At 59.0% G+C, this 57,671-nt stretch carries 49 protein-coding genes and 2 pseudogenes (2 of these 51 only partly in view); 29 read left to right on the top strand and 22 right to left on the bottom strand.

Annotated features, from left to right (window positions below; translation table 11 throughout):
* On the bottom strand, window positions 1–617 hold the 5' portion of the coding sequence (locus ACTG19_RS18225; RefSeq protein ID WP_236294521.1) for an ABC transporter six-transmembrane domain-containing protein. It extends 307 nt beyond the left edge of the window; 617 of the gene's 924 nt are visible here — the first part of the coding sequence; its start codon is at window positions 615–617; its stop codon lies off the left edge, out of view.
* A gap of 107 nt (window positions 618–724) precedes the next feature.
* On the opposite strand from ACTG19_RS18225, the gene ACTG19_RS18230 reads away from it, so the two are divergent.
* From ACTG19_RS18230 to ACTG19_RS18240, 3 genes are all read left to right on the top strand, one after another.
* The gene (locus tag ACTG19_RS18230; RefSeq protein ID WP_109867214.1) at window positions 725–1,318 is read left to right on the top strand and encodes a TetR/AcrR family transcriptional regulator; all 594 of its coding nucleotides are present in this window, start codon (window positions 725–727) and stop codon (window positions 1,316–1,318) included.
* Window positions 1,319–1,424: 106 nt separating this feature from the next.
* On the top strand, window positions 1,425–2,651 hold the full coding sequence (locus ACTG19_RS18235) for a winged helix-turn-helix domain-containing protein (protein ID WP_439989383.1): 1,227 nt from the start codon (window positions 1,425–1,427) through the stop codon (window positions 2,649–2,651).
* A gap of 91 nt (window positions 2,652–2,742) precedes the next feature.
* A complete protein-coding gene (locus ACTG19_RS18240) occupies window positions 2,743–3,492 on the top strand; it encodes a substrate-binding periplasmic protein (RefSeq protein ID WP_439989610.1) in 750 nt (249 codons plus the stop codon).
* An 88-nt stretch (window positions 3,493–3,580) separates the two neighbouring features.
* Here the strand turns inward: ACTG19_RS18240 and ACTG19_RS18245 are convergent, their stop codons facing one another.
* The 10 genes and pseudogenes from ACTG19_RS18245 to mscM all read right to left on the bottom strand — a co-directional run bounded on the left by ACTG19_RS18245 (window position 3,581) and on the right by mscM (window position 15,997).
* On the bottom strand, window positions 3,581–4,705 hold the full coding sequence (locus ACTG19_RS18245; protein WP_439989384.1) for a M20 family metallopeptidase: 1,125 nt from the start codon (window positions 4,703–4,705) through the stop codon (window positions 3,581–3,583).
* A 25-nt stretch (window positions 4,706–4,730) separates the two neighbouring features.
* Window positions 4,731–5,198, bottom strand: coding sequence for a YjiG family protein (locus ACTG19_RS18250; protein ID WP_058059223.1), 468 nt, complete (start codon window positions 5,196–5,198; stop codon window positions 4,731–4,733).
* Window positions 5,195–5,923: a nucleoside recognition domain-containing protein gene (locus tag ACTG19_RS18255; protein WP_005335061.1), complete on the bottom strand. Its 729-nt coding sequence runs from the start codon at window positions 5,921–5,923 to the stop codon at window positions 5,195–5,197. The genes ACTG19_RS18250 and ACTG19_RS18255 overlap by 4 nt, the downstream gene beginning before the upstream one ends.
* Window positions 5,924–6,174: 251 nt before the next feature.
* A complete protein-coding gene (gene frdD, locus ACTG19_RS18260) occupies window positions 6,175–6,531 on the bottom strand; it encodes a fumarate reductase subunit FrdD (protein ID WP_005335059.1) in 357 nt (118 codons plus the stop codon).
* A gap of 10 nt (window positions 6,532–6,541) precedes the next feature.
* Window positions 6,542–6,940, bottom strand: a complete 399-nt coding sequence (locus ACTG19_RS18265; protein WP_005335058.1) for a hypothetical protein — start codon at window positions 6,938–6,940, stop codon at window positions 6,542–6,544.
* Window positions 6,941–6,956: 16 nt separating this feature from the next.
* On the bottom strand, window positions 6,957–7,691 hold the full coding sequence (locus tag ACTG19_RS18270) for a succinate dehydrogenase/fumarate reductase iron-sulfur subunit (protein ID WP_005335057.1): 735 nt from the start codon (window positions 7,689–7,691) through the stop codon (window positions 6,957–6,959).
* Entirely contained in the window at window positions 7,684–9,468 is a 1,785-nt protein-coding gene (gene frdA, locus ACTG19_RS18275; RefSeq protein WP_005335056.1) for a fumarate reductase (quinol) flavoprotein subunit, read from the bottom strand. Before frdA ends, ACTG19_RS18270 begins: the two co-directional genes overlap by 8 nt.
* Before the next feature lie 509 nt (window positions 9,469–9,977).
* Window positions 9,978–11,855, bottom strand: coding sequence for a methyl-accepting chemotaxis protein (locus ACTG19_RS18280; protein ID WP_199416147.1), 1,878 nt, complete (start codon window positions 11,853–11,855; stop codon window positions 9,978–9,980).
* Between the two features lie 153 nt (window positions 11,856–12,008).
* Window positions 12,009–12,692, bottom strand: coding sequence for a glycerophosphodiester phosphodiesterase (locus tag ACTG19_RS18285; RefSeq protein ID WP_113739702.1), 684 nt, complete (start codon window positions 12,690–12,692; stop codon window positions 12,009–12,011).
* A 24-nt stretch (window positions 12,693–12,716) separates the two neighbouring features.
* Window positions 12,717–15,997, bottom strand: a pseudogene (mscM, locus tag ACTG19_RS18290) (miniconductance mechanosensitive channel MscM).
* Between the two features lie 155 nt (window positions 15,998–16,152).
* Between mscM and ACTG19_RS18295 the strand changes: the two are divergent.
* Window positions 16,153–17,490 (top strand): MATE family efflux transporter, encoded by a 1,338-nt coding sequence (locus ACTG19_RS18295; RefSeq protein WP_106842912.1) that lies wholly within the window; start codon window positions 16,153–16,155, stop codon window positions 17,488–17,490.
* A gap of 88 nt (window positions 17,491–17,578) precedes the next feature.
* Here the strand turns inward: ACTG19_RS18295 and ACTG19_RS18300 are convergent, their stop codons facing one another.
* Window positions 17,579–18,400 (bottom strand): peptidoglycan DD-metalloendopeptidase family protein, encoded by an 822-nt coding sequence (locus ACTG19_RS18300; RefSeq protein WP_201989895.1) that lies wholly within the window; start codon window positions 18,398–18,400, stop codon window positions 17,579–17,581.
* Between the two features lie 302 nt (window positions 18,401–18,702).
* Between ACTG19_RS18300 and ACTG19_RS18305 the strand changes: the two genes are divergently transcribed.
* Entirely contained in the window at window positions 18,703–19,482 is a 780-nt protein-coding gene (locus ACTG19_RS18305; RefSeq protein WP_005335041.1) for a BPSS1780 family membrane protein, read from the top strand.
* A 66-nt stretch (window positions 19,483–19,548) separates the two neighbouring features.
* On the opposite strand, the gene ACTG19_RS18310 is transcribed toward ACTG19_RS18305, so the two are convergent.
* Window positions 19,549–20,448 (bottom strand): LysR family transcriptional regulator, encoded by a 900-nt coding sequence (locus ACTG19_RS18310; protein ID WP_439989385.1) that lies wholly within the window; start codon window positions 20,446–20,448, stop codon window positions 19,549–19,551.
* A 126-nt stretch (window positions 20,449–20,574) separates the two neighbouring features.
* Here ACTG19_RS18310 and ACTG19_RS18315 point away from each other — a divergent pair, with 126 nt between their 5' ends.
* The 4 genes from ACTG19_RS18315 (at window position 20,575) to oxyR (ending at window position 25,020) form a co-directional block, all read left to right on the top strand.
* Window positions 20,575–21,435 (top strand): Vmh family MBL fold metallo-hydrolase, encoded by an 861-nt coding sequence (locus tag ACTG19_RS18315; protein ID WP_184233386.1) that lies wholly within the window; start codon window positions 20,575–20,577, stop codon window positions 21,433–21,435.
* 75 nt (window positions 21,436–21,510) lie between these two features.
* On the top strand, window positions 21,511–22,164 hold the full coding sequence (locus tag ACTG19_RS18320) for a DsbA family protein (protein WP_439989386.1): 654 nt from the start codon (window positions 21,511–21,513) through the stop codon (window positions 22,162–22,164).
* A 159-nt stretch (window positions 22,165–22,323) separates the two neighbouring features.
* Window positions 22,324–23,964: a methyl-accepting chemotaxis protein gene (locus tag ACTG19_RS18325; RefSeq protein WP_439989387.1), complete on the top strand. Its 1,641-nt coding sequence runs from the start codon at window positions 22,324–22,326 to the stop codon at window positions 23,962–23,964.
* 156 nt (window positions 23,965–24,120) lie between these two features.
* Complete coding sequence (gene oxyR, locus ACTG19_RS18330) at window positions 24,121–25,020, top strand: DNA-binding transcriptional regulator OxyR (protein ID WP_058055639.1); 900 nt, start codon at window positions 24,121–24,123, stop codon at window positions 25,018–25,020.
* A gap of 49 nt (window positions 25,021–25,069) precedes the next feature.
* On the opposite strand, the gene ACTG19_RS18335 is transcribed toward oxyR, so the two are convergent.
* Entirely contained in the window at window positions 25,070–27,541 is a 2,472-nt protein-coding gene (locus ACTG19_RS18335) for a penicillin-binding protein 1A (RefSeq protein WP_113739705.1), read from the bottom strand.
* A 278-nt stretch (window positions 27,542–27,819) separates the two neighbouring features.
* Window positions 27,820–29,024, bottom strand: a protein-coding gene (locus ACTG19_RS18340) for an IS3 family transposase (protein ID WP_100654772.1) whose coding sequence is annotated in 2 segments (ribosomal slippage) — window positions 27,820–28,706 and window positions 28,706–29,024 — 1,206 coding nt in all. Because the reading frame shifts where the segments join, the coding sequence is not laid out codon by codon here.
* A 155-nt stretch (window positions 29,025–29,179) separates the two neighbouring features.
* On the opposite strand from ACTG19_RS18340, the gene tapM reads away from it, so the two are divergent.
* The 19 genes and pseudogenes from tapM to ACTG19_RS18435 all read left to right on the top strand — a co-directional run bounded on the left by tapM (window position 29,180) and on the right by ACTG19_RS18435 (window position 47,425).
* Window positions 29,180–30,241: a PilM family type IVa pilus assembly protein TapM gene (gene tapM, locus ACTG19_RS18345; RefSeq protein WP_040066887.1), complete on the top strand. Its 1,062-nt coding sequence runs from the start codon at window positions 29,180–29,182 to the stop codon at window positions 30,239–30,241.
* Complete coding sequence (gene tapN, locus ACTG19_RS18350) at window positions 30,229–30,807, top strand: PilN family type IV pilus biogenesis protein TapN (RefSeq protein WP_005353997.1); 579 nt, start codon at window positions 30,229–30,231, stop codon at window positions 30,805–30,807. Before tapM ends, tapN begins: the two co-directional genes overlap by 13 nt.
* Window positions 30,804–31,403, top strand: a complete 600-nt coding sequence (gene tapO, locus ACTG19_RS18355) for a PilO family type IV pilus biogenesis protein TapO (protein WP_113739707.1) — start codon at window positions 30,804–30,806, stop codon at window positions 31,401–31,403. Before tapN ends, tapO begins: the two co-directional genes overlap by 4 nt.
* Entirely contained in the window at window positions 31,400–31,933 is a 534-nt protein-coding gene (locus ACTG19_RS18360; RefSeq protein ID WP_005353995.1) for a pilus assembly protein PilP, read from the top strand. The genes tapO and ACTG19_RS18360 overlap by 4 nt, the downstream gene beginning before the upstream one ends.
* A 16-nt stretch (window positions 31,934–31,949) precedes the next feature.
* Entirely contained in the window at window positions 31,950–34,175 is a 2,226-nt protein-coding gene (pilQ, locus tag ACTG19_RS18365; protein WP_439989389.1) for a type IV pilus secretin PilQ, read from the top strand.
* Window positions 34,176–34,366: 191 nt separating this feature from the next.
* The gene (aroK, locus tag ACTG19_RS18370; RefSeq protein WP_005335014.1) at window positions 34,367–34,885 is read left to right on the top strand and encodes a shikimate kinase AroK; all 519 of its coding nucleotides are present in this window, start codon (window positions 34,367–34,369) and stop codon (window positions 34,883–34,885) included.
* 14 nt (window positions 34,886–34,899) lie between these two features.
* Window positions 34,900–35,982, top strand: a complete 1,083-nt coding sequence (aroB, locus tag ACTG19_RS18375) for a 3-dehydroquinate synthase (RefSeq protein ID WP_113739709.1) — start codon at window positions 34,900–34,902, stop codon at window positions 35,980–35,982.
* Window positions 35,972–37,552, top strand: coding sequence for an SPOR domain-containing protein (locus tag ACTG19_RS18380; RefSeq protein WP_113739710.1), 1,581 nt, complete (start codon window positions 35,972–35,974; stop codon window positions 37,550–37,552). The genes aroB and ACTG19_RS18380 overlap by 11 nt, the downstream gene beginning before the upstream one ends.
* A 70-nt stretch (window positions 37,553–37,622) precedes the next feature.
* Entirely contained in the window at window positions 37,623–38,495 is an 873-nt protein-coding gene (locus ACTG19_RS18385) for a Dam family site-specific DNA-(adenine-N6)-methyltransferase (protein WP_005335008.1), read from the top strand.
* A 176-nt stretch (window positions 38,496–38,671) separates the two neighbouring features.
* Complete coding sequence (gene rpe, locus ACTG19_RS18390; protein WP_005335006.1) at window positions 38,672–39,346, top strand: ribulose-phosphate 3-epimerase; 675 nt, start codon at window positions 38,672–38,674, stop codon at window positions 39,344–39,346.
* A pseudogene (locus ACTG19_RS18395) lies at window positions 39,333–40,000 on the top strand (phosphoglycolate phosphatase). Before rpe ends, ACTG19_RS18395 begins: the two are co-directional and overlap by 14 nt.
* Window positions 40,001–40,042: 42 nt before the next feature.
* Window positions 40,043–41,047, top strand: coding sequence for a tryptophan--tRNA ligase (gene trpS / locus ACTG19_RS18400; protein ID WP_005362251.1), 1,005 nt, complete (start codon window positions 40,043–40,045; stop codon window positions 41,045–41,047).
* A 118-nt stretch (window positions 41,048–41,165) separates the two neighbouring features.
* A complete protein-coding gene (locus tag ACTG19_RS18405) occupies window positions 41,166–41,381 on the top strand; it encodes a hypothetical protein (RefSeq protein ID WP_005334997.1) in 216 nt (71 codons plus the stop codon).
* Between the two features lie 21 nt (window positions 41,382–41,402).
* Window positions 41,403–41,984, top strand: coding sequence for an aminodeoxychorismate synthase component II (locus tag ACTG19_RS18410; RefSeq protein WP_113739713.1), 582 nt, complete (start codon window positions 41,403–41,405; stop codon window positions 41,982–41,984).
* Between the two features lie 276 nt (window positions 41,985–42,260).
* Window positions 42,261–43,478, top strand: a complete 1,218-nt coding sequence (locus tag ACTG19_RS18415; protein WP_439989390.1) for an aspartate aminotransferase family protein — start codon at window positions 42,261–42,263, stop codon at window positions 43,476–43,478.
* 76 nt (window positions 43,479–43,554) lie between these two features.
* On the top strand, window positions 43,555–44,574 hold the full coding sequence (astA, locus tag ACTG19_RS18420) for an arginine N-succinyltransferase (RefSeq protein WP_005334994.1): 1,020 nt from the start codon (window positions 43,555–43,557) through the stop codon (window positions 44,572–44,574).
* A 72-nt stretch (window positions 44,575–44,646) separates the two neighbouring features.
* Window positions 44,647–46,116 carry a succinylglutamate-semialdehyde dehydrogenase gene (gene astD / locus ACTG19_RS18425; protein WP_439989391.1) on the top strand — a complete coding sequence of 490 codons (1,470 nt, stop codon included), beginning with the start codon at window positions 44,647–44,649 and terminating at the stop codon, window positions 46,114–46,116.
* A 64-nt stretch (window positions 46,117–46,180) separates the two neighbouring features.
* Window positions 46,181–46,978 (top strand): DUF1338 domain-containing protein, encoded by a 798-nt coding sequence (locus ACTG19_RS18430; RefSeq protein WP_270905264.1) that lies wholly within the window; start codon window positions 46,181–46,183, stop codon window positions 46,976–46,978.
* Between the two features lie 234 nt (window positions 46,979–47,212).
* Window positions 47,213–47,425, top strand: coding sequence for a hypothetical protein (locus ACTG19_RS18435; RefSeq protein WP_439989392.1), 213 nt, complete (start codon window positions 47,213–47,215; stop codon window positions 47,423–47,425).
* A 132-nt stretch (window positions 47,426–47,557) separates the two neighbouring features.
* Here the strand turns inward: ACTG19_RS18435 and ACTG19_RS18440 are convergent, their stop codons facing one another.
* Complete coding sequence (locus tag ACTG19_RS18440) at window positions 47,558–48,160, bottom strand: HAD family hydrolase (RefSeq protein WP_439989393.1); 603 nt, start codon at window positions 48,158–48,160, stop codon at window positions 47,558–47,560.
* 173 nt (window positions 48,161–48,333) lie between these two features.
* Between ACTG19_RS18440 and ACTG19_RS18445 the strand changes: the two genes are divergently transcribed.
* Window positions 48,334–49,710 carry an MDR family MFS transporter gene (locus ACTG19_RS18445; RefSeq protein ID WP_439989394.1) on the top strand — a complete coding sequence of 459 codons (1,377 nt, stop codon included), beginning with the start codon at window positions 48,334–48,336 and terminating at the stop codon, window positions 49,708–49,710.
* Between the two features lie 111 nt (window positions 49,711–49,821).
* On the opposite strand, the gene nifJ is transcribed toward ACTG19_RS18445, so the two are convergent.
* The 6 genes from nifJ to ACTG19_RS18475 all read right to left on the bottom strand — a co-directional run.
* Window positions 49,822–53,367: a pyruvate:ferredoxin (flavodoxin) oxidoreductase gene (gene nifJ, locus ACTG19_RS18450; protein ID WP_439989395.1), complete on the bottom strand. Its 3,546-nt coding sequence runs from the start codon at window positions 53,365–53,367 to the stop codon at window positions 49,822–49,824.
* A gap of 228 nt (window positions 53,368–53,595) precedes the next feature.
* Window positions 53,596–55,236, bottom strand: a complete 1,641-nt coding sequence (locus ACTG19_RS18455; RefSeq protein ID WP_270819353.1) for an alpha-glucosidase — start codon at window positions 55,234–55,236, stop codon at window positions 53,596–53,598.
* A gap of 200 nt (window positions 55,237–55,436) precedes the next feature.
* A complete protein-coding gene (locus ACTG19_RS18460) occupies window positions 55,437–55,838 on the bottom strand; it encodes a DUF1622 domain-containing protein (protein WP_162508010.1) in 402 nt (133 codons plus the stop codon).
* A 67-nt stretch (window positions 55,839–55,905) separates the two neighbouring features.
* Window positions 55,906–56,229, bottom strand: coding sequence for a N(4)-acetylcytidine aminohydrolase (gene yqfB, locus ACTG19_RS18465; protein ID WP_201907167.1), 324 nt, complete (start codon window positions 56,227–56,229; stop codon window positions 55,906–55,908).
* Between the two features lie 42 nt (window positions 56,230–56,271).
* On the bottom strand, window positions 56,272–56,943 hold the full coding sequence (locus tag ACTG19_RS18470; protein WP_258721208.1) for a Crp/Fnr family transcriptional regulator: 672 nt from the start codon (window positions 56,941–56,943) through the stop codon (window positions 56,272–56,274).
* A 105-nt stretch (window positions 56,944–57,048) separates the two neighbouring features.
* Window positions 57,049–57,671 carry the 3' portion of a nucleoside phosphorylase gene (locus tag ACTG19_RS18475; protein ID WP_439989397.1) on the bottom strand. 103 nt of this gene lie beyond the right edge of the window, so the window shows 623 of its 726 coding nt (coding positions 104–726); the start codon falls outside the window, past its right edge; it ends in the stop codon at window positions 57,049–57,051.

The raw sequence follows: 57,671 nt of genomic DNA on the forward strand, positions 1-57,671 counted from the left end.
GTGACCAGTTTGACCTCGTGTTCCAGCCGATCGTTGAGCCGCTCGTGCAGCAGCTGGTTTTTGCGCGAAAAGCCGGGCAGCAGCAGGCCGAACAGCAGCAATACCCCCATGCAGGCGATGCCGACCCAGAACTCGATCACCATCAGCATCACGGCCGCCCCGACGATGGAGATCAGGCTGGTGGCCAGGATCGGGATATGTTTCTCGAAGAAGTCGACAAACTCCCGCGCCAGGGTGACCCGCGCCACTATGGTGGATTGCCCCTCCTGCTGCTGGCGCTGGGTCAGGATCACCGGCACCGCCAGTGCCGCATAGATATGGGTAAAGGTGCGGGTATCGACCGCCCGGCGCAGGGCGCCGATGAGCCAGAACAGCAGCACGATCAGGGCGTAGCTTGAAGCCTGCCACCACTGGCCCTTGACGATGGCGTCGATGGCAAAGCCGGCGAACAGGGGATAGACCACCAGCAGGATGTTTTCGAGGGCCACCAGCGAGAAGGTGCCCGCCAGCTTGAGGGGATTGGCCCGCGCAATCGCCCCCAGCGAACGACCGGCCGAGTGTGGCAACGGCGTGGCCTGCTCGTCGCAACTGGCTGCCGAAGTGGTTGGTGTTGTCATGGGTTATCTCCTAAGATGTCGGAAACGCTAAGTTTGAGCGAGTGCTCAAAGTTTGTTTGAGCGACTGCTCAAAGTCAAGCAGATCGATTGATATCGCAGGAGGTCAGATGGCACGCCCATCAGCAGAACAGCGCAAAGAGATGATCATCGAGGCCGTACTGGCCCTGTTTCGAGAGAAGGGGATGGCGGCATCGTCAACCCGTGATATTGCCGAGCGCACCGGTCTGGCGCGCAGTCACGTCTACCACTACTTCAAGGATTGGAAGGAGCTTTGCCTCTGCGCCGTGGAGCGTTTCACCTATCAGGAGATCGCCGAGCAGCGGGAGTGGCTGTTGCCGCTGCCAGCCCGCGAAGCGTTGCCGCTCTTTGTGCGAGACAACCTGCCGACCAGTCAGGATGCCTCCTGGGCCATCTACCTCGATGCCTGGAACGAGTCACTGCGCGACCCGGTATTTGCCGAGAGCTACCGCAAAATCATTCTGGCGTGGCGCGAGGTGCTGGAGCTGATCCTGCAAAAGGGGATCGACAGCGGCGAGTTTGTGGCGGGCGATGCCCGGCGACTGGCGCGCCAGATCACCTCCCTCATCAACGGCTATGCCGATGACCTGATTCTGGAGCCGACCCCCGAGACGGTAGAAGCCACTTATCAAGAAATCATGCTGGTGGTCAATCAGCTGGTCTTGCCCCCGGCCCATTCATAGCGGCGCTGGTACACAGGGAGGGGAGGCATACCAGCGTGGTGCCTCCCCCGGTTTTGTTGGCCATCCGCCGGGCGTGCGATGGCCAGATAGCAGGGAGCGGTTGTTGATGTCGATTACCCATTTGTCACTGCAAGATGCCCGTCATCTGCAACTGGCGGCGCAAGGGCTGCTCGCCCCCCGTCGCAGCAAGGCGACTCCGGCCGATCTGTTGGCCACCATTCGCCGCATGGCGCTGCTGCAGATCGATACCATCTCGGTGGTGGCGCGCAGCCCCTATCTGGTGCTCTTTAGCCGCCTTGGCCAGTACGAACCGCGTTGGCTGGAGCAGCTGCTGGCCGACGGCGAGATCTTCGAATATTGGGCCCACGAGGCCTGCTTTGTGCCCCGCGAGGATTACCGGCTGTTGCGCCATCGGATGCTCGACCCCGTCGCCATGGGCTGGAAGTTTTCGGCCAACTGGCTAGCCACCCATCAGCAGGAGATTGGCCAGCTGATCGAGCGTATTCGCCACCATGGCCCGGTGCGGGCGGCTGACTTTGAGCGCACAACCGGCAAGGGGAACGGCTGGTGGGACTGGAAGCCGGAGAAACGCCATCTGGAGGTGCTCTTTACCACAGGTCAGCTGATGGTGCGGGAGCGGCGCAACTTTCAGCGGGTCTATGATCTCGCCGAGCGGGTCATCCCCGAGTGGCGTGACGAGCGGGATCTGCCGAGCGTCGAGCAGGCGCAGCGGGATATGGTGCGCGCTAGTTGCCGGGCATTGGGGCTGGTCAAAACTGGCTGGGTCGCTGACTACTATCGGCTGCGGCGCGGCAAATATGACGCCTTGCTCCATCAGCTGGCGGACGAGGGTGAGCTGCTGCCGGTTCGGGTGGAGGGGTGGCAGCACGGCGCTTTCGTGCACGCCTCGCTGGCCGATGAGCTGGTGCAGGCAGAGGAAGGCCGTCTCAAGGCAACCCATACCACGGCCTTGTCGCCGTTCGACCCGCTGGTGTGGGATCGCAAACGGGCCAGTGAACTGTTCAACTTCGACTATCGCATCGAATGCTATACCCCGGCCCCCAAGCGCCAGTATGGCTACTTCGTGTTGCCCTTGCTCCATCGCGGCAAGCTGGTGGGCAGGATGGATGCCAAGGCCCATCGCCAGCAGGGGATCTTCGAGATCAAGAGCCTCTATCTGGAAGCCGGTGTGAGAGTGACCCGTACGCTTGCACAGGATCTGGCGAAAGCCCTGCAAAAGCTGGCTGACTGGCACCAGACCCCGCAGCTCCGTTATGGTGTCATTCCGGCCAATTTGCTGGCGTTATGGCATGAAAGCGTCCCTGCAAAGTGAGCAAAATCTCTTCTGGGCTAAGCTGCAAGAAGGATAAACAGTCCGGGAGCGGGAGATGAAACGAGCGGGAACATGGTGGGCGGGATTGGCGATGGCCATCTTGTCCCCCGCGCTATGGGGGCAAGAACCGCCAGTGAAGGTCTGTCTGGGGGAGGGCAACGAGTGGGCCCCCTTTACCTACTGGGAGCGCAAGGACGGGGTGCCCGATACCAGCCGCCTGACCGGTTCGGCGACGACGCTGGTGCTCGATACCCTGCAACAGAGCGGGCTTTCGCACCAGATCCGCTATCTGCCCTGGGCACGGGTGCAGCAGGAGCTGGCGGATTATCGTCAGAATGGCCTGTGCGAGCTGACCTGGGATGCCAGTTACAAGCCGGAGCGGGCCGAGTTTGCCTTCTACAGCGTTCCCCTCTACTACACCCACCTCGGTTTCTTCTATCTCAAGCGCCGCTACCCCGAACCGCCGGATCTGCAGACGGTCAATCGCTCCCGGGTGTGCGGGGTGATTGGTTACAACTACACCCCCTACGGGCTTGCGCAGGAGCCACGCCGGGTCAAACAGTTGCAGCAGGCGCTCGATATGCTGGAGCGGGATCGTTGCGACTTTCTGCCGAGCGAAATCGAACCTCTGGTGGCAGGCATCAGCCTTGGCATCTACCGCAGCGAGAGCGGGTTGCTCAATCTCGCCCTGCCCAGCCGCAAGGGATTCTATCTGCTGGTGAGCAAGGGCTCCCCCCGCGGCCACCAGCTGGTGAACATCCTCAATCAGTCGCTGGTGGCATTTCAGGAAGGGGGGCATACGGATGAGGTGATGCGCCGCTTCTTGCCACCGATGGAGTAATAGCGAAGGGTTGCTGTCATTCTGGGGAGCAGATAAACAGAGGGCCAGCCGGTGCAAACCGGCTGGCCCTTTTTTACGTGAGAGCTTGTCAGGCTGCCAGACGGGTCAGTACCTTCACCAGCAGCTCGATGCGCGGGGCAATGCTGGCCAGATCCAGATACTCCTCGTCACTGTGGAAACCGGCACCGATGGGGCCCAGACCATCCAGAGTGGGGATACCGAGGGCGGCGGTCAGGTTGGCATCGGAGCCGCCCCCCACCTCCTGCCAGCTGATTGGCAGTCCCAGTTCGGCGCCACACTCCTCCACCAGCTGCATCAGCGCCAGAGTGCCTTCTGATGGCACCATGGCCGGTTTGTGGGCCTCGCGGGTCAGCTGGATGGTGACGCCGTCCAGATGCGGCCGCTCGGCCAGGGTCAGCAGATGATCGTTGATCTGGTGGTACTCCTGATTGTCCCAGAAGCGGACGTCTACCACGGCGCTGGCATGGGCCGGCACTATGTTGGCGCCATTGCCCCCCTCGACAATGCCGATGTTGAGGGTGGTGCCGCTCTCGAAGTTGGTCAGGGCGTTGATGGCCAGGATCCAGTGGCCCAGCTCGGTGATGGCGCTGCGCCCCTTCTGCGGTTCGTTGCCCGCGTGAGCCGCCTTGCCGGTGAAGTCGATGCGATAACGGGCCATCCCCTTGCGCGCCTTGACCAGCGAGCCATCGGCGCGGGCTGCTTCGGCCACCAGCACCTGTTTTGCCTGTTTGGCCACCGTTGCCAGCCAGTCGCTGGAGTGCAGGGAGCCGATCTCCTCATCCGGGTTCATGCAGACGCAGATGCTCAGGCGATCGCGCACCTCGCGGGGCAGTGCACGCAGGGCATAGACGATGTTGAGCAGGCCGGATTTCATGTCGGAGACACCGGGACCGTAAGCGCGCTCACCATCGATGCTCATCGGGCGGGCGGCGGCGGTACCGAGGGGGAAGACGGTATCCATATGGCCAATCAGCATCACATCGATCTGCGCCGCATCAGGCTGGTTGCGGATCTCCAGCCCCACCCCGGCGGCGCCGCAGTCGACCCGCTTGATCTGCCAGCCACCCATCGCCTCATATTTGGCGGCCATCAGATCGGCCACTGCCGCAATGCCCGGCTGGTGCAGGGATCCGCAATCCAGATTGATCAGCGGGGCCAGTTCGGTCAGGTATTGATCCAGAGAAAAAGTCATTGTTTGCTCCACTATCAGGTTCGGGTCAGAGAAGGATGTTCATCACCAGCATGGCGCCGAAGGCGTTGAGTACCGAGATGGCGACCATGATGGGGATGTAACGCCCTTCGGTGCCGATACAGCCGAGGATGCGGCCCATGTACTGCACCTGGGAGCCCATCAGGTAGATGGCTGGCGCCAGAATGGCGATGTGAGTGCCGTTGAGGATCCCCTGATCGAACAGGGTGATGACCACACCGACTGCACCGCCCATCGACATCCAGGCGCCGATCAGCACGGCTGCCGCCTCACCGGGCAACCCGAAGATGGCCATGATGGGGGAGAAGATGGCGCCCATGGCATCCAGCGCGCCGGTGATCTGCAGCGCCTTGATGATGACGAAGGCCATCAGTACGTTGGGTACGGTGGAGGTGGTGGCGATGACCCAGCCCTTCTTGGCCCCTTCGACGAAGATATCGGTGACGATGGGTTTCTTGATGTTGGCCTGGCTCATTTGGCTTGCTCCTGAGTGTTGAGGGTCTGCTGGGTGTTGTTATCGGTCTGCTTGCCTTCGCTCATATTGAGGTAGACCCGGAACAGGTTGGCCCCGACAAATTTGAAGGCGAACATCACGATGACAGCCAGACCGATGGAGGAGCTGACCGCCGGGCTGCCATCCGCCAGTGTCAGAGTGAACAGCACGGCGCCTGAGGAGAAGAAGTTGACAATGGTGGCACCAGCGGAGAACTGGAACATGGTGAACACGTCGGTTTCACGTTTGGTGATGAGCCCTTCATCCTTGAGCTGGCGGGTCATGGCGGCACCGGCATCGGTACTCTGCAGGGAGGCGATCAGCGCCAGACCTGTGTTTCCCGGGATCCCCATCAGTGGGCGCAGCAGCGGGGTCAGCAACTTGCGGGCCGCTTCCAGCGCGCCGTAGTGTTCCAGCACATTGATCATGCCGAGGGCAAACATCACGGTGGGGATCAGGGTCAGGGCAAACAGAAAGCCATCGCGAGCGCCGTTGCCCCCCTTGCCGCGCATGTCGGTCATGGCGGTCTTGATGCCGTCACCATTCTCGCTGACGCTCTGGACCATGGTGCCGAACGAGCCGTTCAGCGTGGTGAAATCGAATACCCCGTACCACTCGCCGGATTGCAACAGTCCGGAGAAGAAGACCACGGCGAAGGCCAGTGCCAGGTAACTGCCTATGCTCACCGAGCGTGTTTTGTCTGTCATTAGCTAGCTCCATATGAATAATTATTTAATCTGAATAATTATAATTGATATGGATGTCACTAAATTGATGGTGGTCAAAATGGTTTGCTACAAATGACGAATTTATTGGTGTTATGTGACTGTGATCGCCATATGATTGGACGATAATCTGGTTTTTCTCGAATTGTTTGAGTGAATAAAAAGCAGGGGCGGGATAGCGGGGCAAAAAAAACCGGGCACGAGGCCCGGTTTGGTCAATCAGTCAGATGTGATTACTGGAGTACCAGTACCATCAGCAGGCCGACACTAATGGCAGATACCAGGAAGGCAAAGCCATAGAACACATAGTGGTGCAGCTTGGTGGTGTGGATCCCCAGATCGTGCAGACCGTGGTAGATACGGTGCATGCCGTGCCAGACTGGCAGAGCGATGATCACCAGCAGGATGCAGGCACCCCACCAGGAGCTGGCGAACGCGTGCACGCGGTCATAGCTCATGGTTTCCACGTCCATGATGCCCATGGGCACCAGCAGACCAGTGATGAGGACAATGACCGGCAGCAGCATGGCAACGACCATGCCACCCGCACCAAACAGACCCCAGTAAATTGGTTCGTCAGAACGTCTCATTGTTTTCTCCTCAGGCCACGATGATCAGGACAAGCAGGGACACCACCGCCAGCGCCACATACTGGGCGAGAACGATCGGCTTCTCCGGTACCAGGTCTTCACCACGGAAGATACGCATGGCTTTCGGCGCCAGGGCGAACCAGGTTTTGGCATGGAACAGGCACGCCGCCAGAGCGACGACATGGAACAGGATGGCGATCGGGCTTTGCAGGGATTCCAGCCAGCCGTTGAACGCTTCCTGACCCTGAACCAGGCGCATCAGGCCCCACATCAGCACAACGGCGTAGATGGAGACGAAGATACTGGTGCCTTCACGGATCATGTAACCGGTGTAGAAGGCGTTCTTCAGCCACCAGTCTTTCTTCATTTCGCGGACGTAAGGTTTACGTTTGCTATCAGTGTTGTTCATGGTCTTAATCCTGCTCTCAATCTGGCTTGAACATGGCGATCATGTAGTCCTTGGCGCTTTCGACCTTGCCAAGCTGGATGGCCGCCGCCGGATCGACGCCTTTCGGGCACACTTCGGAGCAGTAGCCCACGAAGGTACAGCCCCAGACGCCTTCGTCCTGGCTGATGATGCGCATACGCTCTTTGGCGCCGGCATCACGGTTGTCGACGTTGTAGCGATAGGCCAGAGCCAGTGCCGCTGGACCGGTGAACTTCTTGTTGATGCCGTACTGCGGGCAGGCTGCGTAGCAGAGACCACAGTTGATGCACTGGGAGAACTGCTTGTACTGCGCCATCTGGGCCGGCGTCTGGATGTACTCGCCATCACACAGGCTGCGCGGCTCGCTCGGGATGATGTACGGCTTGATGCTCTCCAGCTTCTCGATGAAGTCGGACATGTCGACCACCAGATCGCGCTCGATCGGGAAGTTGTTGAGCGGCTCGACGGTCATCTTGCCCGGCAGATAGTCGCGCAGGAACGCCTTGCAACCCAGCTTGGGCACACCGTTGACCATCATGCCGCAGGAGCCGCAGATCGCCATCCGGCAGGACCAGCGGAAGCTCAGGGTAGAGTCCAGGTGATCCTTGATGTACTGCAGGGCGTCCAGCAGAGACATCTCTCTCTGGTAGGGCACCTGGAAGGTTTGCATCCAGGGCTCGTTATCCTGTTCCGGACGGTAGCGCAGGATCTCAATTTCAATCATCTCAGCCATTCTTCTTAGCCTCGTCTTGTTTCTCACCCTCGGAGCCGTACACGCGTTTTGCCGGCTGGGACTTAGTGATCTTCACATCGGAGTAATCGATGGAGGGCGTTTCGCCATTTTTGTAGAACGAGAGCGTGTGCTTGAGGAAGTTCACGTCATCGCGCTCTTCGTAACCATCCAGACGCTGGTGGGAACCGCGGGACTCTTTACGATTGATGGCGGAGTGCGCCATGGCTTCAGCCACGTCCAGCATGTAACCCAGTTCGATGGCGTACAGCAGATCGGTGTTGAAGACAGAGGACTTGTCGTTGATCTTGACCTTCTTGTAACGGGCTTTCAGCTCGTTGATCTTGTCGATGGTGCCCTGCATCAGCTCTTCGGTACGGTAGATACCGACACCGGCTTCCATGGACATGCCCAGCTCGTTGCGGATATCGGCCGGGTTTTCGGTACCGTCTACATCCATCAGGGAGAGGTGCTGCTTGATGAGCGCCTCGGCCTTGGCGGCCAGCGCTTCGGTGTTGCCATGCTTCTGAGTCTTGGCAAATTCACCTGCCTGCTCACCGGCCAGCTTGCCGAATACCACGATCTCGGACAGGGAGTTGGAACCCAGACGGTTGGCACCGTGCAGACCGACGGAGGCACATTCGCCCGCGGCGTAGAGGCCGGGCAGACGGGTGGCACACTTGTTGTCAGTCTCGATACCACCCATGGTGTAGTGGGCAGTCGGACGTACCGGGATAGGCTCTTTGGCCGGATCCACGTTGACGTAGGCTTTGGCCAGTTCGCAGATGAACGGCAGACGCTCTTTCAGGTACTTCTCGCCAAGGTGACGCAGGTCGAGGTGAACCACATCGCCCATCGGGCCCTGAATGACGCGGCCTTTCTGCTGCTCTTGCCAGAATGCCTGGGAAACGCGGTCGCGCGGACCCAGCTCCATGTATTTGCTCTTCGGCTGGCCGATCGGGGTTTCCGGGCCCAAGCCGTAGTCTTGCAGGTAGCGGTAGCCATCCTTGTTAAGCAGAACGCCACCCTCACCACGACAACCTTCGGTCATCAGGATGCCGGTGCCCGGCAGGCCGGTCGGGTGATACTGGACGAACTCCATATCACGCAGCGGTACGCCGTGACGGTAGGCCAGTGCCATGCCGTCGCCGGTGACGATGCCACCGTTGGTGTTGTAGCGATAGACACGGCCAGCGCCACCAGTGGCCACGATCACGGATTTGGCCTGGATGAAGCGGGTGATACCGTTCTGGATGTCGAAGGTCAGTACGCCCTGAACGCGGCCGTCGTCCACGATCAGATCAAGACAGAAATGCTCGTCGAAGCGCTTGATGCTCGGGTATTTGACGGAGGTCTGGAACAGGGTGTGCAGAATATGGAAACCGGACTTGTCTGCGGCGAACCAGGTACGGGGAACCTTCATGCCACCAAACGGACGCACGTTGGCTTTACCATCCGGCTTGCGGCTCCAGGGGCAGCCCCAGTGCTCCAGCTGGATCATCTCTTTGGTCGCGTTGTTGACGAAGTATTCCACTACGTCCTGCTCGCACAGCCAGTCACCACCGGAGACGGTGTCGTTGAAGTGGTTTTCGAGGGAGTCGTCATCACGGACGACACCGGCGGCGCCGCCTTCGGCAGCAACCGTGTGGCTGCGCATCGGGTAAACCTTGGAAATCAGGGCGATGTCCAGGTCTGGCTGTGATTCGGCTATAGCGATAGCGGCGCGTAAGCCGGTACCGCCAGCACCGATGATGGCCACATCGGTCTTGATAATATCCACATCTGCCTCCTTAGGGATAGATTTGCTGGGCACGATTTTGCTCTATGAAAAAAATTCAGGCTTGATGCAAGTCAAACTGCTAGGTTTTATTCCCTTTTTATTGGTTGTTTTTCTATAAAACACCCAAATCCCTGGATGAAAATGTCGTTATTATCGTCATTTTTTGGTGTTACTGAGCAGTTGAACACCTAGCTACGAGTACTTTAACTTCTGGATTGTACGTAGTTTTCTTTCAATAAAATGCGAATCACCTCTCTTTTTAGGTACTCGCGAAAAAAATTTTAAGTTTTTTATTGTAATTTTTTAATGAGAATTATTGGCATTTATCTGTTCGGATAGAAATAGGTAATCCGAAATGCGGAGGTGACCACGGCGGTGATCTGATAATTCCAGACGAATTACAAGGATTTCAAGGCGGGGTATTTGGCGGGTAATGTGAGATTACTCACTGAAAATTAAGCGCTATTTAGAAAAATAAAAGGGGCCTGTACGGCCCCTTTTGCTCATGCTCAAATGCGGAACATGCCGACCTGATTGCTCAGTTCACCCGAAATATTTTTAAGTTGTTCAGAGAGATGGCGTGAGCTGTCTGCATCCACTGCCAGTTCGTCCGAGACATCTTTCACCGCCTGAATGTTGCGGCTTACCTCGTCGGTGACGGCCCGCTGCTCTTCAGCCGCGCTGGAGATCTGGGTCGCCATGTCGGAGATCTGGTTGATCGAGGTGGTAATTTGTTCCAGCGCATGGGTGGCGTTGTTGGCGTCATCCACGCTGTTTTGGGCCAGCAGCTGGCCTTCGTGCATGGTGCTGACCGCTCCCTGGGTATTGCGTTGCAGGGTTTCGATCATATTGCGGATCTCGACGGTGGAGCTGTGGGTACGCTGTGACAGGACGCGCACCTCGTCGGCTACCACCGCAAAGCCGCGGCCCTGTTCACCGGCACGGGCCGCTTCGATGGCGGCGTTGAGTGCCAGCAGGTTGGTCTGCTCGGCGATGCCCTGAATGGTGGAGAGGATGGTGTTGATCTCCTGAGCGTTTTTCTCCAGTTCCTGAATGATGTTGGAGGCCTGTTCCACCTGGGTGGCCAGATCGGTGATGGAGCGCTGGTTGCGGGCGATCACCTGCTTGCCATGCTCGCAACTGCTGGAGGAGCTGCGGGCCGCTTCGGCGGTCTGCTCGGCGTTGCTGGCAACCTCGACCGCGGTGGCCGACATCTCGTGTACCGCAGTGGCGATCTGGGAGATCTCGTTTTGCTGGCGTGCCAGCCCCTGATTGGCCTTCTCCGCCATGCTGTGGGAGGACTTGGCCTGTTGGTTGAGTTGGCCGGAGGAGTTGGAGATATCCTGCACCATCACATGGATCCGCTCGATGAAGGTGTTGACGTGTTTGGCAACCGCGCCCACCTCATCCTCACGTTCAATCTTGATCCGGCGGGTCAGATCGCCGTTGCCACGGGAGAGATCGGCAATCGCTTCGCCCAGGGTTTTCAGAGGGGCCAGCGAGCCGTTGATGGCGACATAGGAGAAGCCTGCCACGATCAGTATGGTGATAAGCCCCTGAATAAGAGAGGAGGTAACCATGCGGCGCACCGACTGGTAGGCGGTCTCCTCATCCACCATCATGCCGTAATACCAGTTGGTATTGGGGATGGCGTTGAAGTCAAAAACCTCTTTCTTGCCGCTGATCACCAGCTCGTTGATCATGCCGTCATGGGCTATCTGGTTGATGTAAGATGCGGTTAGTTCCGGTGCCAGAGCGGTAGCGGATTTGAGGCTCAGGGAGGCATCGGGGTGAGCGATGATGGTGCCATTGCTGTCCACCAGCATGGCGTAGGTGCCCTCGGTGGTGACCGCCAGAATGTCCGAGATCAGTGAGCTGATGGAGACGTCACCGGCGATGACCCCCTGGGTATTGCCACGCTGGAACGGCTCGGCAATGGTGACAATCAGCTGACCGGTGGAGATGTCGGCATAGGGGGCTGTGATGACCAGTTTGCCTGCGGCGGCCGCGTCCTTGTACCAGGGGCGTTGACGGGGGTCATAACCGGCTGGCAGGTCGGTTGGTTTGCTCTGGATCATCTTGCCGTCTGCGGTACCGGCATAGACCAGGTCGAAGCCACCGGCATTCATGGACTGGGCCAGATGACTGATGGGCTCGTCTTCTTTGGCGAATGCTTCCTTGGTAGTGCTGACCATGCTGATCCGGGAGTCGACCCAGCGGGAGATCCCCTTGACGTTGGCCATGGAGCTTTCGTCGATGATGTTCCAGACCAGTCGCTGGGTCTCGCTGCGCAGTTGCGAGGTGTTGTACCAGACCTGCAGGCAGGTGATCACCAGGATGATGACCCCGATAGCCAGGACAAGCTTGTTTTTAATGGATAAGTTCATAGTTACATCCTTGTGAGCGTCAGTCTGAAGTGTGTGGAATCTAGTTATTGTTATGAGCCTCTGTTTATCGGCTGAAGTTGAACTCTTTGTATCCCGGTCAGCTATTTAAAGTTAGTGCCTAAATCAGTGGTTATCCATGTGCGTATCCCCCCCTCACTGCGCCAGAAAACGATCTGGTCGATTGGTGAAGATTCCATCGACCCCCATGCTAGAGAGCGTTTCATAATCTTCTGGATAATCAACGGTATAAACCAGAACTTTGAGCCCCCGGCGATGGGCATCATCGACCAGCGCGGCGTCGATGAAATCAACATCGCAATTTATGGACCAGGCTCCCAGCTCGTCGGCAAACTGCGCCAGGTTGAGCGGCAGGTTGGCGGTCAGGGCACCGAGCCGGATATTGGGCCGCGAGGCGGCAAATCGGGCCAGCTCCGGGTGATGGAAGGAGGAGACCACCCACTGGCCGGGAGTAAAGCCCAGCTCGGCCTCTGCCCGTCGGGTCAGGGTTGCCACCGCATCGGCGGTATGAGCCCCCTTGAGCTCGATATGCAGCTCACAGCGTCCGGCGATGATCTCCATCACCTGCCACAGGGTCGGGATCACCTCTCCCTCACCGGCATCGAGCTGTTCCAGATAGGAGCGGGATTGCTCGGTCAGTACCCCCTTGCCATTGGTGCAGCGCTCCAGCCGCCGGTCGTGGAAGACCCACAACTCGCCATTGGCCGCCTGCACGTCGATCTCGATGGCTGATGCTCCGAGCTCCAGCGCTTTGGCCATCGCCTTGAGAGTGTTTTCGGGGGCCAGGCCGCTGGCGCCACGGTGGGCAATAATCTGCATGTTCTGCTCCTTTCAACTCGCGGATCAGCCGCGGCTCAGGTGAATGTCGATCTGTTGATGGGGCAGGGTAAGTCCCTGCTGCTGCATCTTCTCCAGCACCAGCGAGTGAACCTCGTGGGTGATGGGCATCCGGTGATCCATGTTGTTGACGTAGAGGCGGATCTCGTAGATCAGTGCCGAGTCGGTGAATTCGATCAGGAAGACCTCTGGCGTCGGCGTCTCCAATACCAGGGTCGATGCCTGGATGGACTCTTCCAGAATGCGCTGCACCAGTTTCGGATCCCGGGTCAGGCCGATCCGGATCCGCAGTTTGACCCGGGTGATGGCATCGGAGAGCGACCAGTTGATGAACTGCTCGGTGATGAAAGCCTTGTTGGGCACTATGATCTCCTTGCGATCCCAATCCACGATAGTCGTCGCCCGGGTTTTGATCTTGGTGACGGTGCCGGTGAGATCGCGGATGGTGACGGTGTCACCGAGCCGGATCGGCTTCTCAAACAGGATGATGAGGCCGGAGACAAAGTTGGCGAAGATCTCCTGCAGACCGAAACCCAGCCCCACCGAGAGGGCGGCGACCAGCCATTGGGTCTTCGACCAGTCGATGCCGAGCATGGAGAAGCCGGTGAGGGCGCCGATCAGGATCACCAGATACTTGCTGGTGGTCGTGAGGGCAAAGCCGGTACCCGGGGAGAGGCTGAGGTGTTGCAGCAGGGTCAGCTCCATCAGCCCCGGCAGGTTGCGTGCTGTCACCACGGTCAGAATGAAGACGAAGGCGGTCAGCATCAGATCCTGCAAGGTGATGGCCGAGAGCTGCTCGATGCCGCCAATCTTGCTGCTCACCTGCCACACCTCGATATTGCTGAGGAAGCTGAAGGCGGAGTTGAGATCCGACCATTGCACCACCACCAGCATGGTAAAGCCCAGCATCAGCAGGGTGCGCACCAGTCCCAGCGACTGGGCGCTGATGGTATCGAGATCCAGCTCAGTCTCTTCCACCACGTCCGGGGTCTCGGAGCTGAGCTCGTCATGCCCCTCTTCCCGGCCGCGCTGGGCCAAGATCTCGGCCCGCTTGCTCTTGGCGCGCTCGAAGGCAAGGCGGCGGCGCTGGATCAGCATCCAGCGTCTGGCCAGATAGTAGACCAGCAGGCAACCCAGCCCCATCAGCAGGCTAAGCTCCAGCTGGCGCAGCAGGGTGCGCGAGGTATAGAAGTAGCCAAACAGGGCGCCAATTACCGCCAGCAGCGGCGCCAGCATCAGGCTATTCCAGATGAAGTGGTGCAGCAGATGGGGCTTGGTCATGTCGGTCTGGCCCCAGGTGAGTGGCAATCGCTCCCGGTTGAGGCGGGCAAAGAAGAGCAGCAGCCAGAGTGCACCGATCATGAAGGCCATCCGGCCGAGAGAGTCGTAGAAGGCGTGCTCCTGATAGCTGTTGGCCATCCCCTGCACAAAGAAACTCGGGATCAGCACCAGCAGCAGGGTGCGAAACTGCCCCCATACCTTTTGCACCTGTTCCCTAGGCCAGCGGAAGTGGTGGATCAAAATCCCCCGCTCCAGCGTCAGATGGCGGGCCATCACCAGCGCCAGCAGCAGGAACCAGATCTCGCCAAGACCGCGCGCCACCGCCACCGCAAACGGGTATTGCCAGGCCCCTTCGAGCAGGCCGCGCACCATCAACACCATGGCGGGCAAGGGGAGGGCAGCAAGCAGGGAGCGCAGCAGCAAGCGGCTGGTGAGGCTGAATTTGTCCTGAGTTACCTTGCCGATCCGCGGCGCAATATGGTCGCAATAGAGGCTCAGATGACGGGCCAGCTTGAACCAGCTCCAGGCCAGCACCAGCAGACCAATACCGGCCAGCGTGAGGCTCAGCGGGCTGTTCTCGGCGATGGCGTAGGGCAGTTGCAGCCAGTTGTCCGGGTTGAAGGCTAGGGTCAGCGCGGCGGGAATGCCAAGCATCACCTGTGGGGTAAAGGGGCGCACATCCGGCATCCAGAACAGGTGGCTGGCGCTTATTTCACGGATCTCGTCGATCTTGCTGTTCTGGCGGCTGTATAGCAGCTTGAGACGAGTCTGCTCCTGAATGAGGGTGTCGGAGGCGTCGTTGAGCCGGGTCAGCAGCTGGCGCCGGGCCTTGAGCAGGTTGTCGAGCACCGCTTGCTGCGGCCGATCGAGCGTCACCTCCTCTTCGGCCATCAGCTGTCGCGCAGCTGACGGGTATCCTTGAGCCCATCCTGCTCGCTCTCGTACTGGTACTTGGCCATGCGGGCGCTGACGATGGCGGACTCCAGCTTGTCGAGGGGAAACTGGGGAGGCAGATCGGAGAGTTTGCTGCGCAGGTTCTCGCCGTAGGCATTACTGATCTGCAGCCACTCCAGCTGTTCGCGCACCGAGTTGACCAGCTCATTCAGTTCAAACAGATTCTTGTCGACGCTACGCTGCTCATCCTGCACCCGCTCAATCTGATCCTCCAGCGTGCCGAGCTGGATGGAGAGCGCCTGATTCTGCTGTTGTTGCTCCAGCAGCAGCGGCATGTCGGTGGTGAGTTGTTTGCGCAGCCGTTCGCTCTCCTCCAGCGCCTGCTCGGTCTTCTCCCTACGCAGCTGGTTCTGCTGGGTCAGCAGGCTGGCTTGCCACTCATCCTCGTCGGCGATGGCCAGATTGAGCTCCTGCAGTTTCAGCTTGCCGAGATCGTTGCGCTGCTGGGCCGAGAGCTGCTCCAGCTCCAGCATCTGGATCCGGTCGGAGAGGCTCTGCTCTTTCATTCTGGTCAGCAGCAGTTGTGCCTCCTGCTGGCGATCCGATTCGCTGCTGAAGCTCAGTCGCTCCAGCTGGCTGCGGGTCAGTTGCAGTTGTTTGCGCAGATCGTCCACCCGCAGGTGATACTCCTGACCGGTGCTCTCCAGCTGGTTGAGGCTGTCCATCACCCCCTGCCGCTCCTTGCGCAGGTTGAGCTGGCGGTTGCTGCTCAGGCCAATGGCCTGGCGCAGCGCCTCCTCCTTGAGGCTCGCCAGCGGCGGGCGAGCTGCGGGCTGATAGTTGTGCAGGCTCTCCTTGAGGCGTGCCGACTCCTTGGGGTAATCGATAAGGATCTGCTGATAGGCTTTACTCTGCTCCCGGTAACGCTCGGCCTCTCTGGCAAATTGCAGCGCCTGCTGGTAGCTCTCCCGCAGCTTCTGGTTTTCCGGGGTATCGCTCTTGGGCACGCTCTGCAACAGGGATTCGGCTTGGGCAATGGCATCGTCGGCGCGCACGGCTGGCGGCAACAAGATAAGGGAGAGCAGCAAGAGGGTGAGCAGGCGTTGCAACATGAGGCTCGTTTCCGTTCAGAAGAGGTGGCCCTAGCCTAAAACAGGGCAGGGAGGCGGGTAAAGCAGTCTATATTAATGATTCATAACACAAATAACAGGAAGTCGTGCTGCCGTTTCGCTATGATCCCGGCCGCTTTCTCTCCACCGAGTCGAATATGTCAGCTGTTGATCTGGGCACAGCCCCGCTATCTCGCCTTTTCTGGCGTTACGTAACCCCGACCGTGGCGGCCATGCTGATCACCGGCATCTATGTCACCATCGATGGCATCTTCGTTGGCCATGTGCTGGGTCAGGATGGCATGGCCGGTCTGATGCTGGCTTATCCCATCTGCGCCGTGCTCTATGCGGTGGGGGCGCTGATCGGCATGGGGGCCTCGTCGCTGGTCTCCTTCTATCTGGGGCAGGGCAACCCGGCCAAAGCCCGCCATATCGTCGGCAATGCGCTGGTGATGGTGTTGCTGGCCTCGGCACTGCTCAGTTTTATCGGGATCCGCTATGGCGAGCCCATGCTGGCCTGGATGGGGGCGGAGGGGGAGATCTTCACCGCCGGGCTCTCCTACCTGCAGGCCTACGCCTGGCTGGGCGTCTTTGCAGTGCTGTCGATGGCGTTCAGCTCGCTGCTGCGCAACGATGGCCGCCCCGGGTTTGTCACCCTCATCATGGTGGTCGGGGGGCTGCTCAACGTGCTGCTCGACTATCTGCTGATGGTAGTGTTTCCGTTCGGACTGGCCGGGGTGGCGACGGCCACTATGCTCTCCCAGGCGGTGACGGGCCTTGCCTGCCTGTGGCACTTCTTCACGCCGCGTAGCCAGTTGCGGATAAGCTGGGACACCTTGCGCCCTGATCTACGGCTGATGGGCGAAACGGTGCGCCTCGGGGTCTCCAGTTTTCTGATGTACCTCTATCTCTCGGTAGTGCTGGCGTTGCACAACAAGGCGTTGCTGGCGGTTGGCACTTCGCTGCATGTGGCGGCCTACGGGGTGATTAGTTACACCGAGGCCTTCTTCTATCTGGTGTTCGAGGGGATCGCCATGGGTATCCAGCCCATCGCCAGCTTTAACGCGGGCGCCGGTCACTGGCGGCGGGTGCTGCGGATCCGCAATCTGGCACTCGGAGTGACGTTGGGGATCGCCCTGTGCGCCATGTTCCCGCTTTATCTGTGGCCGGAGGCGGCGGTCTATCTGTTTGCCGGGGACAACGCTACCCTGCTGCCGGTGGCGAGCCTCGGGATCTGGCTCTACTTCTGGGGGCTGCCGATGGAGGGCTTGCTGCTGGTGGGGGCCACCTACTTCCAGGCCATCAATCGGGCCCGCATCGCCTCCCTGCTCACCGGTGGCAAGCTGGTGCTGATCGGCGGTTTCTTGTGGGGATTCTCGACCCTGTGGGGCGTGCCCGGGGTCTGGCTGGCATTGCCAACGTGCAGCTCCTTGCTGGTGTTGGTGATGTGGCGGGCGATGCGTCGGGAGTCCGGCGCCCACGCGCTGGCCGGATAGGTAATCAGGTTCGACGTGCAGATAGCAGACAGGCAGCCATGGGCTGCCTGTTTTGTTAGAGGATGTTTTGTTAACGGGCTCTGCCGATTCAGGGCTTGAAGGCGCCGATAAAGATAGCGGGATCGACCCGGGTATCGTTGAGGCTGACGTTCCAGTGCATATGGGGGCCGGTGGCGCGACCGGTCGAACCGACTCGCCCGACGATGCCGCCACGCGGCAGGCTCTGGCCGAGCTTCACATCGATCTTCGACATGTGGCAGAACATGCTGATGAGCCCCTGACCGTGGTCGACAAAGACGGTATTGCCATTGAAGAAGTAGTTGCCGATCAGGATCACCTTGCCGGCGGCGGGGGATTTGATCGGGGTGCCGGCGCCCACTGCGAAGTCGAGGCCGGAGTGGGGATTGCGCTCCTCGCCATTGAAGAAACGACGCAGGCCAAACGGGCTGGATAGGGGGCCGTTGACCGGCTTGTCGAACATCAGGTTGCTCGGCTGGTTGGGGCTGAAGGTCTGGTAAGCCCGAGTCTGCTCCGCCAGCTCGCGGTTGATGCGGGTCATATCCTCGGCGAGTGGATTGACCTGACGGCTGTTCTTGAGCTTGATGTGCTGCTCGCGGTAGTGCTTGGGGGTGACGGTGAAGCCGAGAGTACGGCCATCACCTGTGGTCAGCTGCTGGGCCCCAAGCGGGTTTTTGAGAGAGATGCCGACGATGGCGATCCACTGGTTGTCTTCGCGCACCACCAGCACAGGTTTGTCGTGATAGCGGGCCGTGGGTGCAGTGGCAGATGCGCCAAGAGGGATCACCGCAACGCCACCCGGCACCGGATGGTTGAGCAGGCGACTGATAAAACCCTCGGCCAGGGCTGACTGGCTGGCCAGTAACAACAACAGACAACAAACAACTCTCATGACGATACCACTCGATGTTAAAGCGCCCGGGATGGCGGGATGACAACCCCCTGTCCGGCAGTCGCCGATCACTAAAGGGTGATCACGACATGCTGGCCACGACAGGCGCGGCAGGGGGAGGGAGCAGATTGTGCCTCGTTATAGTCGGGGCAGCCAGAGGCGGGGCGTGGCTGACGCCCCTTTTGTGCATAGCTGCGTCAGGTTTTATGTCGTGGTCGGGCCGCTTCGCCATTGAGTCGCCCCCGCCCTGGCTCTAGAATCGGCTTCCGGCACTGATGCCACCGACACTCCGAGGAGACGATATGAACGGATTACCCCCTTTGCGCACCACACCGGCCCGGTACACGACAGGTCGTGGCTGGCTCTGGGTTCGCAGCGGGTTCGATATCTTCAACAAGGGGATGGGGATCAGCGTGGCCATGGTGCTGGTCTGGTTTATGGTGGGCATGCTGCTGGAGCAACTGCCAGCGGGTGGCCTTATCTCCCAGCTGCTCTACATGGTGTGGGGCGCGGGTTGGGTGGCGGTCGCCGCTCGGGGTTATCGGGGGGAGCCACTGCAGTTTGCCGATCTCTTCGCCGGTTTTCGCCACAAGCTGACCCCGCTGATGCTAGGCGGTCTGCTGGTGTTGCTGCTGTTCAGCCTGGTGGGCCTCGTCTGTCTCGGTCTGCTCTCCATGTGGGGGCTGCTCCCGCTGCTGACGCAGGATCCCGAGAGCATGGTGGTCTCAGCCAGCCAGTTGCAACAACTGCTGCTGGTATTGCTGGTGGGGATGCTGCTCATCATTCCCGTGCTGATGGGGGTCACCTTTGCTCCTGCGCTGATCTTCCACCACGATATCGGCATCATCCAGGCGGTACGGCTGAGCTTCTTCGGCTGCTGGCGCAATTTTTTTCCCTTCTTCTGGTGGGGGCTGCTCTCAGCCATTTTGTTGCTGTTTGGCGCTGTGCTGTTGCTGGTAGGTCTGCTGGTGGTGATCCCGGCGCTCAACTACTCCATCTATGTGGCTTATCGGGATATTTTCCTGGACGAGAGTGCGCAGCCGGAAGCGCCGCACTCAGAACCATTCGGATTTGAAGCCTGATCAAGGGATCAGAGTGAAGAAGGGGCCCGCAGCGGCCCCTTCTTCATGATCGGGTTTGAGGTATGTTCACTCCTGCCAGATGGGATCCGCCGCCATGCGAGCCAGCAGAAAATCGAGGAAGCTGCGCAGTAGCGGCGACATCTGCTTGCGGGTGGCATACACCCCGTAGACCCCGAGCCGCTTGGGCTGCCAGTCGGTCAGCAGGGGCACCAGTTCCCCGCGCTCCAGATAGGGTTGGGCCGAGTAGCGGGGCTGCAGGCTGATCCCGGCACCTTCAAGCGTTGCTTCCAGCAGCAGGTTGGAGATATTGGCGCTCAGGTTACCGCTGACCGGCACTGACTCGGGACCGTCCGGTCCATTGAACTCCCACAGGCTCTTGCCGAAGTAGGTGTAGGTGAGGCAGTTGTGCAGCGCCAAATCCTGCACCTTGTGTGGCATCGGATGACGGGTCAGATAGGCCGGGCTGGCACAGACTACCGAGTGGCAGGTGCCGAGACGACGCGCCACCAGATTGGGGTCGAGGTCGTTGGTGATGCGCACCGCCAGATCGATCCGCTCCTCTATCAGATTGACGGTTCTGTCGAGCAGCAGAATGTCGATGGCCGTCCCCGGGTATTGCGCCAGATAGTCGTTGGCCGCCCCGACCAGCAGTGCTTCTGACAGGGAGTAGCTGCTGGTGATCCGCAGTTGCCCCTTGGGGGCGTCATCCCCCTTCACAGCGATCTGCTCCATCTCCTCGCCGAGTGCCAGCATGGCACGGGCCCGGTTCAGCGCCTCCTCTCCCGGCCCTGTCAGGCTCAGACGACGGGTGGTGCGGTGCAGCAGGCGGGCGCCCATCCAGCTCTCCAGCTCGGCCAGATAGCGCGACACCATGGCGCGCGACATATCCAGTTTCTCTCCGGCGCCGCTCAGGCTCCCTTGTTCGACTACGCTGACAAAGACCCGCAAGGCGGTCAGTCGATCCATGTACGGCTCTCTATATGTTCGATATGTGCAACAGTGATGCGCTTTTTATGCTGTATTTGCACCTTAAGTGATCCAATACACTGTGTCCATCAAATGAACCCCCGAATACTTAATGAGGAATAGATGATGAACAACACCCTGATCCGCAACCTGACTCTGGCGACCACCCTGCTGAGTGGCGCCGCACTGGCCGCCCCCCTGAGCGTGACCGTCTACAACCCTGGCGAGAAGGCGATCTTCCCGGTCTCCTCCTCACTGGTGACCGGTGACAAAGAGGCCATCCTGATCGATGCCCAGTTCGATGTGCAAAATGGTCAGGCGCTGGTTGACATGATCAAGAAGAGCGGCAAGAAGCTGACCACTGTCTATATCAGTGCCGGTGACCCCGACTTCTACTTCGGTCTGGAGCCGGTCATGGCGGCGTTCCCGGATGTCAAAGTGCTGGCCGACCAGCATGTGGTTGACCATATCAACCAGACCAAGGATGCCAAGCTGAGCTACTGGAGCCCGATCCTCGGCAAGGGTGCACCGAAGAGCTTGACCGTGCCGCAAGTGATGACCGCCAGTCACCTGACGCTGGATGGCGAGAAGATTGAAATCAAAGAGATGAACACCCCGAATGCTTACCTCTGGGCCCCTTCCATCAAGACTGCTTTTGGTGGTGTGCCGGTTTACCACGGGGTGCATGTCTGGATGGCGGACAGTCAGACCAAAGCGGCTCGCAGCAACTGGGTCAAGGCGCTGGACAACCTGCTGGCCCTGAAACCCGAGCGTGTGGTACCGGGCCACTTCCTGGGCACGGCTCCCAAAGGCACTGCTGCTGTGAGCTTTACCCGTGACTATGTAGAGCGTTTCGAACAGGAGCTGGCCAAGGCGAAAAACTCCAGTGAGCTGATTGAGGCTCTGAAGAAGGCCTATCCGGCACTGCCGGTTGACGATGGTCTGGCCATCGGTGCCAAGGTCAATACCGGCGAGATGAAGTGGTAAGCCACTGAGCCTGCTTTCCCTGTGTTTTTTTACCGGGCCTAAGGGCCCGGTTTTTTATCCGAGATTGAAGTGAGAATGAAGATGAGCGAACAACAAACCACCCTCCATTATGTCTATGACCCGCTCTGTGGCTGGTGCTACGGTGCCGCCCCCCTGTTGCAGGCGGCAGCCACCATTGCTGGGCTCAAGATCGAGCTGCATGCGGGCGGTCTCTGGCTGGGTAGTCGCCGTCAGCCGATGGGTGAGGCATTGCGTGATTATGTGCGCCCCCATGATCAGCGGATCGAAGCGCTGACCGGCCAGCATTTTGGCGAACGCTACTTTAACGAACTGCTGCTGCGGGAAGGCTGTCTGCTGGACTCCGAGCCGCCGATCCGTGCGGTTTTGGCCGTCACGGCGTTGGGGGGCGATGGGCTGGTCATGTTGCACCGGATCCAGCAATCCCACTATCGGGACGGGATCTGGATTGGTGAGCCGGCATTTCTCGCCACGCTGGCGGCAGAGCAGGGGATTGCAGCCGAGGCATTCCAGCAATCCTATCTGCAGGCGCCCTTGCTGCAACATCTGGCAGATAGCCAGGGCTGGATGCAGCGGCTCGGCGGTCAGGGGTATCCCACTCTTGGGTTGATGCACAACGGTCGGGTCACGCCTGTTCGCGTGGCCGACTTTCTGGGTGATCCGGATGGTCTGCGCGCGCATCTGCTGACGCTGCTGAACAACGCGGGTTGACTCATTTGGGGAAACTTCAGGAAACGAGTCTGGCGCCGATAGCCTGACCATCAGGGGAACGATATGAAATCCTTCCGTTTTCCGGGTGCAGGCTATGCTCTATATGACCATTCCCGGGGGATTTTCGGGAGTGCAGACTCATTTCAAGGAAGCCCTCATATGTTCAAAAACATGTCTATCGGCCAGAAACTGAGCGCCGGATTTGCCATTCTGGCCTTGCTGGTTCTTGGCTTGGCCTGGTTCTCCATCAGTCAGTTAGCAAAGATCCATAGTGATACCGAGACCATTACCGGCAATTTGTTGCCTTCTACTCGTCTGGCGAGTCAGATGCATGTCGCCGTGCTGGATGCGCGCCGTTCAGAGCTGGCCCAGGTCATCGGTGGTCTGAACAAGGATGATCAAGAGGTAAGCGATCGCACCCTGACCTTCAATAAGGCCAGGCAGGAATTTGAGCAAGCAGCCCAAAAATACGGTGCTTTAGCTTTCACTACAGGTGAAGAGAAACAGGTTTATGAGCAGGTGGTTGCGGCGGGGGCCAAGTATTTTGCGGTGCATGACCAGTTGTTAAGTGCCTTTGCTACTGGCGATCTGGAGCGAGTCAGAAGTCTGCGCAAAAACGAAACCCGGGTCGCGCTGGAGGAGGTGGGAGCAAAATCCTTCCGCCTGCGGGAAATCAATAACGAGATTGCGGCCCAGATGACAAAAGATGTGGAGGCGCTCTACAGCAGTGCCAGAACCATGAGCGTCATTGTCAGTCTGGTGACGCTGGGTTTTGTTGTGGCAATTGCCTGGCTGCTGACCGGTCAGATCCGCAATCCGGTGATGGCGTTGCTGGAACAGACCCGGCGGGTCTCCTCTGGTGATCTCACCTCCCGCATCGATATGCAGCAGTTCAACAATGATGAACTGGGAACCCTTGCCAAAGGGTTTGGTGAAATGCAGACCAATCTGCGCACTCTGGTGAGTGAAGTGTCGGGCTCTGTGGTGCAACTGAGTTCCGCCGCGGAGGAGATCAGCTCTGTTGCCAGCCAGTCAGCCAACAACATGAATGCTCAGCAACATGAGCTGAACCAGCTGGCGACGGCGATGAACGAGATGCAAGCTACGGTGCAGGAGGTCTCGCGCAACACCAGCGATGCGGCCAGTGCCGCCACCTCGGCCAGTGAAACGGCCGAACTTGGTGCGCAAACGGTGAATGACTCCATTCAACGTATTGAACGGGTCGCAGGTGCCATCGAGAGTACCGCGGTGGTGATACGCCAACTGGGCGATGACAGCCGCAATATCGGTATGGTGCTGGAGGTGATCCGCGGTATTGCTGAACAGACCAATCTGCTGGCATTGAACGCCGCCATTGAAGCGGCCCGTGCCGGTGAGCAGGGACGGGGGTTTGCGGTGGTGGCCGATGAAGTGCGTACTCTGGCCAAGCGCACTCAGGACTCCACCTCCCAGATCAATACCATCATTGCCGAGTTGCAGCAGCGTGCCGAACAGGCGGGCAGTACCATGCAACAGAGTCAGGAGCTGATGAACACTACGGTTGCTACCGCGCGGGAAGCGGGCGAGTCTATCTCCCAGATCAGTGGCTCGGTCAGCAGCATCTCCCACATGAACATCCAGATTGCGACAGCCACCGAAGAGCAGGGGGCGGTGAGCGAGGAGCTCAACCGTAACGTGGTCAATATCAGCCATGCTTCCGAAGAGGTGGCTGCCGGTGCCACCCAGATGGCTCAGGCGTGCAACGAGCTGAACCATTTGGCTACCCAGTTGCAGGATATGGTGCGCCGTTTCAGGGTGTAATCCCTCGGCGAGCCAAACAGCCCGATTACCGCAAGGTGATCGGGCTTTTCTGTTTTGAAGGGGAAGCCAGAGAGGATCACTGCGAGTGGATGACTTGTCCCGCCGGACGATATTGTGCATGCTGATGGCCCATTTTCCAGGCAGGACTCTTGCTGTATGAATCTTCGCGATCTCGAATATCTGGTGGCGCTGGATGAGGAAAAACATTTTCGCAAAGCCGCTGAACGCTGCTTTGTCAGTCAACCCACCCTGAGCGGCCAGCTGCGCAAGCTGGAAGATGAACTCGGGGTCATTCTGATCGAACGTACCTCGCGCAAGGTGCTGTTTACTCCGGCTGGCGATGCCATGGCCCATCAGGCGCGTCGGGTGCTCAAGGAGGTGCGTGAGCTCAAGAGCATCGGCCAGCACTTCTCCGAACCGATGTCCGGGGAGATCCATATCGGTTTTATTCCGACCGTGGGCCCCTACCTGTTGCCCCGCATTATCCAGACCCTGCGTGAGCGTTTTCCCCAGCTGGAGTTTTACCTCTATGAGGAGCAGACCCAAACCCTGCTCAAACGGCTGGAAGAGGGGGAGCTGGATTGCGTCATTCTGGCCGAGATGCCTGGGATGGAGGGGTTTGGTTCAATCCAGCTCTATCATGAGCCGATGTGGTTGGCGGTGCCTTGCCATCACCCCGAAGCACAGGCCAAACAGGTGCCGCTTGGTAATCTCAAGGGCAAGAAATTGCTGATGCTGGCCGATGGCCACTGTTTGCGGGATCAGGCGATGGGATTCTGTTTCGCCGGCGGGATAGGTGAGGATCAACGCTTTAAGGGGACCAGTCTCGAGACGCTGCGTAACATGGTGGCCGCCGGTAGTGGCATGACTTTGGTGCCAAAGTTGGCCGTACCTGCCGATCATGATGAGGGCGGGGTGAGCTATCGACCTGTGGTTGACCCTGTGCCGGGGCGTACCATCTCGCTGCTCTATCGCCACTACTCGGTGCGTCGCCCCTGCTTCAATGAGTTGGCCGCTTCGATCGCCACGCTGATGAGCAAGCAGTTGGCCCAATAAAAAAACCGGCAGCCAAGGCTGCCGGTTTTGCTTCTGCCGCAAGAGCAGCTTAGAAGATATCGTCGGTAGAGACAGGCCCTTCTACATCGGGGTTGTCACCGCCGTAGACCTGATTGCCATCCGAGCTCGGTGCTGCGTAGCGGGTCGGCTCGGTACCTTCCTTGAAGTATTCGTCGGTGCCGCCACTGGTCGCCAGGAGGCCGGTTTCGCTATCAATCTTCACCGTCATAATCCCTTCGGGAACCCGCATCTTGTGCTCCGGCAGTTTTTTGAGGGCGACTTTCATGAAATCGATCCAGATAGGCTGCGCGGCACCACCACCAAATTCGGCACGGCCAAGGCCACGCTGGTGGTTGTCAAAACCGATCCAGGAAGTAGCAACGATGTCCGGGGTGTAGCCGGAGAACCAGGCATCCCGCGATTCGTTGGTGGTACCGGTTTTACCGGAGATGTCGTGACGTTTCAGGTCGCGGGCTGCACGCCAGCCGGTACCACGCCAGCCGTTGCCACCCCAGATGGCTGTGCTCAGGGTGTCGGTGATCAGGAATGCACTCTGGGCACTGATGGTATGCGGGGCGATGGTTGGCGCGAGAGGGGTCTGCGTGCCATCTTGTGCGGCTCCATCAACAGTTGGTTCCGGCAGTGTGCTCTGCTCGGGGGCGGCCTGCTGTTCGCAGGTGGTGCAAGCAATAGCAGGATTGGCCTGATAGAGGGTGTTCTCCAGACTGTCGGTCACTTTGTCGATGAAGTATGGGGTCACCAGGAAGCCACCGTTGGCCAGTACCGAGTAACCACGCACTACCTCGAGGGGGGTGAATTCGGCAGCACCCAGCGCCAGCGACTCATGGGGAGAGATGAAGTCGCGGGGGAAGCCAAAGCGGGTCAGACCGTCGATATAGGTATCCAGACCGATGGCGCGCATCAGTCGAACCGACATCACGTTCTTGGACTTGGCCAGACCCAGACGCAGCGGGGTGGGGCCATCATAAACGGCCGGGGAGTTCTTGGGCTGCCACATGGGCCCTTTTGACGGATCCCACTGGTTGATCGGCGCATCGTTGATGAGCGACGCCAGGGTATAGCCATGCTCCAGCGCGGTCGCATAGAGGAAAGGCTTGATATTGGAACCGATCTGGCGACGCGCCTGATCGACCCGGTTGAATTTGGATAGTTCGAAGCTGAAACCACCGACCAGTGCTTCCAGAGCCCCATTTTTCGGGTTCATGGCAACCAGCGCGGCGTTCACATCCGGGATTTGGGCCAGCAGCAACTCTTCGCCCTCTTCCCGCACCCAGATCTGGGCGCCGACTTTCAGCACATCGCGCGCCGATTTCGGGGCATAGCTCTGACGGTCGTCGGTAATAAAGGAGCGGGCCCATTTAATGCCGTTCCAGCCGAGCTCTGCTTCCTTGCCATTCTTCAGTACCAGTGTGGCGCTGCGATCACCAAGCTTGGTCACGACCGCCGCCATCAGCGGATCATAAGTGGGCTGTTTGCCAAGGTGAGCGACGATCTGCTCGTAATCCCAGGCTGTCTCGCCAGCCTTCCATAACTGAGCCGTCGGGCCGCGATAGCCGTGGCGCATGTCATAGGCAAAAACGCCATCCAGCAGTGCCTGTCTTGCCGCCCGCTGACGTTCGGCAGAGACGGTCGTGTAGACGTGCAGGCCCATGGTGTAGGCATCTTCACCGAACTGCTCGACCATCTTCTGGCGCACCATTTCCCCCAGATAGGGGGCGTGCAGGGTCACTTCGGCGCCGTGAAAACGGGCCTTGATCGGCATCTTGGACGCTTCGTCAAACTGAGCCTGGGTGATCTTGCCAGTTTCCAGCATCCGGCCCAGCACCACGTTGCGGCGAGCAAAGGCCCGCTCGGGGGAGCGGATGGGGTTGAGCATGGACGGGGCTTTTGGCAGACCGGCAATGATGGCGATCTCGTCCAGTCCCAGATCCTTGACCTCTTTACCAAAGTAAACCTGTGCCGCAGCACCGATCCCGAAGGAGCGATAACCGAGGGGGATCTTGTTGAGGTAGAGTTCGAGGATCTCATCTTTTGAGAGATTCTGCTCGATCCGCCAGGCCAGGAAGACCTCCTTGATCTTGCGGATGATGGTCTTCTCATTGCTCAGGAAGAAGTTGCGGGCAACCTGCTGGGTGATGGTACTGGCACCCTGACGGGCATGGCCGGAGACAGCCCAGACGGATGCAGCTCGAATGATACCAATCGGGTCAATGCCCGGGTGCTCATAGAAACGTGCATCTTCGGTCGCCAGTACGGCATCGATCATGGGTTGCGGAATTTCGTCCAGACGCAGCGGAATGCGACGAATTTCGCCATATTGGGCGATCAACTCCCCATCCCGACTGTAAACCCGCATCGGGGTTGCCAGCTTGACGTCACGCAGTGCGGTGACATCGGGCAGTTGGGGTTTGATATAGAAGTAGATACCGATGAGGCTGGCAACACCCAGCACTGCACCCAGCATCATGACAATAAACAGGCGAACGAGCCATTTCAGCATGGAAGAACTACCAATCGTCTTAAAATTAGCCAACGGGCGCAGAGTATAGCCCTTTTGCCATCGGGAATTCGAGGTTTTCCTGTGGCGAGCCACCCACCTCAAAAGGATGCGAGAGGTTAGCACTACGGGGAGCAATAACCAAGGAGGGCCACTTGCCATGAAGAAAGCGAGATGGGTCACTTTTCGGCATAAACTTTATGACATTGATAGTTAGAGCATTTAGGATGAGTGAAGCACTCCTTGGATTTGACCCCATAGGTCCAGACACTTTTTCCCGCTTAGGGTTGTGATACCCGACTGCGCAGAAATTCCCGTGGTGAACGGTATCCCAAGGCGCTGTGCGGGTGGTGCTCGTTATAATGCTCAAACGCGATAGCCAAATTGCCTACCGCTGTTCGGCTATCCGGTTTTGGCATCATCTCGATATAGTCTCGCTTCATCGTCTTCACGAAGCTCTCCGCTATACCGTTACTCTGTGGGCTTCTCACTGCTGTCGTTCTGGGCTCCAACCCGATTTCTCGTGCAAACGCGCGGGTCTCATGGGCTCGATACGCCGAGCCATTATCAGTCAGCCACTCCACCGGTGATGCCGGCAACGAATCCCCAAAGCGACGTTCGACAGACCTCAGCATGACATCTTGCACAGTGTCACTATCGTAACCCCCAGTACTGGCCGCCCAGTCCAACGCTTCCCTATCGCAGCAATCCATGGCGAACGTGACACGTAGTTTTTCACCGTTATCGCAGCGAAACTCGAAGCCATCTGAGCACCACCGTCGATTGCTCTCCTTGACGGCAACACGCCCCTTATGTGCCTGCTGGGCCAATGGTGCAGCTGGTTTTCTTTCCAGCAGCAAGCCATGTTCGCGCATGACGCGATATACCCGCTTAGCGTTTACCACAGGTTGTTCTGTTGCCTCAGACTGACGCCGTAACAGCGCCCAGACCCGGCGATAGCCATAGGAGGGAAGCTCTGCCATCGCCTCCATGATACGGCCAAGTAAGGCTGCATCATCACGCTGGCGATGATGACGACCATCTTGCCAACCCGGTTTTCGATGAACACGAACGGATAGCTGCGCACGCGATACATTAAGAGCCTGGCTCACAGCACTTAATCGTCGTCCCCCGGCAACAAGGGCGCATGCGCAATCCATTTTTTTGCTCGACCATACTCCACGGCTTCTTTGAGGATCTCGTTCTCCATGGTCTTCTTCCCGAGCAGACGCTGAAGCTCTCGGATCTGCTTGATGGCAGCAGCCAACTCGGAAGCAGGAACAACATCCTCACCGGCGGTGATCGCCGTGAGAGACCCTTCTTGGAATTGCTTACGCCATTTGAAAAGCTGGTTTGCGTTGACGTCGTGCAAGCGAGCAACATGAGAGACGGTCATCCCGGGCTCAAAGGTCTGCTGCACGATGGCGATCTTTTCTTGTGGAGTCCGGCGTCGACGGCGCTCGGCCCCTGTTAACACTTCGACCATCTTCTCGTTGTGACTAGTACTGAACATAGCTCCAAGACTACCTCTTAAGTTAAGAGGGGCGAAGTGTCTGGATCTTCAAGGGGCCAATCTACTCCTCTGATCGGGTGTCCTACACTCTGTTCAGGAATAAAACCAAATAACGCATGGATGTGTATATGTTTGGGCTTTTTAACAAGGGATCCCTCCTCCCTCTGGTGGGCATTGATTTTGGCAGCCAGACTATCAAGGCCGTTACCCTCAGTGGCCGACCCGGCAAGCTTCATCTCGAATCTGTCGCCGATATTGCCACCCCGAAAGGGACGCTGGTTGACTATCAATTGCAGGATATCGAGCGCGTCAGCCAATCTCTCAAGACCCTCAAGCGTCTTATTCCAACTCACAGCGACTATGCCGCCACTGCGGTGACCGGCTCCAACGTGATAACCAAGGTGATCCAGATTGATGCCCGCCTCAGCGACAAGGAGCTGGAGAGTCAGGTGCAGCTGGAGGCCGAGCAGATCATTCCCTTCCCCCTCGATGAAGTGAGTCTCGATTTTGAGGTGCTGAGCACCAACAACAGTGAAGATCGTCAAGATGTGCTGCTGAGCGCAGCCCGCACCGAGAGTGTCAACGGTCGGGTCAGCGCCCTTGCCGAAGCCGGTATTGCCGTCAAAGTGGTGGATGTGGGCGCCCATGCGCTGGGCCGTGCCGTGGTGGCCTGTCTGCCCGAATTGCAGGAGAGTGAACGGCCGATCGGGGTGATAGATATCGGTGCCAGTGCCATGACCTTTGCAGCGCTGGTCAAGGGGGAGGTGATCTACTCCCGCTTGCAAAACTTCGGTGGCGATCAGTACAGCCAGGCGCTCTCCTCCTTTTATGGCATGACGCTGGATGAGGCTGAGCAGGCTAAAACCAAAGGTACCTTGCCTGTTGACCATGAGCTGGATGTGCTGATGCCCCACATCAACTCGCTGTTGCAGCAAGTGCGGCGCAATATCCAGCTGTTTTGCAGTTCATCCGGTTATCGCGACATCGCAAAACTGGTGCTGACGGGGGGAGGCAGTCTGCTACCCGGTTTGTTGGTGCAGGTAAAAGAAGAGGTCAATTGCGAGGTGTTGCACCCGGATCTGTTCGCCCTGTTTGGCAAGCCGAAAGGGGAGGCCGAGCTGGTACATGGTGCTAAATATATGACGGCATTCGGGTTGGCTCTGAGGAGTTTCACACCATGTCAAATATAAACCTTCTCCCCTGGCGTGAAGCCCGAGCCCAGCGCCAAAAGAAACAGTTCGGGGCCTTGCTGGGGATTTTTGTGCTGGCCACGGTCGCGCTGGGATTTTTTGCCAACTGGCTGGTTGATCGCCAGATCGTCGCCCAGCAGCAGCGCAACCAGAGGCTGGTTCAGGAGATGACTATTCTGGATGCCCAGCTGGGGGAGATCCGTCTGCTCAAAGAGCGTCGCAAGGAGCTGATCGATCGGATGCAGCTGATCGAGCAGTTGCAGATGCGCCGCAATGTGCCCGTCCGCCTCTTTAATCAACTGCCTTCACTGGTGCCCAACGGGGTTTACCTGAACACCCTTTCGATGCAAAACAATATTATTGATGTTAATGGCAAGACCGAAGCATATGGTCGGGTGGCCAGCATGATGCGGCGGATTGATGGTTCCGGTTGGTTGGGTCAGGCAAAGATAAGCACTATTTTTGCGGCTGATGTTGCGCCAGTGTCATTGAGCCAGTTTTCCATGATGTTCCTGATCGCCAACAATGCTGCGGCTGCAGGGAATGTGGCCAAGGAGCAACAATGAACCTTCAGCAACTCAACGAGTTGGATATCAATGACATAGCAAGCTGGCCAAAATGGGCAAAAGGGGTCTTCATCTTTTTCTGCTGCGTGTTGATCGGCGGCGCCATCTACTACTACGTGATTGCCAACTCACTGACCAGTTTGACTCAGGAAGCGGGGAAAGAGACCGAACTGAAAGCCCAGTTTGAAAGCAAGGCGATGCTGGCTGCCAACCTGGGGGCATACAAGGCGCAAATGGTTCAGCTTGAGCAACTGGTCGATACCCAGCTCAAGCAGTTGCCCAATACCCATGAGGTCGCCGGTCTGTTGGACGATATCAGCTTTATTGCTACCGACAATGGCTTGAAATTGAACCGGATCAACTGGGAGCCAGAGGTAAAGCACGAGTTTTCAACCGAGCTACCAATGCGTATCGAGGTAGTGGGCACTTACCATGAAATTGGCAAGTTCACCGCTGACATGGCCGCCTTGCCCCGTATCGTCATTCTTGACTCCTTCACTCTGGGTCAGAGCAAGGATGAAGGGGAGCTGATTTCGATGTCGATGCTGGCTAAGACCTACAAGTACAACGGTAAAACAGTGGAGCCGAAACAATGAGACGCATCTGCTGGTTGTTGCCTGCTCTCTTGCTGGCGGCCTGTGGTGGCCAGGAGGATATGGATAGCTATGTCGCCCAGACCAAAGCAAGGCCACCCATACCTATCGAGCCCTTGCCCGAGCTGAAGCCTTTTGCCCCTATGCACTACCAGCAACGCGAGTTGCGCAGCCCCTTCATGGTTCCCCAGCCTGAGGCGACGGTCGGAAGTACAAGTACTGCCAAGGCCCAGCCTGATTGTGCACAGACCCTGATGGAGCGTGAGAAAGAGGTGCTGGAAAATTATTCGCTGGCCAGTCTGTCGATGCATGGCTCTTTGGGTAAGGCGGGTCAGTTGTGGGCCTTGATCAGCACCCCGGATGGCAAATCGATGCGGGTCGGGCTCAACCAGTATATGGGGCTTGATCAGGGCCGGGTCATCAAGATCACTGACACTGCCGTGGATTTGCTGGAAACCATTCCGGACGGGAAGGGGTGCTGGGTAACAAGAGAAACCCAGTTGGCAATGGCCAATGTGCAAGAAAAACAATAATCAGGGACGAACAGCAATGAGAACAACAATAGAGAGTGTATCCAAAGTGGCTTTGCTGTTTTGCGCCAGCGCCCTCAGTCAGGCGTGGGCAGTGGCAACCCTGCAGGAGATCAAGGTCAATCCGCTGCTTGCCGATCAATTGCTGGTGGAGCTCAGTTTCAGTGAGCCGGTCACGGGCTTTACCGATCGTCTCTCTTACCAACCCAATCAGCTGTTGTTGCATGTTCCCGGTGCGGTAGGGGCGCTGAAAGTGAACCCGCTGCCGATCCAGCGCCTAGGGGTAGATAATATCAAGGTTGAGGGTAAGGGCGCAGGTCTGGATATCAAGATCGCACTCGATCAGCTTGCTCCCTATCAGGTGCAGCAACAGGGGAACAAATTACTGGTGTCATTGGGCGAGGGGGCCTCTTCCGGGCTCATCAATGGTGAGAGCGCGCTGATTGCACCCGCAACCTCGGCTACTCCTGTGCCAGCGCCCTCTGCGATGGTGGCCACACCCTCTCCTTCGGCACTGCTCAACCCTCAGGTCGTCGCCCGGTCGATGCCTGTTGCGCCCGTGACTACGCCGGTAGCCACACAGCCTGCCAGCAAGCCGGTACTTAACAACTATCAGAACAGTGGGGGCGGCGCCTATTTCAACTCGGTTACCGGTGTGGATTTTCGTCGTGGCAAAGATGGCCAGGGGGAGTTTCTGGTCACGCTGGATAACAGCTCGGCCGCCGTCGATGTGAGCAGCCGCGGCCAGACCGTACTGGCCAAGTTTCATGGTACTCGGGTGCCGGATGGTTTGCTTAATCTGATCAATGTGCAGGATTTTGCAACGCCGGTCTCTCAGGTTGAAGTCTCCCGGCAGGGCAGCGATACCCTGTTTGAATTGTCGATCAATGGTCAGTTTGATTACCGTTACGATCAGGCAGACAAGCTCTTCATTATCGAGGTGAAAAAGCGGACGACGGCCACGGCATCCAAGCAGTATCAGGGAAAGCCCATCTCATTGAACTTTCAGGATATTCCAGTCCGTACCGTATTGCAGCTTATTGCCGATTTCAACAACCTTAACTTGGTAACCACAGATTCGGTATCAGGCAATATTACCCTGCGTCTGGATGGGGTGCCGTGGGAGCAGGCGCTCGACATTATTTTGAAGGTGCGGGGTCTGGATAAGCGGTTGGATAACAACATCTTGCTGGTAGCGCCTGCAGAAGAGATCGCAACACGCGAGAAGCAACAGCTGGAGAGCCGAAATCAGGTTGCCGATTTGGCTCCGCTCTATACCGAATATCTGCAGATAAACTATGCCAAGGCCTCGGAAGTGGCTGCCCTGCTCTCTTCCGAAAGTACCAAGTTGCTGTCACCCCGTGGTGCGGTGAGCGTGGATGAGCGAACCAACGTGTTGGTGGTCAAGGATACCGCCGATGTCATCAGCAGTATCAAGCGGATGCTCGATATTCTCGATATTCCGGTCAAGCAGGTGGTTATCGAGGCGCGGATGGTGACCATTGACGACGGCTTTGATGAAGCGCTCGGGGTGCGGTGGGGGGTGACCAAAAACGATGGTCATGGCAACAGTACGTCCGGTTCCATAGCGGGGAATGATGGCTCTGGTAACAACAATGGTGGCTCGGCAATTACCAGACCGACAAAAGACGAACGGTTGAACGTCAACCTGCCGGTGACCAATGCGGCCGGTACTTTGGCCTTCCAGGTTGCCCGTTTGGCTGATGGCACCTTGTTGGATCTAGAGTTGTCGGCGCTGGAAAAAGAGAGCAAGGCCGAGATTATCGCCAGTCCGCGGGTGACCACGGCGAACCAGAAACCGGCGCTGATCGAGCAGGGTACCGAGATCCCCTATGTGGAGTCCTCTTCCAGTGGCGCTACCTCGGTTACCTTCAAGAAGGCGGTATTGAGCCTGAAGGTTACCCCGCAGATCACCCCTGACAATCGGGTGATTCTCGACCTGACCGTAACCCAGGATACCAAGGGTGAAACGGTACCGACCGGTACCGGTGATGCGGTTTCCATCAACGCCCAGTCCATCACCACTCAGGTGCTGGTGAACAATGGCGAGACGCTGGTGCTGGGCGGCATCTATCAGCAGACCATCAAGAGCGATGTGACCAAGGTGCCGCTGCTGGGTGATATTCCCGGATTGGGGGCCTTGTTCCGCAAGACCACCAGCGAGAACAAAAAGCGGGAGTTGCTGATTTTCGTGACGCCCAAGATAGTTACCGACGCCTTCTGAATGCTTTACATGTGAGGGTAAAACACATATAACCTTACGCCCCAATAAGGCTGGGGCGTAAGGGCTGCGGTTGCCAGTCCCGATATCTATTGAGATAATCCCCCTCCTGATCCATCGCAAGATAAGGTTCATAGGTACCCCGATCCAGTATTCATCGGGGTCGTACAGTTTGTAATTACTAACGAAAAGACATGGCTGAGAAACGCAATATTTTCCTGATAGGTCCCATGGGTGCGGGCAAGAGCACCATAGGTAGACATCTGGCAGAACAACTGCATATGGAGTTTTTCGACTCAGATCATGAGATTGAGCGCCGCAGTGGTGCTGATATCGGCTGGGTGTTCGATGTTGAAGGCGAAGAAGGTTTCCGGATTCGCGAAGAGAAGGTGATCGGCGAATTGTCAGAGCAGCAGGGTATCGTGCTGGCGACGGGTGGCGGTGCCATCAAGAGTCGCGAAACCCGCAACAAGTTGTCTGCTCGTGGCATCGTGGTCTACCTCGAAACCACTATCGAAAAGCAGCTGGCGCGCACACAGCGAGACAAACGCCGCCCTCTGCTACAGACCGAAGAACCGGCACGCGAAGTGCTGGAACGTCTGGCACAAGAGCGCAATGCCCTGTATGAAGAGGTTGCCGACTTTGTTGTGCACACCGATGACCAGAGCGCAAAAATCGTTGCCAATCAAATTGTAAAGCTGATCGGTATGTAATCTAGAGGACGTCCATGGAACGGTTGAAGGTCGAACTGGGTGAACGCAGCTATCCCATCGAGATAGCTGCCGGGTTGTTGCAGCGCCCCGAGGCGCTGGTATCGACCATCAAGGGCAAGCGGGTGATGATAGTGACCAACACGGTCGTTGCTCCGCTTTATCTTGCACGGGTAACCGCTCTGCTGTCGGGTTTTCAGGTTGAACACCTGATCCTGCCTGACGGTGAGGCGTACAAGAGCCTGGCGACCTTTGAGCAGATCATGTCTGCTCTGCTTGAAACCAACCATGGGCGCGATACGACACTGATCGCTCTGGGGGGCGGCGTGATCGGGGATCTGGTGGGCTTTGCGGCAGCAAGCTATCAACGTGGCATTCCTTTTATCCAGATCCCGACCACTCTGCTCTCCCAGGTTGACTCCTCTGTCGGCGGTAAAACCGCTGTCAACCACCCCCTCGGCAAGAACATGATTGGGGCTTTTTATCAGCCCAAACAAGTTGTTATCGATACCGAATGTCTGAGTACCTTGCCAGCCCGCGAATTTGCCGCAGGGATGGCCGAGGTGATCAAGTACGGCATCATTTGGGATGCTGATTTCTTCAGCTGGCTGGAGCAGAACATGGTGCGTCTGCAACAGCTGGAACCTGCCGCGCTGGCCTACGCCATCAAACGCTGCTGCGAGATCAAAGCCGATGTGGTCGGTCAGGATGAGACCGAGCACGGCGTCCGTGCGCTGCTCAATCTGGGTCACACCTTTGGTCATGCCATCGAGGCCGAGCAGGGGTATGGCAACTGGCTGCACGGTGAAGCAGTATCCGCCGGCACCATGCTGGCAGCCTGGACTGCGCAGGCCCGTGGCGATATGAGCGAAGCGGACGTTGCGCGTGTGCGCGCTCTGCTGCTGGCCGCCAATCTGCCCATTCATGCGCCTGCCGAGATGGATTTCGCCGCCTTTATTCGCCATATGCGCCGTGACAAGAAGGTGCTTGAAGGCAAGCTGCGTCTGGTATTGCCGGTTGGCATCGGCCATGCGCAGGTGGTGGGGGATGTGTCCGATGTCGAGTTGCTGGCGGTGATCGAGTCTGGTCGTGACGAATAAACTGCTAAAACTTCCTTCCCAGCGGCAGCTGGTTGACCGGCTGCTGCATCTGATTGAATTCAATCACCCTTTCATTTTTCTCTCCGGTAAACCCGGTTGTGGTCGCGGTACCCTGTGCGAATCCCTGCTCGGCGTGTTGCCGGAAAAAGTGCGGGTGGTAAGCCTGATTGGTACACCTGCCATGAAGATGGTGGATGTACGCCAGTTGTTGCTACCACAGGTGGTGGCGCGCCCGCTGTTCAATCCACAGGATGCGCTGGCGGAGAGCTTCTTTCGCATGCTGGAGGGGAGCAAGCCTGCCACCCTGTTGCTGCTGATAGAGCGGGCCGACCAGTTGCCGGTCGAACTGCTGGGAGAGTTGTGGGCGATCATCCGTCATAACGATACTCTGGCGGCGCCCCATCAGCTGGCCATTATCGTCTCGGGCAGTGACGTCTGGTGTCGTACCCAACGACCGCAGCTCAAAGAGCGTGCCATGCCAGCACTTGAGCTGGAAGTGCCGCCACTGAGCCCGCCCGAGCAGCGCATCTTCTTGTATGAGAAAGCCAAAGAGCTCAAGATCCCGGCGACCCTCTTGCCCAAGCCGCAAGTGGAGGAGATCCTGAAAACGGCGAACGGACATCCGTCCACCATCATGCAGTTACTGGAGGATATCATGACCGACAGAAGGCCCAAGAAGCGTCAGGCGGAGTTGCCTGTCAAGAAGATTGCCACTGCTATCGCGCTGGTCGCTGGCGGCCTGCTGGCGCTGAGCTACCTGCTGCCTGCGCTGTTTGACAATGAAAGCAAACCGGCACTGCAGGATCCGGCGCAAAACACGGCATTGCCGATCCCGGTAGCGGGAGGCGATCCCCTCACCGCTGGCGGTTCGAACACCGATGCCGCTGCACAAGGCACGCAAAACAGCGATGCAGCCAGCAATCCCAACGGAGTGGTGAAAGATTGGCAGCCGGAGGCGAAAGTGCTGCCCAAATCGGTGGAGAGCGAAACCGTGACCACCGAATCAACCAATTACGAAGGGCGTCGGGTGGTGATCTCTGACGAGGTCGTGCAAAAGCTGATGACCGAACCCAAGGTGAGCGGTGCATTGCCGACCGATGTGGTGGACGAGCTGACCGGCAAGAACCCGAGTGGCACAGCCCCCAGTGGTGCAGTCGCAACCACGGCGCCAGCCAGTACCGCCAAGGCACTGAATCCGGCGACAACCACAACGCCTGCGGCCACCACCAAAACCGCCAGCAACGAGCCGGTTGCCGCGCCTGCACCCAAGGTGGCCCTGACACCGGTCGCCACCTTGAACAAGAAGCCGCGTAACCACTACAGCGTTCAGCTGATGGGGGCGAGCAACACCAAGGCGGTGGATCAATTTGTTGCCGAGCATGGTCTGGCGGGCAAGGTATGGGTCTATCAGACCAAATTCCGTGGTAGCCCCTGGTATGTGGTGCTGCAAGGGGATTATGCCGGTCTGACCCAGGCCAAGAGTGCCATTCGCAAGCTTCCGCCAGCCTTGCTGAAAGGCCAGCCCTGGCCCAAGTCGTTTGCACAGGTACAAAAAGAGCTGAAGCAATAGCCTTGATACCGGATAAGGGGGTAGAATCGTCCCCCTTTTTGGGTCTTGCCTTCTTACACACCGGATTTCCATGAAAAAAACACGCGCTTTTTTAAAATGGGCCGGGGGAAAATACTCCCTGGTTGAAGAGATTGCCGAGCGCCTGCCGGCCGGGCGTGTGTTGCTGGAGCCCTTCGTCGGGGCCGGGTCAGTGTTTCTCAACACCGACTACGACGCGTATGTGCTCAACGACATCAATCCGGATCTGATCTGCCTGTACAACCACCTCAAGCTGACGCCGGACAGTTTCATTGCCGAGGCGCGCAAGCTGTTTGTGGCAGAGCACAACCACAAGGCGGCCTATTACCGGCTGCGTACCCAGTTCAATCAGACCGAGACCACCTTCGAGCGGGCACTCTTGTTCCTGTTCCTCAACCGTCACGGTTTCAACGGACTGTGCCGCTACAACAAGAAGGGCGGCTTCAACGTGCCGTTCGGTTCCTACAAGAAACCCTATTTCCCGGAAAAAGAGCTGTGGGCCTTTGCCGAAAAGGCGCAGAAGGCGACCTTTATCTGCGAGAGCTACGCCGATGCCATCAAGCGTGCCGAAGAGGATTGGGTTATCTATTGTGATCCACCCTACGCGCCGCTCTCCACTACGGCGAGCTTCACCACCTATGCCTCCGGTGGGTTTACCCTGGATGATCAGGCGATCCTGGCGCGATTGGCCCGCCACACCGCCGCTCACAAAGGGGTGCCGGTACTGATCAGCAACCACGATATCGAGCTGACTCGTGAGCTTTATCGCGGTGCTCGCCTCGACGAGATCCTGGTCAAGCGTACCATCAGTCGCAACGGCGGCACCCGTAACAAGGTTGCCGAATTGTTGGCGCTCTATCCGCCCGGAATCGAACCGGAGCAGGGCTACTATCCCAGCGACAGTGAACTGCTGCCACTGACGTAACAGACCATGCGCCGTTTTTTATGGGCGAGTCCGCGCCCGTGCCGATGTCCTATAACCCGGGTTGCTGGGGGAGGGGAGGTGATTGCCCCATTTACCCCGCATTCGAGTCGTTTTCGCCCGCCTTTTACGTTAAAATTGCGCCGCTTTTTCTCCCTGGCTGCCAATGGATGATGCTGATGAAAGACTTTCTGATTGCCCCCTCGATCCTCTCTGCCGATTTTGCCCGTCTGGGTGACGATGTAGCCAAGGTACTGGCTGCCGGTGCCGACGTGGTTCACTTCGACGTGATGGACAACCACTATGTCCCCAACCTGACCATTGGCCCCATGGTCTGTCAGGCGCTGCGTGACTACGGTATCGAGGCCCCCATCGACGTGCACCTGATGGTCAAGCCGGTGGATCGCATCATTCCTGATTTTGCCAAGGCGGGTGCTTCCCTCATCACCTTCCATCCGGAAGCATCCGATCACGTTGATCGCTCTTTGGGCCTCATCAAGGAGATGGGCTGCCAGGCCGGTCTGGTGCTGAATCCTGCTACCTCGCTCTCCTGCCTCGAGTATGTGATGGACAAGCTGGACGTGATCCTGCTGATGTCGGTCAATCCGGGCTTCGGTGGTCAGAGCTTCATCCCCGGTACCCTCGACAAGCTGCGTCAGGTGCGTCGTCTGATCGACGAGAGCGGCCGCGATATCCGTCTCGAGATCGATGGCGGGGTGAAGGTCGACAACATTCGCGAGATCGCCGAAGCGGGTGCCGACATGTTTGTCGCCGGCTCTGCCATTTTCAGCCAGCCTGACTACAAGGCGGTGATCGACAAGATGCGTGCGGAGCTGGCTCATGTCACACGCTGAGCGCGCATTTGATTTGGTGCTGTTCGATCTGGACGGCACCTCATTGACAGCGCCGCCCAGCTGGCGCTGGCAGTCAATCTGACTCTGGCAGACCTCGGTCTGGCACAGGCTGATGAAGTTGTGATCCGTACCTGGGTCGGCAACGGCGCCGACAAGCTGATCCAGCGGGCGCTCGCCTATCGCGAGGCCGATCCCGAGCTGTTTGCCAAGGCCCGCCCGATCTTTTTCCAGCACTACAACGCTTGCCTGCTGCAAGGGCTGGCGATGTATGACGGGGTGGCGCAGAGTCTGCGTCGCTTGCAAAGCCTGGGCTACAAGCAAGCGATCGTCACCAACAAGCCGAGCGATTTCGTGGCCCCCATCCTCGATGCCCTCGGCATCAGCGATTGTTTCGAACTCTGGCTTGGCGGCAACTGCGTGCCGGTCAAGAAGCCGAGCCCGGAGCCCTTGCTGCACGCTTGCCTGGAGTTGGGGGTGAGCCCGGCTCGCACCCTGATGGTGGGTGACTCAGAAAATGATGTGCTGGCGGCCAAGGCGGCTGGCATGAAGGTGGTGGGTCTTACATACGGCTACAACTATGGCCGTCCCATCGCCGACTCCCATCCAGACTGGGTATTCGAGCAGTTTGCCCAGCTCGATGCACTTTTGGTCTAATAGCGCAGCTGGGCTGGCTGAATAACAAGGATTAACACTCTCATGACTAAACCAATCGTATTGAGCGGAGCGCAACCCTCCGGTCAACTGACCATCGGCAACTACATGGGGGCCCTGCGTCAGTGGGTCAACATGCAGGATGAGTTCGACTGCCTCTACTGCATCGTCGACCTGCACGCCATCACCACTCGTCAGGACCCGGCAGCCCTGCGCAAGGCTTGTCTGGACGCGGCAGCCCTCTATCTGGCGGTCGGTATCGATCCCAAGAAGAGCACCGTCTTCATCCAGTCTCACGTGCCGCAGCACGCCGAGCTGGGCTGGATCCTCAACTGCTATACCCAGATGGGTGAGTTGTCGCGCATGACCCAGTTCAAGGACAAGTCCGCCCGTTTCGAGAACAACGTCAACGTCGGCCTGTTCGGTTATCCGGTGCTGATGGCCGCTGATATTCTGCTCTATCAGGCCAATCAGGTGCCGGTCGGCAACGACCAGAAGCAGCATCTCGAGCTGACCCGCGACATCTGCACCCGTTTCAACAACCTCTATGGTGAGGTATTCACCATGCCGGAGCCCTTCATTCCGACCGAAGGGGCGCGGGTGATGAGTCTGCAGGATCCGACCAAGAAGATGTCCAAGTCGGATGACAACGAAGCCAACTTCATCGGCCTGCTGGAAGATCCCAAGCAGATCGTCAAGAAGATCAAGCGTGCGGTGACCGACTCCGACGAGCCGGCGGTGGTGCGTTTCGACCCGGAAAACAAACCGGGTGTCTCCAACCTGCTGACCCTGATGTCCGGTGTGACCGGCCGCTCCATCCCCGAGCTGGAGCAGCACTTCGAAGGCAAGATGTACGGTCACCTCAAGACCGAAACCGCCGAAGCCGTGGTTGCGCTGCTGGAACCGATCCAGGCCCGTTTCCACGAGTTGCGTCAGGATGAGGCCCATCTGATCGCGATTCTGGCAGAAGGCGCACAAAAGGCGCGCGAAAGAGCTGAAAAAACCCTGACCAGCGTATATGATGTAGTCGGCTTCGTTCCTCGAGCCTGACATACTGGGAAGGTGTAGTAGAAGAGAGCTGGGTATTTGCCTGGCTTTCTTTATTTTCTGCCCGGCTATTTTGTTTAATTTCTTTATTTCAACCTGGGTAATATCCCCAAGAGAAAGCATGCCTGTTCAACCAACTATTTCTGCTGAAGAGCTGAGTGACAAAGGTCACTGGCTACGTAAATTTCGCAAGGCGAAAAACCTCAATACCCTGCAGTTGATGGTCTCCAATGCCATCGACAAGCACCATAAAACCCCTGCCGTTGCTGCCGCCATCTATCTGGCCGAGTGTCAGCGTGAACGGGAAATGGAACAGGGTCGTTATCTCGATCGTTAATTCTCCGCTGTTGGTTATCTCATGCTGTTGTTGATCGATAACTACGACTCTTTTACCTGGAACCTGGTGCAATATTTCGGCGCCCTGGGACAAGAGGTTGTGGTCAAGCGCAATGATGAACTGACGCTTGATGCCATAGCGCAGCTCTCCCCCCGTTTTCTGGTGATCTCTCCCGGTCCCTGTACGCCCAATGAGGCGGGGATCTCTCTCGACGCTATCAGCCACTTCGCTGGCAAGCTGCCCATTCTCGGTGTCTGTCTCGGTCATCAGTCGCTGGCGCAGGCCTTCGGTGCCCGCGTAGTGCGTGCCCGTCAGGTAATGCACGGCAAAACCTCGCTCATCCACCATCGCCATGAGGGGGTGTTCAAGGGGCTCAACAACCCGCTGAGGGTGACTCGTTACCACTCCTTGGTGGTGGAGCGCGACACGCTGCCCGACTGCTTCGAGATCACCGCTTGGAGCGAGCATGCCGATGGCTCGTTTGACGAGATCATGGGACTGCGCCACAAGACGCTCCCTGTCGAGGGTGTTCAGTTCCATCCGGAGAGTATTTTGAGCGAGCAGGGCCATCAGTTGCTGGCCAACTTTCTGGCGCGTTCATAAAAAGTTGTGATCGCCTTCTCAAGTTCGAGAGAAGGCAAAAAAAATTTCCCTGACACTTTATTCACCCCCTCTCCTGCCCAAATTATCTCTTGCCAAGCCCCCCTGAGTCGTTATGCAATGCGGTTGCCTAAAATCTCAAGAGCAATCGAACATTGTTCCTTATAGGCCGTCTCGTTACAGACTTTTTACTTTATTTCTGTGATAATCCCGTCACGTTTACACGGATTTAACTTTTGGGCGGTGGATTATTCTGTCGCCGAATCGAAGGAGAGCTATATGTCAGAGTTGTTGGCAGTGACACGTGAAGTGTTTGATGAAGTGATGGTTCCCAACTATGCGCCCGCCAAGATCATCCCGGTGCGTGGTGAAGGGTCACGTGTCTGGGATCAGGAAGGGCGCGCGTATGTCGACTTCGCCGGTGGCATCGCCGTCAACGGTTTGGGTCACTGTCATCCCAAGCTGGTCGAGGCCCTAAAAAACCAGGGCGAGAAGCTGTGGCACCTCTCCAACGTCATGACCAACGAGCCAGCCCTGCGTCTGGCCAAGAAGCTGGTCGCCGCCACCTTCGCCGACAAGGTCTACTTCTGCAACTCCGGCGCCGAAGCGAACGAAGCCGCTCTCAAGCTGGCTCGCCGCTACGCCATCGAGAAGTTTGGCGAGCAGAAGACCCAGATCATCGCCTTCAATCAGGGCTTCCACGGTCGTACCTTCTTTACCGTCAGCGTCGGTGGCCAGGCTGCCTACTCAGATGGTTTCGGGCCCAAGCCCGGTGACATCACCCACGTCCCCTACAACGATCTGGCGGCGCTGGCCGAGGTGATCTCCGACAACACCTGCGCCGTGGTGATGGAGCCGCTGCAGGGGGAGGGGGGCATCATTCGTCCTACCGACGAGTTTGCCAAAGGGGTGCGCGAGCTGTGCGACAAACACAATGCCCTGCTGGTGTATGACGAAGTGCAGTCCGGCGTCGGTCGTACCGGCGAGCTCTACGCCTACATGGGGCTTGGCGTCACGCCGGACATCCTCACCAGCGCCAAGGCGCTGGGTGGCGGTTTCCCTATTGGCGCCATGCTGACTACCAACGAAATCGCCTCTTACCTGAAAGTGGGCACTCACGGCTCTACCTACGGCGGCAACCCGCTTGCCTGTGCGGTCGCCGAGGCGGTGATCGACGTGATTAATACCCCGGAGGTGCTGGCTGGCATCAAGCAACGCGAACAGCTGTTCCGCGAGGGGCTTGAGGCGATCAACGCCAAATACCACTGCTTTAGCGAGATCCGCGGCAAGGGGCTGCTGCTGGGCGCGGCCCTGAGCGATGCCTACAAGGGGCGTTCCCGCGACTTCCTGCTGGCCTCCATCGATCAGGGGCTGATGGCACTGGTGGCTGGTACCAACGTGGTTCGTTTTGCCCCTTCACTGGTGATCCCGGAAGCGGACATCAAGGAAGGGTTGGCCCGCTTCGAGAAGGCGGTTGCCCAGGTGGTTAACGCCTGATTCCAAATTGAGGTGGGGAGCTCTCCCGGCAGGAGCCGGGACCCCACCTGTCGTCAATGAAAGGGAGTTGTCATTTATGTTGGTTATCCGTCCCATCGAGCAAAAAGATTTTGCCGGGCTCAAGACCTGCGCCATCGAGTCCGGCACCGGCATGACCTCGTTGCCCGTCAACGATGAGCTGCTGCAGCGCAAGATTGATGCCTCTACCCAGACTTTTTCCGACAAGCCCGCCGGCAAGGGGGACTGCCTCTACTTCTTCGTGGCCGAGGATCTGGAGACCGGCGAGATGGTGGGCACCTGTGCCATCGATGCCGCGGTTGGCCTCTCCCAGCCGTTTTACAACTACCATATCGGCAAGGTGGTGCACTCTTCCCCCAAGCTCGGCATCTACAACGTCGTTGAAACCCTGACCCTCTCCAACGACTACACCGGCAACTCCGAGCTCTGCACCCTGTTCTTGCGCGAATGTGCCCGCGAGGGGCTCAACGGCCGCCTGCTCTCCAAGCACCGCTTTCTGTTTATGGCCGAGCACCCCGAGCTGTTTGACGAGACCGTTTTCGCCGAGATGCGCGGCGTCTCCGATGCCAACGGCCACAGTCCCTTCTACGAGTGGCTGCAAACCCACTTCTTCTCGATGGATTTTCCCACCGTCGACTATCTGACCGGCATCGGCAAGAAGCGTTTTATCGCCGAACTGATGCCCAAGTACCCCATCTACGTCAATTTGCTGAGCAAAGAGGCGCGGGCCGTTATCGGCCAGACCCACGAGAAGACCCGCCCGGCCATCAAGATGCTGCAGGACGAGGGCTTCGTGAACCGTGGCTACGTCGATATTTTCGATGCGGGCCCCACCGTCGAGTGCGACGTGAAGAATATCCGCAGCGTGCGCCGCAGCAAGAAACTGCGGGTGCTGGTGGGCGAGCCCATCGGTGGCAAGACCCACCTTATCTGCAACAGCCGTTTCGAGCATTACCGCGCCTGCTACGGCAATATCCGGGTCGATCTCGACAAGCATGAAGCCATTATCCCGCCCAAGATGGCGGCGGCACTCAAGGTGCAGGATGGCGACATGGTGCGGGTGGTCGACCTCGACTGAGACAAACAGGACAAGCAAACCGATTATCAGACAGGCAGCCGAGGCTGCCTGTCAGCGACAGGGAGTGAATGGATGAGCCAGTTAGTGCAATTTATCGACGGTCAGTGGCTTGCCGGTGAAGGCAAGCCGTTCGAGTCAACCGATCCGGCCAAGAACAAGGTGATCTGGCAGGGGGCTGCCGCCAGCGCGGCGCAAGTGGATGCCGCCGTCAAGGCCGCCCGTGCCGCCTTTTACCATTGGGCGGATATGAGCCTTGAGGATCGTCTGGCCATAGTGCGCCGTTATGCCGACCTGCTCGGCGAGCAGAAAGAGGCGCTGGCCCTGACCATCGCCCGCGAAACCGGCAAACCGCTGTGGGAGACCCGCACCGAAGTGGCCGCCATGCAGGGCAAGATTGCCATCTCCATCCGTGCGCACGACGAGCGTACCGGCACCGTTGAAAATGCCATGCCGGGCGCCAAGGCGTTTGTCCGTCACAAGCCCCACGGTGTGGTGGCGGTGTTCGGCCCCTACAACTTCCCGGGTCATCTGCCCAACGGCCATATAGTCCCGGCGCTGATTGCGGGTAACGCCGTGGTGTTCAAACCCTCCGAGCTGACCCCCATGGTGGCCGAGGCCATGGTCAAGGTGTGGCAGCAGGCCGGATTGCCCAAGGGGGTGCTCAATCTGGTGCAAGGGGAGGTCGAGACTGGCAAGGCGCTGGCTGGCAACCCCGACATCGACGGCCTCTTCTTTACCGGCTCCTCCCGCACCGGTCATTTCCTCCATCAGCAGTTTGCCGGTCAGCCGGGCAAAATTCTGGCGCTGGAGATGGGCGGCAACAACCCGCTGATCGTGAAAGAGGTGAGCGACATCGACGGCGCCGTCCATGCCATCGTCCAGTCGGCGTTTATTACCTCTGGTCAGCGCTGCACCTGTTCCCGCCGTCTGTTTGTCGAGCGTGGCGAGCGGGGCGATGCCCTGGTCAAGCGACTGATCGAGGTGGTCGGCCAGATCAAGGTCGGCCTCTATGACGCCGCCGAACAGCCGTTCATGGGCTCGATGATTAGCGAGAAGGCTGCGATTGGCATGGTCGAGGCGCAAGCCAACCTGCAGCGCCTCGGTGGTGAGAGCCTGCTTACCCTCAAGCATCTGGAAGCGGGTACCGGCTTTGTCTCCCCGGGCATTATCGACGTGACCTCAGTCAGCGAGGTGCCGGATGAAGAGTACTTCGGCCCGCTGCTGCAGCTCATTCGCTATGACGATTTCGATGCTGCCATCGATCAGGGCAACGCCACCCGCTACGGTCTCTCGGCCGGTCTGCTGGGTGACAAGGAGGCGGACTGGAATCACTTTTTCAAGCGGATCCGCGCCGGTATCGTCAACTGGAACAAACCCATCACCGGCGCCTCCAGTGCCGCACCGTTTGGTGGTATCGGTGCTTCCGGTAACCACAGGGCGAGCGCCTACTACGCCGCTGACTACTGTGCCTATCCGGTTGCCTCCGTGGAAGACAGCAAGGCGGCTATGCCTGAGCAGCTCTCGCCGGGCCTCTTCTTCTAAACAGACAACTACAAGGGGCACCCATCGGGGCCCCGTTTCGTACCCGCAATCAAAGGAAAGAGAGATGCAAAAGGATATCGACACCCTGTTCAGCCATCTGTGGGACAACTACATCAAGGTGACCCCGAGCGCCCTCAAGGTGCACACCCTGCTGGGTGGCGGCGAGCCCATCGTCAACGATCACGTGGCGTTTCGTACCTACAACCTGCCCAAGCTGGGGCTGGAGAAGCTGGCGGCCCACTTTCTGGCGCTCGGTTACGAGCAGAAGGGCGAGTACGTTTTCAAGGCCAAGAAGCTCTACGCCAAGCACTTCGAGCATCAGGATCCGGACGCTCCCAAGGTGTTTATCAGTGAGCTGAAGGTGGAAGAGCTCTCTCCGGCTGCCCAGGCCATCATCCACAAGCTGGCGGATCAGGTGCCCGATCATCTGACCGATACCCCGGCATTTCTCTACACCGGCGCCCCCTGGCAGGTCTCCTATGCCGATTATCAGACTCTGCTGGCGGAGAGCGAGTACGCGGCATGGATGGCAGCATGGGGCTATCGTGCCAACCACTTCACGGTCAATATCAACAAGTTGAAGGATTTCGACACCATCCATCAGGTCAATGCTGCGCTCAAGGCGGCGGGTTTTGTGCTCAACAGTGTGGGTGGCGAGGTGAAAGGGGACCCGCAGGTGATGCTGGAGCAATCCTCCACCATGGCGGACAAAGCAGAGGTGCCGTTCAGCGATGGGGTGCGTACTATCCCGAGCTGCTTCTACGAGTTTGCCCTGCGCTATCCGCAGGCTGATGGTGCGCTCTATCCGGGCTTTGTCGAGGCCTCGGCGGACAAGATCTTCGAATCGACGAATGCCATGTAACGGGAGCCACCCTGTTTCAGTCGCAACGCCTCCTTTGTGGAGGCGTTTTGTTTGGCGCAGACTGACGGTATCGGGTGTTGTCTGACGCCGTGTGAAGAGGAGATTTGGACGGCGCCCAACCGGTAAAGGTTTGTTGATAAAAATGTGAAATAGATCACTTGATACGTCACAGATTGACGCTGGCGGCGGAGCAAAAAGGAGTAGAATGGCGCTTTATTTTTGCGGGGCCAATCGATGCCTAACTATCACTTTTTCAAGCAGGCTCAGGCGCTTACCTATCTAGATGCCAATGCACCCAGCTATAGCGATGAGCGTCGTCAACTGGTCGAACAGGGATTTGCCGCCATCGCCGCCCCCACCTTTGCAGATACCCCGGCCGAAGCCCTTGAGCTGCTTCGTACTCATCAGCACTACAGGATGAGGCCAACGCCAACGCCCTTTGTCTGACGGTTGCCACTATTCCGGCTGCGATCGCAACTCTGTCCGGGCACTGACGCTGCCGCTATGCTCACGTAAACAAAAAATGGTGCCACTGTGATGGCACCATTTTATTGGTTTGCCTGCTTGCCCCTGAGCCGTTTAGCGCGGGTGCAGGTCACCTTCGATAACCAGCACGGTATCCATCCCTGCCGCCTTGCCAGCCTCAAGCCCGATCCGGGTATCTTCAAACACCAGACAGTTGGCCGGATTAGCGCCGAGCAGCTCGGCCACCCGCAAAAAGGTGTCGGGATGCGGCTTGTGGTTGGTGACATCATCGGCGCTCACTACCACCGAGATATAGGCATCGAGCCCGGTGCTTTTGAGGATGGAGTCCGCCTGATTGCGCGGTGAGCCGGTGCCAATCCCCATCTTGACCTTGCCGTGATAGTGCCTGACCAGCTCCCACATCTTGGGAAAGACGCTGACTTTGTCGATATGTGCCATATAGAGGGCAATCTTGCGGCGGGTAAAGGCTTCGACATCCACCGTCAGCCCCTGCTGCTCGGCCAGCATGGCGATGATCTTGCGGGTGGGAATGCCGCCGTACTGATAGAGCTGATCCCGCTCGAAGGGGATGCCGAATTCGGCGCAGGTGAGCTCCCAGGCATCGAGGTGGAGGGGCATGGAATCAACCAGAGTACCATCCATATCGAAAATCAGGGCATCGTAGTGATCAAACCCGTACTGCTCACGCTCGCTCATGGGGGCTCCTCGAATCAAATAGAGCAGGCTAGCAGAAACGATCGGCGTTTTGTGGGATCGGCCTCATGGTTGGGCATATTGTGGCCGCCGTTTTTTCTATCTCTTGCTGATTTGTGAGACAATAATCCGTTCATTGCCGGATACTTTGGCATATCAGATCAGCGAGTCCGCTTATGACCTCGAAAATATCCCCCAAAACCATTTTCTCCAGTGTGGCGCTGGTGATCGCGCTCGGTTCACTGGAAAAGAGCATAGTCACCACCCCGCTGCCCATGATTGGCGCCGAGTTGCACGCCGGTGGCGCCCTCACCTGGGTGGTCACCGCCTACCTGTTGGCGGCCACCGCCGTGCTGCCTCTCTACGGCAAACTGAGCGATCTCTTTGGCCGGGTGCGGATGCTCAATATCGGCATCGGCCTGTTTCTGGCGGGCTCGGTGGCCTGTGCTCTTTCCCAGGATCTGCCGACCCTTTTGGCGGCACGGGTACTGCAAGGGCTGGGGGGCGGCGGCCTGATTGCCCTCGCGTTTACCGTGATTGCCGACACCATTCCGCCGCGGGAGGTGGGCAAGTATCAGGGCTACATCTCGGCGGTCTATGCGGTCTCCAGTATCGCTGGCCCCTTGCTCGGCGGCTACTTCACCGAGCAGCTCAGCTGGCGCTGGATCTTCTGGATCAATCTGCCGCTCGGGGCGCTGGCAGTCTTTCTCATCAACCGCAACCTCAAGCAGCTCAACGTGCGTCGCCACAGTCGCTTCGACTGGAAGGGGGCGGCTCTGCTGATTACCGTCACCACGCTCACCCTGTTGCTGCTCTCGCCGGAATCGGCGCTGCCCGCCGTCTGGCTCTCGGCGGCGCTGGGCGTTGCACTGCTGCTGCTGATTCTGATTGAACGGCGCGCCCACGACCCCATATTGCCCGCCCATCTGGCCCGGTTGCCCGGCTATCTGGTGAGTGTGCTGCTGGTGATGCTCTCCCAGTTGCTGATGTTTGCCGTGCTGGTCTATCTGCCGTTGCAGATGCAGTGGCAGAAGGGGATGAGCGCCAGCGAGAGCGGCGCCATCATGGTTATCTTCATGATTTGCATCACTGCCGGCGCCTTTGTCGGAGGCAAGCTGATTGGCCGTACCGGCCACTACAAGAGCTTTGTCGCGGTGGGCTTTGGCCTCGCGGCGGTGGCGCTCTGGCAGATCCACTTCGACGCCTGGGTCAGACTGGCGCTCGGGTTTGCCGGTATTGGTCTCGGTCTGGTGCTGCCCGCCCTCTCGGTAGTAGTGCAAAATGCCCTGCCACGGCAGGATCGCGGCATCGGCATGTCGCTGTTCAACTTCGGGCGGGAGCTCGGCGGTGCCGTCGGCGTGGCCATCTGCTCCATGCTGTTCCACTTCCGCCTGCCAGCCGGCAGCGATGGCGATCTGAGCCGGCTCGCCCCCGATCTGCTGGCCCCGGGCTTCAGCGCGACCTATATCGGCATGGCACTGATCGCCACGCTGGCGCTGCTCATCACATTGCTGGCGTTGAAGCGCCACGAGCTGGCATCCATCAGCGCCTGATCCGGCCTGCGCCGACATTGGCTCACCATAGCTAGCATCAGGGCTCCCCGCGGGGAGCCCTGATTGTTATTTGGCGAATAGCGTGGCTGCTGCCATCAAGCCATGAGCGAGTTACTCCTGCGCCGGACTCTCCTTGCCTGCCAGCTGGCTCAGCCAGGCGAAGCGGCGGTTGGCCTCCTGCTCCGCCTCTTCATAGAGCTGGCTGGCCACCTCCGGCAGTTGGCGCTCCAGCCGCTGGAAGCGGGGCTCATGGCGCAAGGTCTCGGCCAGCGAGGCATTGGGTGCTCGCGAGTCGAGTGCCAGCGGCAATTTACCCTCGTCAGCGCGGCGCGGATCGAAGCGGTAGAGCGGCCAGAAGCCGGTGGCGGTCAGCTGTTTCATCTGCTCATGGCTCTCGGCCATGTCGTAGCCATGCTCCTCGCAGGGGCTGTAGGCGATGATGAACGACGGCCCCGGGTAGGCCTCCGCCTCCTGAATCGCCTTCACCGTCTGGTTCATCTGGGCGCCGAGGGAGATCTGCGCCACATAGACGTGGCCATACATCATCACGCTGGCCCCGAGATCCTTGCGCGCCTTGCGTTTGCCCTGCTCGCCAAACTTGGTGATGGCCCCGAGTGGCGTCGCCTTCGATTGCTGGCCGCCGGTGTTGGAGTAGCACTGGGTATCGAGCACCAGCACATTGATGTTCTCCCCCAGACTCAGCACATGGTCGAGTCCGCCAAAGCCGATGTCGTAGGCCCAGCCATCGCCACCGATGAGCCAGACCGATTTTTCCACCAGATAGTCCGCATCGCGGGCCAGCTCAAGGGCCTCCGGAGCCTTGCTCTGTTGCAGCAGCTCCCGCAGCTGCTGGATATGGGCCCGCTGCTCGGAAACCGGCAGGGTGGCATCGCCGAGCGCCTCGCGCAGCGCTGCCGGAATGGTGTCGCCCAGGCTCGCCAGCAGACGGCGCACCCGCTCCCTGTGCTGATCGACGGTAAGACGGAAGCCCAGTCCGAACTCGGCGTTGTCTTCAAACAGCGAGTTGGCCCAGGCCGGCCCGCGCCCCTCGGCGTTGGTGGTGTAGGGGGTGGTAGGCAGGTTGCCGCCATAAATGGACGAGCAGCCGGTGGCGTTGGCAATCAGCAGTCGATCGCCATAGAGCTGGGTCAGCAACTTGATATAGGGAGTCTCGCCACAGCCGGAGCAGGCGCCCGAGTATTCAAACAGCGGCGAGATGAGCTGGGAGGTGCGGATGTCGATGCGCTCCAGCTGCTCGGCGCTGCGCTCTGGCAGGTCGAGGAAGAAGTCGTAGTTGGCCTTCTGCTCGTCGAGGTGATCGAGGCGCGAAGCCATATTGATCGCCTTGCGATCCGGGTTGCTGCGATCCTTGGCCGGGCACACCTCGACGCAGAGATTGCAGCCGGTGCAATCCTCCGGCGCCACCTGCAGCACGTACTGCTGGCCGCGCATGTCACGGGATTTCACATCCAGCGCATCCAGGGTAGCGGGAGCAGCGGCCAGTGCATCCGGTTCTACCACCTTGGCGCGAATGGCCGAGTGGGGACAGGCGGCGGCGCAGTAGTTGCACTGGGTACAGAGCTTCGCCTCCCAGATGGGGATCTCCTTGGCGATATTGCGCTTCTCCCAGCGGGTGGTACCGACCGGCCAGGTGCCATCCGGCGGGAAGGCGGAGACCGGCAGGTTGTCCCCCAGCCCCGCCAGCATGGCGGCGGTGACGGTCTGGACAAAGTCGGGGGCTTTGGCCGAAACCACCGGTGGGCGCGGGCGGCTGGCGGGATCCAGCTCGCCAAGTGGCACCTGGGTCAGGGCGGCGCAGGTTGCCTCCAGTGCCTGCCAGTTGCGTTCGACCAGTGTCTGCCCCTTGCTGCCATAGCTGGTAGCGATAGCCTGCTTCAGCAGGCTGGTCGCCTCTGCGGGGGGGATGATGGCGCTGAGCTGGAAGAAGGCCATCTGCATCACGGTATTGATGCGGTTGCCGAGCTGGCAGTCGCGGGCAATTTTGGCGGCGTTGATGATGTAGAAACGCGCCTCTTTCTCGCGCAGGGCATGCTGCACCTCGCTGGGGAGACGTTGCCAGATATCCGCTTCGCTGTAGGGGGTGTTGAGCAGGAAGATGCCGCCCGCTTTCAAGCGCTCCGCCATCCGGTACTTGTCGACAAACTGCCACTGATGGCAGCCGATAAAGTCCGCCTCTTCCACCAGATAGGCCGATTGGAGCGGCCGCTCGCCCACCCGTAGGTGAGAGACGGTGAGGCCGCCCGCCTTCTTGGAGTCGTAGACGAAATAGCCCTGCGGATAGAGGTCGGTGTGGTTGCCGAGGATCTTGATGCTGTTCTTGGCCGCCGAGACGGTGCCATCGCTGCCAAGGCCGTAGAAGAGCGCCTCCAGCTTGTGTTGCTGGCCGTGGATGGGGCTTTGCGAATCCAGCGCGGCCAGTGGTAGCGAGAGACCTGTGATGTCATCAAAGATGCCGACGGTAAAGCGCGGACGCGGGTTCTCCTGCGCCAGTTCGGCAAACACCGCCAGCGCGCAGGCGGGGCCGAACTCTTTGGAGGAGAGGCCATAGCGGCCGCCGATGACCCGCGGCAGGCTTGCCCGCTCGCCCCGGCTGACCGCTTCGGCCAGCGCCGTCATCACGTCGAGATAGAGGGGCTCGGCCTGTGCGCCCGGCTCCTTGGTGCGATCCAGCACGGCGATGGTGCGGGCACTCTCGGGAATCGCGGCCAGCAGGTGCTCGGCCGAGAAGGGGCGGAACAGCCGCACCTTCACCAGACCTACCTTCTCCCCTTGGGCCAGCAGGCGCTCGATCACCTCTTCACAGGTGCCGATGGCTGAGCCCATCAGCACCACAATCCGCTCCGCCTGCGAGTGGCCGACATATTCAAACGGCCGGTAGTGGCGGCCGGTCTGCTTGCCAAAAGCTTGCATCGCATCGTTCACATGGCCATAGGCGGCGTCATACCAGGGGTTGCTCGCCTCCCTGCACTGGAAGTAGGTGTCCGGGTTGGCGGCGGTGCCGCGAATGACCGGTTTGTCGGGGGTGAGCGCCCGGTCACGATGAGCACGGATGGCATCTGCGGGCAGCAGGGCACGCAAGGTGTCGTCAGCGAGCGGCGCTATCTTGGCGATCTCGTGAGAGGTACGAAAGCCATCGAAGAAGTGGATAAAGGGGAGGCGGCTGTTGAGGCTCGCTATCTGGGAGATCAGGGCGAAATCCTGCGCCTCCTGCACATTGCTGGCACAGAGCATGGCGCAGCCGGTCTGGCGCACCGCCATCACGTCCGAGTGATCGCCAAAGATCGATAGCGCGTGGGTCGCCACGGTACGCGCCGCCACATGCAGCACAAAGGGGATGAGCTGACCCGCCAGCTTGTAGAGGTTGGGGATCATCAGCAGCAAACCCTGCGACGAGGTAAACGAGGTCGCCAGCGCGCCGGTCTGCAGGGCGCCGTGGACGGCGGCAATGGCGCCCCCTTCCGACTGCATCTCGACAACCCGGGGCACATCCCCCCAGAGGTTCTTGCCCCGCTCGCTCGACCAGGCCGACGACTGCTCAGCCATGGCCGAGCTGGGGGTGATGGGGTAGATGGCGATGACTTCGCTGGTGCGGTACGCCACCGAGGCGACTGCGTTATTCCCGTCTGTGGTGATCATCTGTTTTCCACTTTGCTATGCCAGTTTGAAGGCCGATAGTTACATCGGCAATGGATAGGTCGCTGGCATAGTAAGAGGGGCAATAAGAGCGTATCAAACGGGATAAATAATCAATTAATAAGTCAGTAATAGTGGTTAATTTAATCCCACCGCGTGGGTGCGTGATTTTCTGCTGACAGCAAACGGGAGGTGGCTGACGGGCCATTAACATGGCCCGTCAATACTGGGTTAACCCTGCTCCACTTGCAGCCAGATGGCGCACTGATAAGGGGCGAAGAGCTGCATCGGTTCGCTTGGGTAATTGGCCAGCAGCAACCGCATCTCGTCTGTCACCTTGTCGAAGTGGGGCATCGGCAAGGGGTTCGCCGTGAGATTGGCGAGCAGCAGCAGGGTGTGCTGCTCTCCGCTGGCCGGATCCTGCCAGTGGCGGCGATAGCTGATGCGCTCGGGATCATCCCCATCCAGCAGCTCGAAATTGCCGTGGCGAACGACAGGGTGGGCCTTGCGCAGGGCGATAAGCTGGCGATAGCAGTGAAACGGCGAGTCGGGGCGGGCCAGCTGCTCGGCGGCATTAATCTCGATGTGATTGGCGTTGAGGGCAATCCAGGGTGTGGTGGCGCTGAAACCAGCGTGGGGGCTGGCGTCCCACTGCATCGGGGTACGGGCGTTGTCGCGGCCGATGGCATCGAGCCGCCGACTCAGCTCGGCAGGATCCAGCCCTGACTGGCTGGCGCGGTAGTTGAGCGCCTCCACATCGCGCAGCTCGCCCGGCTGCCAGTGGCGGTTGGTCATGGCGAGCTCCTCCCCCTGATAGATAAAGGGAGTGCCCTGCATCATATGCAGCACCATGGCCCACTGCTTGGCGCTGGTTTCACGCCATTCTGGCCTGTCATCGCCAAAGTGGGAGACGGCGCGGGGCAGGTCGTGGTTATTCAGAAACAGGCTGTTCCAGCCCTGCCCATGTAGCCCTTGCTGGTGGCGGGTCATGGCTCGCTTGAAGGCGAGGGGAGCAAAGCGGGAGGTCCACTTGTCACTGCCGAGCCCCAGATGCTCGAAGTTGAACACCATGCTGAACTCGCTGCCATCGTGGTTCGAATAGTTCTGCATATGGGCGAGATCGGCCCCCCAGGTCTCCCCCACCGTAATGATCCCCTTGCCGCCGAAGCTCGCAGCATTGAGCTCGCGGATATAGTCGTGCAGGCGCGGGCCATTGCTCATGGCCAGTCGGTCCCACTCCTTACTCACCATGTCTATCACATCGAAGCGAAATCCCTTGATCCCTTTGCCCAGCCAGAAGTTGATCACCGCCGCCATTTCGGTCCGCACCGCCGGGTTGTCCCAGTCCAGATCGGCCTGACTGGGATCGAAGTTGTGCAGGTAGTAGCGATCAAGCTCCGGCACGTACTGCCAGCCGCTGCCGCCAAAAATCGAGGTAATGGGGTGAGCATCGACAAAGGCTTGATCCCGAAATACGTAATAACCCTGATAACGGGGATCCCCGGCCAGCGCCTGCATAAACCACTCGTGCTCGGTGGAGGTGTGGTTGGCGACGATATCCATCATGATGCCGATGCCGTGAGCGGCCGCTTCGGCTATCAGTTGCTCCATCTCGGTCAGGGTGCCGAAGGCGGGGTCGATGGTGCGGTAGTCCGCCACATCGTAGCCGTTGTCCCGTTTGGGGGAGCGATAGATGGGGGTGAGCCAGAGCATATCGACCCCGAGGGTGGCCAGATAGTCGAGGCGCTGACGAATGCCGTTGATGTCGCCCATGCCGTCGCCATCGCTGTCCTGAAAGCTCATGGGGTAGATCTGGTAGATGACGCAGCTATCGAGGTCGATATCGGGCGTGTGAAGGGAGTGCGTATTCATCAGCGTGGCCGGTTGGGGGAAGAGATTTTCTATCTTACGCAGATGAACGGGCAGTCAACAGGGCTGAGGAAACCTTGAAAAGGGTTCCATAGTTGGCTGATTTCCAAAAGTGCGGGAAGGGTCACAAAGGTGCTATCCCGGGCCACGGCTGTGGTCGGGATGGCACGGCACTTAGCGCTGATACTCTGCAGGAATACAGGTTATTGAGCAGCCTTGGCCTGCTCGCTGCGCTGCTCCTGCTGGCGCTCTGCCTTCTCTTGTTGGCGTTCCGCTTGTGCCTCCAGCTCCTTGCCGAGGAAGTAGTTCAGGAAGGTGCGGATCACCGCGATGATGGCTAGGCGGATCAGCTCCTCCTTGCTCGGCGCGACCGTGGTGGCCAGGATGTCAGCGGCGAGCTGGAACTCCAGCGCCAGAATGAGCCAGCTGCCAAAACAGAGGCGAATGCGCGGAAAGCCCGGTTCGTGATCCTCCATCCGTGCCGCCAGCCAGAGGGTTTTGCCAAGCCCTATCACCACACAGGCGATGGAGATGATCTCCAGCAGCAGCTGGAACAGCTCGACCCCGTGCATCATCCCCTCTTTCAGGCTCGCTATCTCAAACACTCGGGTCACCTCCCTGATTCAAAAGAGGACACTATTAACACATCGCTCGGCAAAGGCCAAATCCGGCTCAGGCAATCAGTTTGAATTCAATCACATAGAGCGGCGGCAGATCGGGGTAGATATCGCGGATCACCTGTTTGAGCTCGGGGAGGGTCATGTTCTCCTGACGGGCATGCTCGTTATTGAGCTCATCGAAGGCGACCGCCTTGACCGAGAGCACCTCAATGGTGCCAAAGGGCTGGTGCTCCGGGTTGGTAAAGAGGGCCAGCCGCTGGCCGGGTTGCCAGTTGGCCTCGCTCTCGTCGCGGATGGTGATGGTCTTGCGGCCCGCCTGGATGTCGGCAACGAAGCGGCTGAAGAAGGTGAATTCGGGATAGGAATGAGCAGACATGGTGACTCCTGACTGGGTGAATCGAAATGAGGTGAATGGAAATCAAAGATCGAGATAGGCGCGCAGCCTGGCCAGATCGGCGATAACAGGGCCATCGCTGCCGTCGGCAACTATGCCCTGTTCGACCAGCTCCTTGAGGGCGCGGCGGTAGACCCGCTCTGTTGTGCCGAAGCGGGCCGCCTCGTGGGCCCGCTTGCGCGATCCCAGCATCGGAGTGCGCTGGCGCTCACGCCATAGCTCATAGGCGATGTTGTAGGCGATGGGGTGGAGCAGTCGGCTGGTGGTGATCTCCAGCGTATCGAGATAGTCGCTGGCGAGTGCGGCGGCGAAAAAGAGGGTCAACTCGGGTTCTGCCAGCAGCCGCTGGGCCAGCTTGTCGGCGCAGATGACCCTGGCATCCAGCTCGGTCTCGGCCACCACGTTCCACTGCACCGGGGTGGCGCTGAAGAACTCCATCTCGCCGAAGATCTGGCTGTGACACTCAATCTCGCCGAGCTGGAAGATGCGGCCCGAGTGGACGGCGCTATTGAGGGAGACCCGACCATGTTCGACCAGATAGAGCTGCTCGCTCTGCTCCCCCTGCCGCATGATCAATTCGCCCGGCAGGTAACGGCGCAGAAACAGGGTGCAGGCGTCGAGCGCCGCGGCAAAGCGGGGTTCAAGCTGCTGGAGTTCGGCGTGAAAACGGCCGAGGGGGTAGGGCTGTTGCTGCATGACTTGCCTGTCGCACCGGATGACGAGGGCCATGAGGCTAGCAAGAGTGCGGGCCGGATACCAGCCCGCACGGTAGCGGATGTGCCGCAGTTAACGGTTTGCGGGTTATTGCACCAGGGCGTGGAGGGCGGCGGCGATGGCTTGCTGCTCACCGGCCATCATCGCCTGTTCGGCGCTGGCGTAATCCGCCACCCCTTGTTGCACATCCTGCTCGAACAGCACCACGTTGCAGAGCACGGCGGCGACCCGCACCTTGCGCAGGCGCCCCACGGCGAGCAGTGAGGCAGTCTCCATATCGGCGCCCAGCACGCCACGGGCACGCCAGTAGCGGCACACCTCCTGCTCGTCATCCCGATAGAAGCTGTCGTGGGAGCGTACCAGCCCGTGCCAATGAGGCTGGCTGCCGGTTGCCACATGGTTGAGCAAGGCGGCCTGCAGCCAGATATCGGCGCAGGCGGGGTACTCAGGGGGCAGATAGGCCTGTGAGGCGCCCTCATTGCGCACAGCGCCTTCTACCACGATAAGGTCGCCAAGACCGATGTCGTGCTGCAGGGCACCGGCGGAGCCGACCCGGATCAGCGAGCGGGCGCCGGCTTGCACCAGCTCCTCCAGCGCTATGATGGCCGAGGCACCGCCAATGCCGGTGCTGCAGACCGTGATGGGCTGCCCCTGATAGCGGCCGTTGATGAGGCGAAACTCCCGGTTTTGCCCCAGCACCTCACACTCTT

The organism is Aeromonas sp. 3P (genome assembly GCF_051919745.1).
In the GTDB taxonomy this organism is placed as follows: domain Bacteria; phylum Pseudomonadota; class Gammaproteobacteria; order Enterobacterales; family Aeromonadaceae; genus Aeromonas; species Aeromonas veronii.

Coding starts and splice junctions, on each gene's coding strand:
- ACTG19_RS18230 (WP_109867214.1), top strand. CDS start 725: ATGGCACGCCCATCAGCAGAACAGCGCAAAGAGATGATCATCGAGGCC.
- ACTG19_RS18235 (WP_439989383.1), top strand. CDS start 1,425: ATGTCGATTACCCATTTGTCACTGCAAGATGCCCGTCATCTGCAACTG.
- ACTG19_RS18240 (WP_439989610.1), top strand. CDS start 2,743: ATGGCCATCTTGTCCCCCGCGCTATGGGGGCAAGAACCGCCAGTGAAG.
- ACTG19_RS18245 (WP_439989384.1), bottom strand. CDS start 4,705: ATGACTTTTTCTCTGGATCAATACCTGACCGAACTGGCCCCGCTGATC.
- ACTG19_RS18250 (WP_058059223.1), bottom strand. CDS start 5,198: ATGAGCCAGGCCAACATCAAGAAACCCATCGTCACCGATATCTTCGTC.
- ACTG19_RS18255 (WP_005335061.1), bottom strand. CDS start 5,923: ATGACAGACAAAACACGCTCGGTGAGCATAGGCAGTTACCTGGCACTG.
- frdD (WP_005335059.1), bottom strand. CDS start 6,531: ATGAGACGTTCTGACGAACCAATTTACTGGGGTCTGTTTGGTGCGGGT.
- ACTG19_RS18265 (WP_005335058.1), bottom strand. CDS start 6,940: ATGAACAACACTGATAGCAAACGTAAACCTTACGTCCGCGAAATGAAG.
- ACTG19_RS18270 (WP_005335057.1), bottom strand. CDS start 7,691: ATGGCTGAGATGATTGAAATTGAGATCCTGCGCTACCGTCCGGAACAG.
- ACTG19_RS18280 (WP_199416147.1), bottom strand. CDS start 11,855: ATGAACTTATCCATTAAAAACAAGCTTGTCCTGGCTATCGGGGTCATC.
- ACTG19_RS18285 (WP_113739702.1), bottom strand. CDS start 12,692: ATGCAGATTATTGCCCACCGTGGCGCCAGCGGCCTGGCCCCCGAAAAC.
- ACTG19_RS18295 (WP_106842912.1), top strand. CDS start 16,153: ATGTCAGCTGTTGATCTGGGCACAGCCCCGCTATCTCGCCTTTTCTGG.
- ACTG19_RS18300 (WP_201989895.1), bottom strand. CDS start 18,400: ATGAGAGTTGTTTGTTGTCTGTTGTTGTTACTGGCCAGCCAGTCAGCC.
- ACTG19_RS18305 (WP_005335041.1), top strand. CDS start 18,703: ATGAACGGATTACCCCCTTTGCGCACCACACCGGCCCGGTACACGACA.
- ACTG19_RS18310 (WP_439989385.1), bottom strand. CDS start 20,448: ATGGATCGACTGACCGCCTTGCGGGTCTTTGTCAGCGTAGTCGAACAA.
- ACTG19_RS18315 (WP_184233386.1), top strand. CDS start 20,575: ATGAACAACACCCTGATCCGCAACCTGACTCTGGCGACCACCCTGCTG.
- ACTG19_RS18320 (WP_439989386.1), top strand. CDS start 21,511: ATGAAGATGAGCGAACAACAAACCACCCTCCATTATGTCTATGACCCG.
- ACTG19_RS18325 (WP_439989387.1), top strand. CDS start 22,324: ATGTTCAAAAACATGTCTATCGGCCAGAAACTGAGCGCCGGATTTGCC.
- oxyR (WP_058055639.1), top strand. CDS start 24,121: ATGAATCTTCGCGATCTCGAATATCTGGTGGCGCTGGATGAGGAAAAA.
- ACTG19_RS18335 (WP_113739705.1), bottom strand. CDS start 27,541: ATGCTGAAATGGCTCGTTCGCCTGTTTATTGTCATGATGCTGGGTGCA.
- tapM (WP_040066887.1), top strand. CDS start 29,180: ATGTTTGGGCTTTTTAACAAGGGATCCCTCCTCCCTCTGGTGGGCATT.
- tapN (WP_005353997.1), top strand. CDS start 30,229: ATGTCAAATATAAACCTTCTCCCCTGGCGTGAAGCCCGAGCCCAGCGC.
- tapO (WP_113739707.1), top strand. CDS start 30,804: ATGAACCTTCAGCAACTCAACGAGTTGGATATCAATGACATAGCAAGC.
- ACTG19_RS18360 (WP_005353995.1), top strand. CDS start 31,400: ATGAGACGCATCTGCTGGTTGTTGCCTGCTCTCTTGCTGGCGGCCTGT.
- pilQ (WP_439989389.1), top strand. CDS start 31,950: ATGAGAACAACAATAGAGAGTGTATCCAAAGTGGCTTTGCTGTTTTGC.
- aroK (WP_005335014.1), top strand. CDS start 34,367: ATGGCTGAGAAACGCAATATTTTCCTGATAGGTCCCATGGGTGCGGGC.
- aroB (WP_113739709.1), top strand. CDS start 34,900: ATGGAACGGTTGAAGGTCGAACTGGGTGAACGCAGCTATCCCATCGAG.
- ACTG19_RS18385 (WP_005335008.1), top strand. CDS start 37,623: ATGAAAAAAACACGCGCTTTTTTAAAATGGGCCGGGGGAAAATACTCC.
- rpe (WP_005335006.1), top strand. CDS start 38,672: ATGAAAGACTTTCTGATTGCCCCCTCGATCCTCTCTGCCGATTTTGCC.
- trpS (WP_005362251.1), top strand. CDS start 40,043: ATGACTAAACCAATCGTATTGAGCGGAGCGCAACCCTCCGGTCAACTG.
- ACTG19_RS18405 (WP_005334997.1), top strand. CDS start 41,166: ATGCCTGTTCAACCAACTATTTCTGCTGAAGAGCTGAGTGACAAAGGT.
- ACTG19_RS18410 (WP_113739713.1), top strand. CDS start 41,403: ATGCTGTTGTTGATCGATAACTACGACTCTTTTACCTGGAACCTGGTG.
- ACTG19_RS18415 (WP_439989390.1), top strand. CDS start 42,261: ATGTCAGAGTTGTTGGCAGTGACACGTGAAGTGTTTGATGAAGTGATG.
- astA (WP_005334994.1), top strand. CDS start 43,555: ATGTTGGTTATCCGTCCCATCGAGCAAAAAGATTTTGCCGGGCTCAAG.
- astD (WP_439989391.1), top strand. CDS start 44,647: ATGAGCCAGTTAGTGCAATTTATCGACGGTCAGTGGCTTGCCGGTGAA.
- ACTG19_RS18430 (WP_270905264.1), top strand. CDS start 46,181: ATGCAAAAGGATATCGACACCCTGTTCAGCCATCTGTGGGACAACTAC.
- ACTG19_RS18435 (WP_439989392.1), top strand. CDS start 47,213: ATGCCTAACTATCACTTTTTCAAGCAGGCTCAGGCGCTTACCTATCTA.
- ACTG19_RS18440 (WP_439989393.1), bottom strand. CDS start 48,160: ATGAGCGAGCGTGAGCAGTACGGGTTTGATCACTACGATGCCCTGATT.
- ACTG19_RS18445 (WP_439989394.1), top strand. CDS start 48,334: ATGACCTCGAAAATATCCCCCAAAACCATTTTCTCCAGTGTGGCGCTG.
- nifJ (WP_439989395.1), bottom strand. CDS start 53,367: ATGATCACCACAGACGGGAATAACGCAGTCGCCTCGGTGGCGTACCGC.
- ACTG19_RS18455 (WP_270819353.1), bottom strand. CDS start 55,236: ATGAATACGCACTCCCTTCACACGCCCGATATCGACCTCGATAGCTGC.
- yqfB (WP_201907167.1), bottom strand. CDS start 56,229: ATGTCTGCTCATTCCTATCCCGAATTCACCTTCTTCAGCCGCTTCGTT.
- ACTG19_RS18470 (WP_258721208.1), bottom strand. CDS start 56,943: ATGCAGCAACAGCCCTACCCCCTCGGCCGTTTTCACGCCGAACTCCAG.